The 53,735-nt window shown below is 50.0% G+C and carries 46 protein-coding genes and 1 tRNA gene; 31 read left to right on the top strand and 16 right to left on the bottom strand.

What is annotated here, in order from left to right; translation table 11 throughout:
- Window positions 1-265 (top strand): efflux RND transporter permease subunit (locus MR847_RS05845; RefSeq protein WP_287723199.1); only part of this gene is annotated, 265 nt, incomplete at its 5' end.
- 56 nt (window positions 266-321) lie between these two features.
- Here the strand turns inward: MR847_RS05845 and MR847_RS05840 are convergent.
- Window positions 322-1,026: a DUF2334 domain-containing protein gene (locus MR847_RS05840; protein ID WP_287723198.1), complete on the bottom strand. Its 705-nt coding sequence runs from the start codon at window positions 1,024-1,026 to the stop codon at window positions 322-324.
- A gap of 51 nt (window positions 1,027-1,077) precedes the next feature.
- Here MR847_RS05840 and MR847_RS05835 point away from each other — a divergent pair, with 51 nt between their 5' ends.
- The 13 genes from MR847_RS05835 (at window position 1,078) to MR847_RS05775 (ending at window position 13,076) form a co-directional block, all read left to right on the top strand.
- Window positions 1,078-1,719 carry an HAD family hydrolase gene (locus MR847_RS05835; RefSeq protein WP_100424684.1) on the top strand — a complete coding sequence of 214 codons (642 nt, stop codon included), beginning with the start codon at window positions 1,078-1,080 and terminating at the stop codon, window positions 1,717-1,719.
- Window positions 1,720-1,722: 3 nt separating this feature from the next.
- Entirely contained in the window at window positions 1,723-3,048 is a 1,326-nt protein-coding gene (gene miaB, locus MR847_RS05830; RefSeq protein ID WP_287723197.1) for a tRNA (N6-isopentenyl adenosine(37)-C2)-methylthiotransferase MiaB, read from the top strand.
- Between the two features lie 9 nt (window positions 3,049-3,057).
- Window positions 3,058-3,969, top strand: a complete 912-nt coding sequence (locus tag MR847_RS05825) for an SPOR domain-containing protein (RefSeq protein WP_106519021.1) — start codon at window positions 3,058-3,060, stop codon at window positions 3,967-3,969.
- Between the two features lie 57 nt (window positions 3,970-4,026).
- Window positions 4,027-4,110, top strand: a tRNA-Leu gene (locus MR847_RS05820).
- A 23-nt stretch (window positions 4,111-4,133) separates the two neighbouring features.
- Complete coding sequence (locus MR847_RS05815; protein ID WP_106519022.1) at window positions 4,134-4,904, top strand: hypothetical protein; 771 nt, start codon at window positions 4,134-4,136, stop codon at window positions 4,902-4,904.
- 5 nt (window positions 4,905-4,909) lie between these two features.
- Window positions 4,910-5,257 carry an aspartate 1-decarboxylase gene (panD, locus tag MR847_RS05810; RefSeq protein WP_100424688.1) on the top strand — a complete coding sequence of 116 codons (348 nt, stop codon included), beginning with the start codon at window positions 4,910-4,912 and terminating at the stop codon, window positions 5,255-5,257.
- Between the two features lie 65 nt (window positions 5,258-5,322).
- The gene (locus tag MR847_RS05805; protein ID WP_100424689.1) at window positions 5,323-5,670 is read left to right on the top strand and encodes a LytR C-terminal domain-containing protein; all 348 of its coding nucleotides are present in this window, start codon (window positions 5,323-5,325) and stop codon (window positions 5,668-5,670) included.
- Window positions 5,667-6,278: a ribosome silencing factor gene (gene rsfS, locus MR847_RS05800; protein ID WP_287723196.1), complete on the top strand. Its 612-nt coding sequence runs from the start codon at window positions 5,667-5,669 to the stop codon at window positions 6,276-6,278. The genes MR847_RS05805 and rsfS overlap by 4 nt, the downstream gene beginning before the upstream one ends.
- Entirely contained in the window at window positions 6,265-7,977 is a 1,713-nt protein-coding gene (gene argS / locus MR847_RS05795) for an arginine--tRNA ligase (protein ID WP_287723195.1), read from the top strand. The genes rsfS and argS overlap by 14 nt, the downstream gene beginning before the upstream one ends.
- A gap of 17 nt (window positions 7,978-7,994) precedes the next feature.
- On the top strand, window positions 7,995-9,038 hold the full coding sequence (locus tag MR847_RS05790) for a CofH family radical SAM protein (protein WP_287723194.1): 1,044 nt from the start codon (window positions 7,995-7,997) through the stop codon (window positions 9,036-9,038).
- A gap of 65 nt (window positions 9,039-9,103) precedes the next feature.
- Window positions 9,104-9,586: a hypothetical protein gene (locus tag MR847_RS05785; protein ID WP_106519026.1), complete on the top strand. Its 483-nt coding sequence runs from the start codon at window positions 9,104-9,106 to the stop codon at window positions 9,584-9,586.
- Between the two features lie 12 nt (window positions 9,587-9,598).
- Window positions 9,599-11,416, top strand: a complete 1,818-nt coding sequence (locus MR847_RS05780) for a UbiD family decarboxylase (protein ID WP_287723193.1) — start codon at window positions 9,599-9,601, stop codon at window positions 11,414-11,416.
- A 16-nt stretch (window positions 11,417-11,432) separates the two neighbouring features.
- Window positions 11,433-13,076, top strand: coding sequence for a hypothetical protein (locus MR847_RS05775; protein WP_287723192.1), 1,644 nt, complete (start codon window positions 11,433-11,435; stop codon window positions 13,074-13,076).
- A gap of 8 nt (window positions 13,077-13,084) precedes the next feature.
- On the opposite strand, the gene ribD is transcribed toward MR847_RS05775, so the two are convergent.
- The 6 genes from ribD to MR847_RS05745 are packed head-to-tail and all read right to left on the bottom strand — an operon-like array spanning window position 13,085 to window position 19,691.
- Window positions 13,085-14,116: a bifunctional diaminohydroxyphosphoribosylaminopyrimidine deaminase/5-amino-6-(5-phosphoribosylamino)uracil reductase RibD gene (gene ribD / locus MR847_RS05770; protein WP_287723191.1), complete on the bottom strand. Its 1,032-nt coding sequence runs from the start codon at window positions 14,114-14,116 to the stop codon at window positions 13,085-13,087.
- On the bottom strand, window positions 14,103-14,969 hold the full coding sequence (locus MR847_RS05765; protein ID WP_287723190.1) for a PAS domain-containing protein: 867 nt from the start codon (window positions 14,967-14,969) through the stop codon (window positions 14,103-14,105). Before MR847_RS05765 ends, ribD begins: the two co-directional genes overlap by 14 nt.
- Before the next feature lie 44 nt (window positions 14,970-15,013).
- Window positions 15,014-15,781 carry a hypothetical protein gene (locus MR847_RS05760; RefSeq protein WP_287723189.1) on the bottom strand — a complete coding sequence of 256 codons (768 nt, stop codon included), beginning with the start codon at window positions 15,779-15,781 and terminating at the stop codon, window positions 15,014-15,016.
- Between the two features lie 3 nt (window positions 15,782-15,784).
- On the bottom strand, window positions 15,785-17,242 hold the full coding sequence (locus tag MR847_RS05755) for a lamin tail domain-containing protein (protein ID WP_277002672.1): 1,458 nt from the start codon (window positions 17,240-17,242) through the stop codon (window positions 15,785-15,787).
- 24 nt (window positions 17,243-17,266) lie between these two features.
- Entirely contained in the window at window positions 17,267-18,184 is a 918-nt protein-coding gene (locus tag MR847_RS05750; RefSeq protein WP_277002674.1) for a M23 family metallopeptidase, read from the bottom strand.
- Between the two features lie 13 nt (window positions 18,185-18,197).
- Complete coding sequence (locus MR847_RS05745) at window positions 18,198-19,691, bottom strand: choice-of-anchor I family protein (RefSeq protein ID WP_287723188.1); 1,494 nt, start codon at window positions 19,689-19,691, stop codon at window positions 18,198-18,200.
- Between the two features lie 37 nt (window positions 19,692-19,728).
- On the opposite strand from MR847_RS05745, the gene MR847_RS05740 reads away from it, so the two are divergent.
- The 7 genes from MR847_RS05740 to MR847_RS05710 are packed head-to-tail and all read left to right on the top strand — an operon-like array spanning window position 19,729 to window position 25,529.
- Window positions 19,729-20,628: a cation diffusion facilitator family transporter gene (locus MR847_RS05740; protein ID WP_198514842.1), complete on the top strand. Its 900-nt coding sequence runs from the start codon at window positions 19,729-19,731 to the stop codon at window positions 20,626-20,628.
- Entirely contained in the window at window positions 20,621-21,520 is a 900-nt protein-coding gene (locus MR847_RS05735) for an FISUMP domain-containing protein (RefSeq protein WP_287723187.1), read from the top strand. Before MR847_RS05740 ends, MR847_RS05735 begins: the two co-directional genes overlap by 8 nt.
- 34 nt (window positions 21,521-21,554) lie before the next feature.
- Complete coding sequence (gene purU, locus MR847_RS05730) at window positions 21,555-22,400, top strand: formyltetrahydrofolate deformylase (RefSeq protein WP_100424704.1); 846 nt, start codon at window positions 21,555-21,557, stop codon at window positions 22,398-22,400.
- Window positions 22,401-22,412: 12 nt separating this feature from the next.
- Window positions 22,413-22,913: an MFS transporter gene (locus MR847_RS05725; protein WP_287723186.1), complete on the top strand. Its 501-nt coding sequence runs from the start codon at window positions 22,413-22,415 to the stop codon at window positions 22,911-22,913.
- A gap of 1 nt (window position 22,914) precedes the next feature.
- Window positions 22,915-23,583, top strand: a complete 669-nt coding sequence (pyrE, locus tag MR847_RS05720) for an orotate phosphoribosyltransferase (RefSeq protein ID WP_287723185.1) — start codon at window positions 22,915-22,917, stop codon at window positions 23,581-23,583.
- On the top strand, window positions 23,584-24,270 hold the full coding sequence (locus tag MR847_RS05715) for a hypothetical protein (RefSeq protein ID WP_100424707.1): 687 nt from the start codon (window positions 23,584-23,586) through the stop codon (window positions 24,268-24,270).
- The gene (locus MR847_RS05710) at window positions 24,267-25,529 is read left to right on the top strand and encodes a hypothetical protein (RefSeq protein ID WP_287723184.1); all 1,263 of its coding nucleotides are present in this window, start codon (window positions 24,267-24,269) and stop codon (window positions 25,527-25,529) included. The genes MR847_RS05715 and MR847_RS05710 overlap by 4 nt, the downstream gene beginning before the upstream one ends.
- Window positions 25,530-25,534: 5 nt before the next feature.
- Here the strand turns inward: MR847_RS05710 and MR847_RS05705 are convergent, their stop codons facing one another.
- Window positions 25,535-27,223, bottom strand: coding sequence for a Na/Pi cotransporter family protein (locus tag MR847_RS05705; RefSeq protein WP_100424709.1), 1,689 nt, complete (start codon window positions 27,221-27,223; stop codon window positions 25,535-25,537).
- Window positions 27,224-27,397: 174 nt separating this feature from the next.
- Window positions 27,398-27,985 carry a dephospho-CoA kinase gene (coaE, locus tag MR847_RS05700; protein WP_100424710.1) on the bottom strand — a complete coding sequence of 196 codons (588 nt, stop codon included), beginning with the start codon at window positions 27,983-27,985 and terminating at the stop codon, window positions 27,398-27,400.
- A 29-nt stretch (window positions 27,986-28,014) separates the two neighbouring features.
- Here coaE and MR847_RS05695 point away from each other — a divergent pair, with 29 nt between their 5' ends.
- Window positions 28,015-28,899 carry a phosphoribosylaminoimidazolesuccinocarboxamide synthase gene (locus MR847_RS05695; protein WP_100424711.1) on the top strand — a complete coding sequence of 295 codons (885 nt, stop codon included), beginning with the start codon at window positions 28,015-28,017 and terminating at the stop codon, window positions 28,897-28,899.
- Window positions 28,900-28,990: 91 nt separating this feature from the next.
- On the opposite strand, the gene putP is transcribed toward MR847_RS05695, so the two are convergent.
- A complete protein-coding gene (gene putP / locus MR847_RS05690) occupies window positions 28,991-30,541 on the bottom strand; it encodes a sodium/proline symporter PutP (RefSeq protein WP_100424712.1) in 1,551 nt (516 codons plus the stop codon).
- Between the two features lie 152 nt (window positions 30,542-30,693).
- Here putP and MR847_RS05685 point away from each other — a divergent pair, with 152 nt between their 5' ends.
- Entirely contained in the window at window positions 30,694-30,951 is a 258-nt protein-coding gene (locus tag MR847_RS05685) for a hypothetical protein (protein ID WP_198514843.1), read from the top strand.
- A gap of 14 nt (window positions 30,952-30,965) precedes the next feature.
- On the opposite strand, the gene MR847_RS05680 is transcribed toward MR847_RS05685, so the two are convergent.
- The 4 genes from MR847_RS05680 to MR847_RS05665 form a co-directional block, all read right to left on the bottom strand.
- The gene (locus MR847_RS05680; protein WP_100424713.1) at window positions 30,966-32,048 is read right to left on the bottom strand and encodes a Fic family protein; all 1,083 of its coding nucleotides are present in this window, start codon (window positions 32,046-32,048) and stop codon (window positions 30,966-30,968) included.
- Window positions 32,049-32,106: 58 nt separating this feature from the next.
- Window positions 32,107-32,865: a hypothetical protein gene (locus MR847_RS05675; protein WP_106519039.1), complete on the bottom strand. Its 759-nt coding sequence runs from the start codon at window positions 32,863-32,865 to the stop codon at window positions 32,107-32,109.
- Window positions 32,846-33,841 (bottom strand): hypothetical protein, encoded by a 996-nt coding sequence (locus MR847_RS05670; RefSeq protein WP_287723183.1) that lies wholly within the window; start codon window positions 33,839-33,841, stop codon window positions 32,846-32,848. The genes MR847_RS05675 and MR847_RS05670 overlap by 20 nt, the downstream gene beginning before the upstream one ends.
- 271 nt (window positions 33,842-34,112) lie before the next feature.
- Window positions 34,113-37,556: a DEAD/DEAH box helicase gene (locus tag MR847_RS05665; RefSeq protein WP_287723182.1), complete on the bottom strand. Its 3,444-nt coding sequence runs from the start codon at window positions 37,554-37,556 to the stop codon at window positions 34,113-34,115.
- 203 nt (window positions 37,557-37,759) lie between these two features.
- On the opposite strand from MR847_RS05665, the gene MR847_RS05660 reads away from it, so the two are divergent.
- The 8 genes from MR847_RS05660 (at window position 37,760) to MR847_RS05625 (ending at window position 52,136) form a co-directional block, all read left to right on the top strand.
- Window positions 37,760-38,623, top strand: coding sequence for a DUF4423 domain-containing protein (locus MR847_RS05660; protein WP_100424717.1), 864 nt, complete (start codon window positions 37,760-37,762; stop codon window positions 38,621-38,623).
- Window positions 38,620-39,945, top strand: coding sequence for a hypothetical protein (locus MR847_RS05655; RefSeq protein ID WP_287723181.1), 1,326 nt, complete (start codon window positions 38,620-38,622; stop codon window positions 39,943-39,945). The genes MR847_RS05660 and MR847_RS05655 overlap by 4 nt, the downstream gene beginning before the upstream one ends.
- Before the next feature lie 116 nt (window positions 39,946-40,061).
- Window positions 40,062-42,308, top strand: coding sequence for a carbohydrate-binding protein (locus MR847_RS05650; RefSeq protein ID WP_277002705.1), 2,247 nt, complete (start codon window positions 40,062-40,064; stop codon window positions 42,306-42,308).
- Window positions 42,309-42,516: 208 nt separating this feature from the next.
- On the top strand, window positions 42,517-44,523 hold the full coding sequence (locus tag MR847_RS05645; RefSeq protein WP_106519044.1) for a carbohydrate-binding protein: 2,007 nt from the start codon (window positions 42,517-42,519) through the stop codon (window positions 44,521-44,523).
- 96 nt (window positions 44,524-44,619) lie between these two features.
- A complete protein-coding gene (locus MR847_RS05640; protein ID WP_287723180.1) occupies window positions 44,620-46,299 on the top strand; it encodes a sialate O-acetylesterase in 1,680 nt (559 codons plus the stop codon).
- Between the two features lie 176 nt (window positions 46,300-46,475).
- Window positions 46,476-48,776 carry a beta-xylosidase family glycoside hydrolase gene (locus MR847_RS05635; RefSeq protein ID WP_287723179.1) on the top strand — a complete coding sequence of 767 codons (2,301 nt, stop codon included), beginning with the start codon at window positions 46,476-46,478 and terminating at the stop codon, window positions 48,774-48,776.
- A gap of 24 nt (window positions 48,777-48,800) precedes the next feature.
- Window positions 48,801-50,306 (top strand): extracellular catalytic domain type 1 short-chain-length polyhydroxyalkanoate depolymerase, encoded by a 1,506-nt coding sequence (locus MR847_RS05630; protein WP_287723178.1) that lies wholly within the window; start codon window positions 48,801-48,803, stop codon window positions 50,304-50,306.
- A gap of 18 nt (window positions 50,307-50,324) precedes the next feature.
- Window positions 50,325-52,136, top strand: coding sequence for a carbohydrate-binding protein (locus MR847_RS05625; RefSeq protein WP_287723177.1), 1,812 nt, complete (start codon window positions 50,325-50,327; stop codon window positions 52,134-52,136).
- Window positions 52,137-52,288: 152 nt separating this feature from the next.
- Here MR847_RS05625 and MR847_RS05620 read toward each other — a convergent pair whose 3' ends face one another.
- Together MR847_RS05620 and MR847_RS05615 are read right to left on the bottom strand one after the other, a co-directional pair.
- Entirely contained in the window at window positions 52,289-52,534 is a 246-nt protein-coding gene (locus tag MR847_RS05620) for an LEPR-XLL domain-containing protein (protein WP_287723176.1), read from the bottom strand.
- A 60-nt stretch (window positions 52,535-52,594) separates the two neighbouring features.
- Window positions 52,595-53,735: FISUMP domain-containing protein (locus tag MR847_RS05615; protein ID WP_287723175.1), on the bottom strand; the 1,141-nt coding region annotated here is incomplete at its 5' end.

The following is a 53,735-nucleotide window of genomic DNA, read 5'->3' as shown; positions in this document are numbered from 1 at the left end:
GACCGCAGCCAAGACCAAGTTCCAGCCCATTGTGCTTGCAACGTTTGCCTCCGTGGTGGCTCAGCTTCCGCTGGCTTTCGCCCTGGGTGGTGACGTGGCCGCCATGACCCAGCCTATGGGTATTGCCTCGGTGGGTGGCTTGATTGTGTCCGCACTTCTCACCATGTACCTGGTGCCCACCTTCTTCTGGCTCCCGAACGCAATCTTCTCCAAAGTGAAGACGAAAAAAGATAAATTCATTCAAAAGCGTAAGATGCTCGCATAAACTCTGAATTCAAACGCAAAAACGGCTGATCAAAGATCAGCCGTTTTTTTTACAAATTAAAGATCTCGGTAAAAGATCTGCGTTCGTTTTAAAACCGCATATCGCGTTAAATTCAAGATTCGCGCTTCGCCGATAGTTTCAAAATCCACCGGATGGAATACGAGGCGAGGCGTTCCAAGCGGAGAGCGGAGCGCTAAGCACGCCGATGTCTGAGCCACGTTCAGCGAAAGCTGCGGAAGGCCTGCAAAGCTCAATGCCGGGGAAAGAATCTTTTGCGACTTCTTGTAAACGGCAAAACGGTCTTCATAAAAATCAAATTTGCTTAGCACCTGTTCCTTCAAATGGGCATTCCCATACCAAGCGGGCGGTACAAATCCCCGCGGAAGGTCCAAGCCCAAAGCGCCCCAAAGAACCATCCCCTGTTCTAATAACCTGAAAGAATCGAAGTCGTCAAGCCCCGCAAATTCCGCTTCGTTTTCCGTCAGCGCAAGAGCCTTTTTGCCCCAAAAGTTACGACCTACGGAAGTTAGCGCCATGTGACGCGTTCCGTGCAGCAAAAGTTCAAAGCCGTCCCGCAAAAGGCTTTTAAGTTCATTCTTCAAAAAATCCAGATCCGCTGCCGAAGCCCGCACAGCATCGGGAATCACGGCGACCGTAATCGGCGAATTAGCCGACTGTGCGATACGCCGAATTTGCCCCACCGCTTTTTTTGCATTTTTAACCGAAAGGTCGTGATAGCAGAGAAAGAATTTAGAAGCCATATATGGCGAAGATAATAAAAAGCCTTTGTGCGAAATACTAAATTTGGGACGATGAAAACAAAATCCCTGTACATTTTCGACATGGACGGTACGCTTTTCAACACGCTCGGCGATTTGAGCGTGGCTGTGAACCATGCGCTCGCCGCTTTCGGGTTGAAAACTTTACCGACGGAAAAAGTGAAAAGCTACATCGGAAACGGTTCGCTGAAGCTGATCGAACGCTCTTTGGAAGGTGCCGACGCACCCCTTCTTGAAGTGCACAAATGCTACTCCGAATTTTACGCACAACACTGCTTGGAAAAAACGGTACCGTATCCGGGTGTCGTAGAATTTTTAAGGAACTTCCCGGCCAAAAAGGCGCTTGCAACAAACAAGCCGCACACACCAGGCCTTGCTCTTTTAAAACACTTTGGTTTGGAATCCTATTTTGAAGCCTTTGCCTTTGGCGATGAAGATACGCCCCGGAAGCCGGACGCGGCCCCCTTCTTGAAGGTCCTGAATGCCACCGGAGTTTCTAAAGAAGATGCCGTGATGATCGGTGATGACGCCCCGGATATTCTCGGAGCGAAAAATGCAGGCATCGACAGCGTCTTTATCGAAAACGGTTTTGGCAAGCGCGCGAGTTTTGCACCTGTGGAACCGACTTATTCTATTGCCCATTTTTCGGACCTCGTCCATTTACAGTTCCGCTAATCTATGTCTTTGCATTATTTAATCGACACTTACGGCTGTCAGATGAATGAGTACGATTCCGCACTCATCGCTTCCATGCTCGAAAAAAACGGTTGCGAACCAACCGAAGATCCAAACGAAGCCGATCTTTTCTTTTTCAACACATGCTCCGTACGCGAAAAAGCGGAAGAAAGCGCCAAGGCACGAATTTCCAAGATGAAATTCTACAAGAAGCGCCGACCATGGATCAAATTCATTGTCACAGGCTGCATGGCGGAACATTTGGGCCCCCGTCTCATCGATCAAGTAGATTGCATCGATTACGTCATCGGTCCCGACAAGTACAACCAGATTCCGGAAATTTTGTTCAAGCATCCGGTTATCGTCAAAAAGCACAATGTTCAAGAACGCGTCCTCACGGGATTTGATATTGAAGAAAATTACATCGGCGAATATGCAAAGATTGCCCATCCGTTTTCTTCTTATGTGACGATTCAGCGCGGTTGCAACTTCCGTTGCAGCTATTGCATTGTGCCGTTTGTCCGCGGACGTGAAAAGTACCGTGCCGCAGACGATGTGATTTACGAAGTAGAAAAGGCGAGCGAACGAGGCATCTCCGAGATTTGCCTGCTAGGTCAGACTGTCAACGCCTACCGCAATCACGGCACGGACTTCGCCGACCTGCTGGTGAAAATTTCAGAAATTCCGGGCATTCGCCGCATCCGCTTTATGAGTCCGCATCCCCGTTTTTACACGGAAAAGCTCATCGATGTGCTGCAGAGCGTTCCAGAAATTTGCCCGCACGCCCACATTCCACTGCAAAGCGGAAGCGATGCTATTCTCGATAAAATGAAGCGTCGATACAAGGTTGATGACTTTATGCGGATCCTCGAAAAGTTCCGCGGCAAGAATCCGGATTACGGTCTCACGACCGATATCATCGCAGGCTTTGTCGGTGAAAGCGACGAAGACTTTGAACAGACTCTTGCCGCAGTCAAGGAGGCCCAATTCGACGCAGCCTTCATGTTCGCCTACAGCCCGCGCGAAGGCACCGTCAGCGCACAAGAAACCGAAACCCTTTCGGAAGAGCAGAAGCAGGAACGCTTAGCCCGCCTCGTGGAATTGCAGAATTCGATTACGCTCAATCGCAACAAGCTGATGATCGGCAAGACCGAAGAAATCCTTGTCGAACGACCGTCGTCTAAAGATCCGAACGAATGGGTCGGCAAGACGGGTAGTTTTAAAAAGGTCGTTTTCGCTTCAAAAACCGCGAAGCCTGGCGACTATGTCAAATGTCATATCAACGAAGTCCGCGGATGGACCCTCCGCGGCACGCCTGTTACAGAATAAGAGGATACAATGCGTTTGTTCGCAAAAATTATTTTCTCTACCGCGACGACCCTTGCCACAGTCGTTTCCGCGGCATCACTTGAAGATGCGCAGAAGGCTTATGTTTCTGGAAATTGGAAAGGAGCAGCGGAAGCCTTTGAAGCGGTCTGTCCGACGCTGGATATGGCAAAACGTTCCGAATGCGCACTGTGGGGCGTTCTCGCCCGTTCGCAGACCGGAAATTCCAAAGATTTTTCCGCCGCCAAAAAAAGACTGGATAGTTTGATTTTCGCCACTGCGGATTCCTTGCCGGTGGTTTCCGATCTTTACATGACTCGTGCGCAATTTGAACTTTATTTGAAACGCCCGGATCTCTCGTACAAAAGCCTCAAGGCTTCTTACGCCAAAGCTCGTCCAAGTCAGCTCGCTGTCATCTATCAGGTCTGCCAAAGTTTATACAAAGTAAACACCGTCGATTCCGTCCATAGCCTTTGCGCTGAAATCGAACGAGCAAAGACATCCCCACGAATCACTTCTAGCGAATCTCAAACCAGCACAGCCAGTTCGAGCTCCGCTCCCAAAGACAGCACCACCTGCTCTAGTTCTTCCGCTCTTTCCAGCGCATCGGAAGCGACTTCCAGTGCAGCCGAAGCCCTTTCTAGCGTAGCCGAAGTCGTACCGGCATCGGTGGACGAAGCCGCACCTACAGGCGACTGGTCCTTGCAGCTAGGCGCATTCAGCATCCAGGCAAATGCCGAAATGCTCGCAAACTCTCTCAAGGCAAAAAAAATCGACGCCCGCATCATTGAAGCAAAACACGACGACAGGACGCTCTACCTGGTGCAGACAGGAGTCTTTGCTAGCCGTGATGAAGCCATGAAATACGGCGAAGAAGTGCTTTCCAAGCATCATTTGGAATACACGCCTGTAAAAAAGCTTTAATTTTTTCTTTTTTCTCTCAAATTTTCGTAAACAGTTCTATATTTGTGTTTACCCCAAGCCGGGGTGGTGAAATTGGTAGACGCGCCGGACTCAAAATCCGGTACTCGCGAGAGTGTGAGGGTTCGATTCCCTCCCCCGGCATTATAGAGAACTGCTGAGGTTCAATGAAGACTGCTTTCAAAATTCTTTGCGCCAGCATTTTTGCTGCCTCCGTCTCGTTCGCACAAGACGATTTTGAAACTTATGATGCAGAGGGTGAGGGCTCGACTTATTATGCTCCTGCAGCAGAAGAAGATGGGGCAAATTATTACAGCGCAGATGACGCAAACGCTCCCGAAGAAACCGTAGCGGGTTCCGCTAGTTCTTCGAGCGACGAATGGGCTGGTTTCGATTACGAAAACGCTGGCCTTACCCAATGGGAATTCCAACAGGCAAAAGAAAGCGGCATGAGCCGCGATAAGCTCACTCAGCTTACCGAACTCGGCGTCCGCCCGTCTGAATACAACCAAGAACCTTGGAAGCGTCTCGGTGTTTCCGAAGAAGACTGGCTTTCTTCTCGCGCTAGCGGCTTGGATGATTCCGATATTGACCGTACTTATAGAAATCACGCTGGAGAACAGGACCTGGCTTACCTCTCCGCTGTGATCCCGTCCCTCTATCAGTGGAAGCACGACCAAACGGTGAAAGCTATCTGGATGGATGCCCTTTGGGTTGTCGGCGTTGGCGGTCTTACTTATTTCGCAATCAATAACGATAAATACGATAACACTTGGATTTACTGGTTGATTCCGATTCTCGGTGCTCACGGGTGGTCCTTTGCTGACGCGTTCTTCGATACCCAGTGGGCGAATAACCCCGATGCAAACCGCTTTAGCCTCGGCATTGGTCCTAGCTTCGAAGGTGGTCTCGCTGGTATTCTGCAAGTGCGCTTCTAAGCAAAATGCAGATCGAACTTCTTAAATGCAAAATTCATCGCGCTACCGTGACGGACGCGAACTTGAACTATGAAGGTTCCATTACGCTCGACAGAGCTTTGATGGATGCGGCAGGCATTCTACCTTTCGAAAAAGTCGGCATTCTCGACATCCATAACGGAGCGCGCTTTGACACATACGTCATCGAAGGCGAACCGAATTCCGGTACAATCTGCTTGAACGGTGCAGCAGCCCGCATGGTCCAGAAAGGCGACCTCATCATTATCGTTTCCTACATTTCCATGACTCCAGAAGAAGCGAAGACCTGGAAACCGACGGTTGTGAAGGTCGACTCCCAGAACAAACTGCGCTAAATCGCTATATTTAAAGCGTGAATCATTCCAAACCAACGATAATTCCTTTGCTTTTCCTTGCAGGGATGTTCATCTCTTGTCAGGACGAGCCTGTGGTCGTTCAAGAAATCCGCGAAACACCGGGTGATATTCAGGTGTTGAATTCCAGCGGAATTCCGGGCGCCGCTTCCAAGATGCGCGACTACTTGCGCACTCAAGGTTTTGACGTGGTAGAAATGAGCAACGACAATCTTTGGAATTACGAAGAAACCATTATCGCCTTGCGCAATCCTCATTGGGCAGGGGCAGAAGCTCTTGCCAAAACGCTTCACACAGAGAATGTAATCCCACTTGAAAACAAGCACAAACTCGTGGATGCGACCGTATATGTGGGCAAGGACTTTGAAAAATTGATACAGGCAGGAACACCATGACAACAGCCAAAAAGACAACGACTAAAAAGACGACCGCAGTGAAAAAGACCGCGGTTAAAGCCACCGCCAAAAAGACGACTGCAACCAAGACAACTACAGCCAAAAAAACGGCGGGAAAAAAGACCGCAGTGAAAAAGGCAGTCGTCAATAAAACTGCCGCTACCGTCCAAAAGGCTCCGGCGAAAAAAGCCGCTCCGAAAAAGGAAGCCTTCTCGAACTCCGTAAAGACCGCAGCGGAAATCCTTTTCCAGCTCCGCGCCCAGAACCTACAGTTGATCGATCTCCGCGGTGTTTCGGACACCTCTGACTTCATGATCATCGCCACTTGCGAAAGCGAAGCCCAGATGCAGGCGATTCTCGACGAACTTTCCAAGGAATTCAAGCACCAGGGTCTGCAGCACCGCACCGAATACAAGCCGGGCATCAACATGCGCTGGGCGGTTTTCGACGCAGGCTTTGACCTGATGATCCAGCTGTTTGAAGAGACCAAACGCGAAGAGCTCGCCTTTGACAAACTCTACAGCGATGCTAAGATTGTCGACCTCGAAGAAAAGAACTTTGTGAAGACCAAGGCCAAGAAAGCAAAGGTTGAAGATGAACTCATTTAATGATGCGATAGCCCAGGCTGTTGCCGCTACCGGCGCTTTTGAACTTGAACAGGCCAAAAAGCTGATCACCGTTCCGACGGATACGGAACATGGCAACTTCACCCTTCCCTGCTTTGTCCTTGCTCGTTCCCTGCACAAGGCTCCGAAAGTCATTGCAGAAGAACTCGCTCCGAAAATTGAACTTCCGAACGGCATTTGCAAAGTGGAAGCGGTCGCCGGTTACTTGAACTTTTTCATCGACCGTAAGTTCCTCGCCAAGTCGATTCTCGAAGCCGTGTTTTCTCAGGGTCTTGAATACGGTCATGCAGAATCCAACGGTAAAGTGGTCTGCATGGACTACAGTTCCCCGAATATCGGTAAGGAACTCGCATTCCATCATTTGCGTTCGACGATGATCGGAAACTCTCTCTCTCGCATTTACAAGGCTGCGGGTTACAAGGTGGTTCGCATCAATCACTTGGGCGACTGGGGCACGGCCTTCGGTAAGCTCATTGTGATGTACCTGCGCGAAAAGCGTCCGACGGACCAGGCGACTCTCGATTCGCTGACCGTGAAGGAATTGAACATTCTTTACGCGAGCTTCTCTAAGGCTGCAGAAGCAGAACCGGGTCTCGAAGATGAAGCCCGTGCCACATTCTCGAAACTTGAAAAGGGCGATGATTTCTACCATCAGCTCTGGCTCGCCTTCCGTGCGGCAACTCTCAAGGAACTGATGCGCATCTACAAGATGATGGGCGTCGACTTTGATTATTACACAGGCGAATCCTTCTATGAAGACAAGATGCCGGCAGTGATCCAGGACTTGGAAGCCAAGGGCCTTTTGGAGCGCAGCGAAGAACGCGACGTGGTGAAGCTAGACGAATACAAGCTGAACCCATGTCTGATTCGCAAGAGCGACGGAAGTACTTTGTACGCAACGCGTGACCTCGCCGCCGCGATCTACCGCAAAAAGGAATACAACTTCGACAAGAGTCTCTACGTGGTGGACTTGGGACAGGCTTTGCACTTTAAACAGGTGAAGCTTGTGCTCAAGAAAATGGGCTACAACTGGCACGACACGCTCGTCCATATTCCGTTCGGCGTGATCCTGAACCTGATCGACGGCAAGTGGGAAAAGGGCAAGACCCGTACCGGCAAGGCAAAGCTCCTGCGTGACGTGATTGAAGCCGCTCAGCAAAAGATTTTGGACTTCATCAACCAGAAGAATCCGGAACTCGAAAACAAGGAACTGATCGCGCAGCAGATAGGCATTAGCGCCCTCACCTTCAACGACTTGAAGAACCACCGTTTGATGGACGTAAAGTTCGACTGGGACAGCGCTTTGAGCTTCGAAGGCGCAACCGGTCCTTATGTGCAGAACGCGCACGTGCGTCTTTGCAGCATTATGCGCAAGGCCGGCTACGATGTGACTCTGCAGGATGTAAACTTTGACCAGCTTTTGGACGATGCTGCCTATGAACTGATCAAGCTCCTTGCCAAGAAGTCTGAAAAGATTCTCAAGGCTTGCGAAACCGATGAACCGTGTGAACTCGCCCAGTATGCTTTGGATATTGCAGGCGCCGCACACAAATTCATCCACGACGACCGTGTTCTCGGCAGTGCAGAAGAAAAGTCCCGTCTCTTCCTCGTGAAATGCACACAGATCATTCTCGAAGACGTTCTCGTGTTGCTCGGACTCTTCCCTGTTCGCAACATGTAATCGGAATATTTCAATCCATGCATCCTTTACTTCAAAAGTCGCTTTCCTTCGAAAGGCTCACGCCCGAGGAAGCGCTTTTGCTTTTAAAGGAAGCGGAATGGACGGAAATCGCCCAAGCGGCGAATGCGGTTCGCCATGCAAAGCTCCCCGGCAAACGGGTCGGCTATACGGTCTACCGCATCATCAATTACACGAACGTCTGCTCTGTAAACTGTAGTTTCTGTTCCTTTGCCCGCAAAGCGGGGGAACGCGGCACGTATGTGCTTTCCTTGGAACAGATCCGCAGCAAGGCTGAAGATGCCAAAAAGCTCGGCGCCGACCAGATCTTTTTGCAAGGCGGCGTGAACGAGGAACTGCCAATCGAGTATTACACGGACATTCTTCGCATGCTCACCCAAGAACTCGGCATGAGCGTTCGCGGTTTTTCGCCCGTAGAACTCGTCCGCATCGCAGATGCACACAAATTAACTCTCGTCGAACTTTTGAACATTTTGAAAGCCGCGGGCCTTTCTTCGGTACCCGGAGCAGGCGCTGAGATTCTTTCGGACCGAATCCGAAAGATTCTCAGTCCACGAAAACTTTCCTCCCTCGAATGGCGCAATACACTCGCCGTTTGCCAGAAGAACGGTCTTCCGGGAAGTGCAAACATCGTCATCGGGACCAAAGAAACTCCTGAAGATATCATTGCCCACTTAGACCTCGTCCGCGGTCTTCAGGATGAAACAGGCGGAGTCAAAAGTTTTGTCGCCTGGACATTCCAGCCGCAAACCCACGATTTCCCCATTCGCCACGTGACTCCGATGGAGTACTTAAAGCTCCTCGGGCTTTCACGCCTTTACCTGGACAACATTCGCCATATCGAGGTTTCTGTTCTTGGAATGGGAAAGGCTGTCGGAGAACTGGGACTCGTTTCGGGTGCGGACGACATCAACAGCATTGTCCTCGAAGAAAATGTTCTGGAATCTCAAGGTATCCGCGGCATTGCGGAAGCGGAAAACTTTATCCGCGGAGCGGGCTTCACCCCTTACCGCCGCGACCTGAACTTTACATGCGATCTCTAAATTCCTCGCGATTTTTTTCTAACCTCTGCATCTGAGGTGAGGATTTTATTATCTTGTAGAGTACAATGGGAAACATCATTCAAACATCCGGTTTCGAAATTCAGGAAGGCAAAGTTTTTCAGTATCTTCACGCTTTCCCGCTGATTTTCGATATGAGCGATACGCCGTCGTTGCTGTATCGCTTGGACGAAGATTTGAAAATCGGTTCCACCGTTTCTTACCGTCTTGTTTCCGGCTTCCAGATTGTCAACTGGAAAGGCTTTGTTTCCTCGATCAACGGCAATTCCTGGACAGTCGAACTGAAACAGGGACCGTTCTCCATGTTCCATGCAGAACATTCCATTCAAATGACCGACGGTCTTTTGGAATGCTCGGACGCATTCTCCTACAACGGCGAACCGGTGGACATGACTAGCGTTTTGGAAAAGGCTCGTGTCGTCTACGCATTCGACGCCCGCCAGAAGTTTTTACAGGCGAAGAACGCTTTTGAATCTCGTCGCCAGACCGAAACCTTTAGAGCTTTCTCTTCTGGATTCTCTGCGGGCTAACGGAAACGCACAATGCCTTACAATTCCTTGGAAAGTGCGCTTTTAGATTTAGAAAAGCACGGGATGTTGTTGCGTATTCGGGAAGAGGTTTCCCCGGATCTCGTAATGCCGAAAATGGCAGAAATCGCGACGCGAGAATCCTTGCCAGCTCTCCTTTTTGAACACGTAGAGAATTCCCCGTTCCGCGCTGCAGCCAATATTTTTGGAACGCAAGAACGCGCCCGCTTTCTTTTTCGAAAGACTCTGAAAAAAGCGGAAACCGCGATCGCTTTCCACGGCGATCCGATGAAAATTCTCAAGAGCCCGAGCCTTTGGCCGTCGCTTCCGAGTATCGGAATTTCGGCTCTCCCGCTTCCGAGTCTGCGAGCGCCTGTCCTTGCCGAAGAAACCACACTTTCCAAGCTTCCGCAGATCCGGTTGCACCGGGACGACGGCGGCACTTTTTTAACGCTCCCGCAAGTCTTTTCACAGATGCCTGGCGAGCAAAACATGCTGAAGTCGAACCTCGGCATGTACCGCATCCAGACTTCGGGAAACGATTACGTCCAGGATGCGGAATGCGGTCTGCATTACCAGATTGAACGCAACATTGCACGGCACCACGAAGCGGCAATCGAACAGGGCGTTCCTTTAAAAGTGAGCATCTGGCTCGGCGGTCCTCCGTCGCACACGATTGCGGCGGTAATGCCCATGCCTCAGGACCTTTCGGAACTCCTCTTTGCCGGGCTTCTCGGCGGGCGCAGTTTCCGTTATACCGATTACGAAGGATGGAAAATTTCAAGCGATGCGGACTTCTGCATTTTGGGAGAACTCGCTTTGAACCTCAAACCGGAAGGTCCCTTCGGCGATCATATCGGATACTATTCCGCAAAGCATGACTTTCCCTATCTGAACGTCAAAAAAGTCTTTTGCAAAAAGAATGCAATCTATCCGTTCACGACTGTGGGCAGACCACCGCAGGAAGATTCGATTTTCGGAGATCTGATTGGTGAACTGGTCAAACCGATCGTGCCGCAGTCAGTGACGGGCATTTGCGAAATGAATTCCGTCGATGCGGCCGGCGTGCATTCCTTGCTCCTCGCCATCGGCATGGAACGTTACCAACCGTACAAGAAAGAACGCGAACCGATGGAACTTTTGAAAGAAGCGAACGCGCTTCTCGGTTTTAATCAGGTTTCGCTTTCCAAGTATGTCTTTATCGCCGCCCGTGAAGACTCTCCGCGTTTAAGCACCCGACACATCGTCGATTACTTTATTCACATTTTCGAACGTTTGCATTTGAATCAAGACGTACATTTTCAAACCGAGACGACAATCGATACTCTTGATTATTCCGGCAGTACCTTGAATCACGGTTCCAAGGTAATCTTTGCGGTAGCAGGCTCTCCAATCCGTTCTCTCGGACGTTCTGCAGAAGATTTGGCGAACCTAAATTTACCGGACGGATTTTTGAATCCGCAGATTGCATTCCCGGGGGCGCTCGTCATCGAAGCTTCTCCATCTGCACAGATAGAAGTTCTTGCTTGCGCCCTTTCAAATTGGGACGCCCGTGAAAAGTTCCCGTTCGTGACCGTGACCGAAGACGCTTCGTTTGCGGCCAAGAATATGGACAACTGGCTTTGGGTCACCTTTACCCGCAGCGATCCTGCGCGCGACATCTACGGTGCGAATTCCCATTTTGAAAACAAGCATTGGACGTGTGAAGCGCCTCTTTGCATTGACGCGCGTATGAAGCCGCAAATGCAAGCCGTCGTAGAAGAAGATCCCCAAATCGAAGCCTTGGCGCGCGACATTTTGCACCGCGCCCAAAAGCAGCAATGCAGGCAATAGTCAAGCAAGGCGTCCCGTGAAAGCGTTTCCGCTGTTTAGCCACATCCTCTTTTGCGCCACGTTCTGCTTGTTAGCGAATTTCGCTTCGCCTGCTTACGCTGGCCGTTGCGGAACCCCTCTGATTTGGCAGCAACAGCGCCCCGTTGCAGAAAACGCTTCTGCACGCAGCTCGTACAAGCCAATCACCAACTGTGACGCAAGCTCCTATTACGACACCACAGCGGTCCAAGAAAAAACGACTACACACTTTCGCATTTACTACGTGCTCGAAGGTCCCCATGCGACGAAAGAAGCCTTTATCGATACGCTCGCCGTAGACCTTGAAAAAGCCTGGGAATTTTACGTTTCAAAACTCCGCTACTTAAAGCCGATTGCCGCCGACACAACTTGGCATTACCAAAAGGCTTCACACGTAGAGCTTTTCCCAGTGGAAGTTTTGGATCTTTCCCTGGTGCGCAATAATGAATCTTTGTTCCAAGGTTATTGCGAAGGCTGCATGGGATTTGTTTTTGCGCCGGGCGAAAACGCTCAAGCAACCCAGATTTTTATCGACAACGATTTTTACTACCAGACTTCTTCAAGTGCGATTCTTCAAAGCGAATTCGACGCGAGCTGCACTTACCCCGAAGCCGACGTTCCACAGAGCAATTCCTTCAACGAAAAACTGTACCCTATGGAATTCGGCGACGGAATCCGCGTGACCGTTTTTCACGAATTCTATCACACGCTCCAGTTTGCCTATACGGAAGTCTTTGACTCATACTGGTTCGAAGCTTCGGCGACAGCCTTTGAAGAAATCACCGTTCCGGACATCAACGATTATTGGAATTACCTGCCCACGCTTTTTTCGGCGAACAAAAAAAGTTTTTCCGATATCGAAGCGTACTCGATTGCCCTTTGGGGACTTTACAACGACAAGGAATTCGGCAGAGACTTCGACAAAAAAATCTGGGAACGTTTTAGCAAAAATTCCGACCGCTCCTTAGAGGACATCTTTGCCGAAGAATTGAACAGCCGCAAGCTCGATCCGGATTCCGCCTTTCAAGATTTTATTTCTCGCCTGTTCTTTTCAGGAGATCGTGCCTCATTCATCGATACCGCAGACTTCATTACAGGCGACGCCGCAGAATGGAATACTTCCCCGCAAATGCTTGCGGCGACGACAAAATCCGTGGAACTCGAATTCCCCGCCTTTGCCTATTACCGTCTCAAACTCGATTCGCTGCCCGACCTTTCGAATTTCCAAGGCAAGGCGAGCGTCGCCTTTTACGGCAAAAAGCAAAAGGCGCTTTTCGTTTCCCTGGATACCGTTTCCTTTACAAGCCTTGCCGCCGACATCAGTTCTGCAGAAAATGCCGTGCTGATCCTTTCCCACCTAAGGAATTCCTCTTCGACTGTACCCGCGCAAGATTCCTTGCCGATGCGCAGTTTCCCGAATCCGTGGAGAGGAGAATCCCCGCTCTGCTTTGCAGGACTTCCCGATTCGAAAAAATTTATCGAGATTCGCACTCGCTTGGGAAAATTGGTAAAGCGTTATCAGTACACGGCATCGACTTTCTGTTTGGACGCAGATGAAGTCAAAAACCGTTTAGCCCCGGGCCTCTATTACTTTAGAGCGGGAGCGCGCAGCAAGCTTCAGCCGTTTATTGTAATGTACTGAGTCAAACTTTACGGAATCGGATTCAAAGCAGTCCAAAGTGTATCTTCGCCAAGGTTTTCGTTCTTTTGAAATTTCGGTTCTTTTCCCGTTTTCCAGGGAAGACCTGTGCCGAGCGTTTTTGCGGAGCGCAAAATATAAAAACGATTCCAAAGTCCAGAGCTTAAAATGCCCTGGGCAAGCGTCGCCCCGGTTTCGACTGCCAAGCGGTGAACGCCAAGACTTGCGAAGGTGTCGAGGACGCACTTCCAGTTTTCGGTAAAATCTTGGGACGGTAACAGATGCACTTCGGCAATTCCTTCCAAATTCGGCTGCGGATTCCGGCTAAAGACGAGCGTCTTTTTTTGCGGATCGTCAAAGAGGGAAAGCGTCGACGGTAAAACCTGAGACCCGCAGAAGACGGCGCGGCACGGGCTGTTTCCGGAGACACCACGCACCGTCAAATGCGGATTGTCCGCTAAAGCTGTTCCACCGCCGACGAGAATGAATTCAGCCATTCTGCGCCATTTGGCGGTCCAGGCGTTCGCCATATCTGCGGTAATGCGGACCGGGCTACGGTCTTCCCGTGCAATGAAACCGTCTGCGGATTCCGCCATTTTGCATTCTACAAAGGGACTCTTGGTTTTCACAAAATAATCGTACGCTTCAAAGTAGCGGGAAAATTCCGGAGATGGTTCCACATATGTCGAAACGATTCCTGCTTCAGCAAGAATTTTTTCACTTTTCCCAAAGACCAAGGGATTCGGGTCTCGATGGGCGAAATAGACCCTTTCGATTCCTGCAGCGATAATTGCACTGGTGCACGGAGGCGTTCTACCGTAGTGGCAGCACGGTTCTAGAGTCACGTAAAGAGTTGCACCTTTAGCGGCTTCACCCGCATCACGGAGAGCCATCACTTCGGCATGGGGACCGTGGACGACCTGGGTATGACCTTTCCCGACAATTCGGCCATCTTTGACGACAATCGCTCCGACTGCAGGATTGGGGTAAGAAACTCCGATTGCGAGCAGAGCCTCTTCAAAAGCTTGATTAATGAAATTCATTATTTTGAATCCGTTGGCTGACACCGTATAAAGTATACTGTCCAACATCATCTTTTTTAAGTGTACTACGCGTCAGCATTTCCACAATGGAGCCGTCGCGATTCTTCACATGGACCTTGTGAACCTGAGGTTCATCATTCATCCGATCGCTATCCGCCAAAGCGGCAATGCGATGATTCAGCATTTCTCGGAAATAGCGGATATCTTCTTCAGGGAAAACTTCTTCATTCGAAAGGATCAGACCTGCGTCTCGATCATCCACTCCAAAACGTTCACGCGTAATGGGAGAAATCAAAACCAGCTGACGGGTCAAGCAATTCATTTCCCAAACAATGTTGAACGAGTTGTTCAAAAGGATTTCCATTTTATGGCGGGTTTCCACCAGATCCGCCGACAAGCGCATCTGTTCATTCACCGGAAAATAAGAGCAGCACAGCAAACGGTGAGAATTGTATTTGGTAAAGAAGCCGTAAACTTCATACCACTGCCAACCATAATTCACGTCGCGCAAACGAACGCGCAAGCTGTCAAAAGCGTTTTCAATCGGGTAGCCTTTTTTTTCCTTTTCACGGACTGCCGACAACGAAGTATGCAAAAGCTTCATATCGTCCGGATGGATCGTTTCGCGAATATCATGCTTGGCCACTTCGTCACGCGGAATGCCCAGCACATTCAGCAAGGCATTCGAAGCGGAAAGCACTTTCAAAGACTTCATATCAATAATGGCAAGAAGGCTTTTTGTATTCAGATCTATGAGCTTAATCAATGCCACTCGATCTTTCAATCGGGCATTTTGCACAAATAACACGATCGTTGCGATCGTCATCGCAATCGTAAATACAACAACCTCCATCAGCATGTCCTCAATTTACATTATTTGACGTTAATTCAGAGAAATTACTGACTGTTTTCTCTAAATTTACTTTCTTTTTTGTGGCTTTGAAAATCGATTTCCACCATTTTGGAATTCATATAGTCCGAATCACGGTGAATGCCGACGCCCGCGCCCCAATTTTTCAACTGGAAATGAAGCCCTATGCCCACTTTGGGCCCTGGGAAAGCCAGACTTCCTTCCAAAGCGAGCAGCCCCAATCCAAAGCGTTCTTGAAAGATCCAGAGCGGTTCTCTCTTTTGCCGCATCAAAAATAATATTCCACTTTGGAAACTTTCCCCAGGCATCCAAAAGGCATGAGCGGTCAAAGATTTTTCAAATCCGTACCCTGGATACGTCCCCCAAACGCCCCCGCCAAACTTTTGCACGCGAAAAGCGCATCCCACCCGAACATTCCACTCCCACCAGGAAGCTTCTCCGGGAACGATCTGCACCGCGGCAGAGCCCCCCGCTCCCCAAATCCAGTGCAAAGTGGAAAAAGAAAGGTCGAGCCCGAAGTTTTCACTGCGGTAAAGCGAATCCAAAAAGACGCTTTCAAAAGAGATTCCCGAATAGTAACGCGCATTTCCCCATTCCGCAGCAAAGCCCAGAACCTGATAATCCACGCCTTCCATCGGTTCTGTCCAAAGAAGTCCCAGGCGAAAGACATCCGCGCGTTCCGCAGGATTTTTTCCGCCGTCAAAGAATCCCGGATTCCAAGGCTTGGGAACGCGGACTTCTGCATAAAGCATTCCCAACCCGAGCAAAAAGCATAAAAAGATTTTTTGCATCATTCCTCACGGTCGAAGCACAAGCCCGATGCGCTTTTCAAAGGCGCCTTGGGATATGCGCAAAAAGTTCACCCCCAAAAATCCTTTTTGATGCAGCGGAATTTCTGACCAAGAGTTTCCCGAAGGATCTACAGAAAGCTTTGTGCTCCACAGCAAATCGCCCTTGCCCGAAATGAGTTCCACAAGGACTTCCGATACTGCGGATTCCGAGCGCACGCGAAGCATGAGCGGTTTAGACGGATTCCGTTTGGAGAACAGGCGCGCATTCCATTCTACAGAAAAAGGCGGCGCTTTTGATTTTTCGGCGGACGCGGCAAGGCTTCCTGGAGTTTGAAATCCCGGGCTGTTTTCGGGGCGGCCGGTCGCGGCCGAAAATCCCTGTGGGCAGTGCGGCGAAATGCGCGCGTTCCTTCCCCAGATGACGGAATCTACAGGCGAAGATCCTTGGCAAAGAAAAAGCGTGTCCGCTGCATTTTTTAAATATCCGAAATTCACCGGTAAAATTTTGACGTCGTCGTTTCCGACAAAGGTGCGCATGAGAGCGGTGTCTTTCACAAGGACCGCGCTTTCGTGCTTTTGCAAAACGGCACCCGTCAAAAAAGTTTTTTCGCTGCACAGGTTCATTAAAGAAAGGGAAAGTTCACGGGCGCCGGCGTTGTAAATTTCTATCCACTCCGGAGAACCTTCTTCTGGGCAAGGGTGCACTTCTGTGATGCGGATCGGGAATGCTCCGGGTTTTGCAATCAACGTGTCCAAGGAGTCATTTGCAGGGATGTCATCAGGCGGAAGAAAAACCTGTATTTGCAAAGCGTCCGAAGAGATGTGCGTGGAGAATTCTTTGCGACTGCCCCGTGTGAAATCACCCTGCCAAGCGTTTTCCGTGAGAGATGCCGTGCTACGAAACAGAGCCTTGACCCACGCCGAATCACAACCGGTGAGCGTCCAAAAGCCTTTCCAGCCCGATGCAGAAAAAAAGACCGTGTCGATTTCAATGCGACAGTCCTGAACATCTTCTTCGAGGTAAGCGTTCGGAAGTCCGGGGCTCGCTTCGGCAAAGGTCCAAGAGTCGAAAGAGCTGTCCGTTCGCACAAAAGATTTTCCGGGTTTGGGTTTAGGAAGCGCCGCAGAATCGTTACAGGCGCCACTCCACAGAGAATATTCCGAGGAGCGGGAATTGGGAAAGCCTTTCCCCAAAAGCGCTTCACAGGCAAGTTTTTTTGATGTCGGACAAAGGCTCGTGTCGCGAATCAGGAGCAAGCGTTTCGCAGGCTCTAAAACGGTTCCCTTCCAAATCAGTTTCTGTTCAAAATAAACGGAGAGCGTATCGTGCCACGGCGTTTGCGGCAGTCGAATTTCGACGAATTCACCACGGGAATCATCCACGTCCTCAGGATCGGGAAGGATTTCCGCTAAATACGGACACGCTCCCAAGGCGGCTGCGCCAAGCCAGGTGAGCAAGTTCATGAATAAGGTTAAACGCGGTTACGTCTATTGAATCGCGTATTCTCCAGGGAGGATATAGCGAAGCGGGTTGACGGCCTTCGAATTATACCAGACTTCATAATGCAAATGAGGTCCGGCAGAAAGACCGGTGTTACCCATATAACCGAGCAGCTGATAGCGCTTCACGAACTGTCCCTGCTTCACGGAGTTCAACTGCATGTGAGCGTACTTCGTCACATAGCCGTTTCCATGATCGAGAGCGACATAGTTGCCAAAGGATTCGCTGTAACGCGAAACGGTGACCACGCCATCTGCAGATGCGTAAATCGGAGTCCAACGGCTGTTCGCAATGTCTATGCCGTTGTGCATGCGCGAAACACCGGTAATCGGGTGAACGCGAGCGCCAAATGTCGAAGCATAACGGCCAGTCGTCGGGGAAATCGAAGGAATATGCTGCCAATGCGCATATTGCTGTCCGACAAATCCAGCGACTTCCGTAAAGCTTCTTTCGTTTTCGTAAGCCTTGGAACGGAACTGTTCCGCCTTGGCACGCAAGGTCAAAGCCTGGTCGAGAATCGGATACGCAGACCTGCTCAGGCGGACTTCCGGGGCTTCCGGTCCGCCGATCGACATTTCTCGCGTAGAACGATCCGTCGGGTTCAGACCGAACTTGTAATGGAGGAGATCCTCATTTTCAAAACGGGATTCCATTTCGATATTCAACGAATCCAAACGCGCCTGCTCCTTGTCGAGCTTCTTGGACAAAGAGATTCGGCTACCGATGGCACGATCCTTGAGAAAATCATAAGTGAAGAGAACACCGCCCTGCAACACCAAGAGGGCGATTCCTGCGAACACTAGACCCTTTCCCACTCTAAGCACACGTTTAGAGAACTCCGGAAGGCGCAAAGCATGCGACTTGGAAGAGCCTTCGATGTGAAAGGAAAGTTTGAAAAATCTCATGATAAACGCAAATTTAATAATTTACGCGGTAGATGGATAGCGTTGTACTATATTCGTAACCCACAACGAGGAATGGAACGCCTTTTTCGGGGCTATTTTCGGCAGGAATAAAGAGTACTCCTTCCGGTCCACGATCGGTAGAACTTGCGAAATAATCCAAAATTTGCGGCTTTTTAGGGTTTTTGAGGTCAAAAACAGCGATTCCGCTCGAGCGTTCCACGGCGACAAAGGCGTACAAGCCCGATTTTGTCTTTCCAACGGTCACATTTTCCGGTTCCGGGCCCAAATCGTCACTGCGCGAATCCGGTTTGATTTTGCCTTTTTTGGAATTCCAGTTGAAGAGTCCCGGATGATGTTCTGCGAGAAACTTTTCCAGGGCGTTTCCGCTGTTCCAGATGCGCGTGCCCGTTTGAGCGTCAAAAATGCTCACGCTTCTGCCCCCAAAGGTATTCAGGTAGCGGCAAGGTTCGTTTCCGTCACAGGGGTTCAGCGCGTCGATCGGGAGCTTTCCCATCTTTTGAACCTGTTCGGCGGTAAAGACGCTTTCATTTAAGCGACCTTGCGCCTTTAAGGATTGGGCGGTTGTGACGTCGCTTGTCGCTGGATCGTCGTCGCGCTTTGCGCCTTCGTCCGCGGTTATAAAGTAAAGCTTTCCAGCGGCTTCAAAGGCTTTGATACCGTCCGGTTGCAGGTAGCCGCGGATCGGAGCGTTTTCAAGTTCGATCGTTTTGTTTTTGCGGTAGTCGAATTCGTTCCCCTTCTGGGCGTGATCGACTGTGCCGAGTCCCCAGACGTCCGTGATTTTCGCTTTTTTCACATCGATTTTTGCGACAGCATTGTTTTCTTGGAGCGTTGCAAAGGCGAACTTACTGTCGGGAGAATACGAAATGTATTCCGGTTCTATGTTTTGCAGATAGCGTCCAGGACCCACCAAACGAACGCCGGCATTCGCGAGAGAAAGGCTATCGAAAGCGGCAAAATCCAATTCGCTGACACGCGCCGTTTCGAATCCGTTCGAAATATCGATGAGGCTGATCGAGCCTTCGGGATCGACCTCCGCTTCGTCATCGGGCTCGCCTTCATTTGCGACGAGAAGTGTTTTGCCATCGGGCGCAAAAGCGACCATATCGGGATGAGCGCCCACGGTAAAACTCTTTAATTTATTCAATTTACGGTTCTGAACCTTGTACAGGTGAAGCGTTCCCGGCGAAGTTTTCGGATTGTTCATTTCTGCAATAGCGAGGAAATCCCGATGCGTCGAAACACAAGGAACTTCGCCTTTAAAATTCAGCGATTCCAAGATTTGGGGCTTTTCCGGATTTTCGAGGGAAATCAGAAATACCTCATGATCGCCCGATGTCGTAACGAGCATTTTTTGCGACGCTATATAAGTGGAAATTTCCGAGCCCGAAAGCCCATTCGCTCGAGTCAGACGCCCGACTTCTTCAAGGCCAGCGGCAAAAAGCGATACCGACAAAACGAGAGCAGCAAGGATTGTATTTTTCATATGATTTTAAATTATTAAATTACTCAATACGATGGAAATGGAACGAGTTAAAATTGCGCAACGGATCACTTGGCACGGCTTCTTTGTGAACCTTCTTTTGACAATCGGGAAGATTCTCGCCGGAATTTTTGGAAATTCCGCAGCCATGCTTGCGGACGGCATTCATTCTCTTTCGGATTTTGTGACGGATTTTATCGTCATCATCTTTGTGCGAATTTCCGGCGAAGACCGCGACAAGAACCATCCCTATGGCCACGGTAAATTTGAAACGATGGCTTCGTTGCTGATTAGCATTGCCCTGTTCGCTGTCGCGGTGGGCATTTGTGTGAATGCGGCAAAACAGATTTTCTCTTTTATGCAAGGAAACGCGCTGGAATCGCCTTCGGGGATCGCCATGATTGCGGCAGTCGTCTGCATCGTGACAAAGGAAGCGCTTTACCAGTACACGGCAAAAATGGGAAAGAAGATCGACAGTCCCGTTTTGATTGCGAACGCTTGGCATCACCGTTCCGACGCCCTTTCGAGTATCGGAACCTTGATCGGCATTGGTGGAGCCTTTTTGCTCGGCGGCAAGTACACGGTTCTCGACCCGATTGCGGCGATTCTTGTGAGCCTTTTCATTGGACGCGTGGCATACCAGATCGGATTTCCGACCGTACAGGAACTGCTCGAAGCCTCGCTTCCCGAAGACATCGAAAATGAAATTTCCACACTGATCCGCAACACAGACAAGGTGCGTTTTTACCATCATCTGCAAACCCGTAAAATCGGGAACGCCTACGCGATCGACGTTCACATTAAACTCGACCGAGACATTTCCCTTGTAGAAGCGCACGACGTCGCCACCGACATCGAAAAGCAGCTACGCGAAAAATACGGCAAACAGACTCAGATTAACGTTCATATGGAACCTCTTGGGGAGGACGGACATGCCTAAAATTGCAACGCTTTTGGCTATGGCTTTTACCGTATTTTCTTTGACCGCCTGCGATGACATTCGCGAAGAAAAATACCCGAACGGGAAGGTGCGTTCTCGCGTCCAGTACGTCGAAAACGCAAAACAAGGCGTTGAAACGGAATTCTACGAGAACGGCAAAGTGAAGCGCACCCGAAATTTTGAAAAGGGAAAAGAACAGGGCGAATCAAAGGAATATTACGAATCCGGAAAGCTCAAGGCGGAACTCAGCTACACGAACGGCGCTGTAAACGGGACCGTGAAACGCTATTACGAAAACGGCAACGTCCAGTCGATTACTTTGTACGAAATGGGAACGATTGCAGCCTTCCCCGAGACATTCGACATGGAAGGCGACCCGGAAGTTCAAGGGTCTTACACGGACCCGCGCGACGGCAAGAAGTACGAATGGGTTCGTATCGGAGACGCGATCTGGACAGCAGAAAACATCCAGTTCGCCCCGGTCAAAGGTTCTCTTTGCATGCAGTGCAATGTTTGGGGAAGGCTTTACGACTGGGAAAGCGCCAAGAACGCCTGCCCGACTAGTTTCCGTATGCCGAAAATCGCCGATTTTGAAGTTCTTGCCAAGACTGTCGGACAAAATCCGGCAAAAAAGCTCAAGGCGACCTTCGGCTGGAACAACGGTGGCGACGGAACCGATGAATTCAGCTTTGGAGTGCGCGCTAGCGGCGCCCATTTTGCAAAATCCGACGTTCCCGAAAAAGCCCGCAAATTTAAGGATGCTGGAGACAAGGCTTATTTTTGGACCGCGGACGGAAAAGTCGCCGTTTTTAAAAAGAATTCCTCGGACATTTCCTACGAAAGATTCCAGCCGGAATTCGGCGCTAGCCTGCGCTGTATCCTTGCCAAATAAAGTTTAAGCGACTGCAAAATGCTATATTGAGGGCATGGCTACTACCCGTTACATTTTGCAAATTCATTGCCCAGACCAAAAGGGTCTCATTGCCGGCACAACGCAGGTTCTTGCGAATGCCGGTGCAAACATCATCGATTTGACGCAGCATACCGCGAAGGATATCGAAACGTTCTTTCTCCGCGCTGTTTTTGAATGCGAACCGTCCGCTGCTGAAGAAATTCAGAACCATTTTGAATCCATCGGTCCGCACCTTTCGCTGACCTGGCAACTGCACGATACTTCCAAGGTGAAACGCCTTGCGATTTTCGTTTCCAAAACAGACCACTGCCTTTATGATCTTTTGCTGAAGCACCGCGACGGAGATCTTCCTTGCGAATTCAGCTGCATCGTGAGCAATCACACGGAACTAGGCCCGGTCGGCGGCACATTCGGCGTTCCGTTCTACTATGTACCGAGCAATCAGGAAAAATCGATTTCTGAAAATCGTTTCCGTGAAATCATCAAAGAAACGAATTCCGATGGAATCGTTCTCGCCCGCTACATGCAGATTCTTTCGGCGGAATTCACCGAAGAATTCAAGTACAAGGTCGTGAACATTCACCACGGCTTCCTCCCCGCCTTTAAGGGCGCAAAGCCTTATCACCAAGCATGGCGCAAGGGTGTGAAGATTATCGGTGCAACGGCGCACTTCGCAACGGAAGATCTGGACCAGGGTCCGATCATTTGCCAGGACGTGCAACGCGTTCCGGAAACCGCTTCGATCGATGAACTTGTGGAACTCGGCAAGGATATCGAAAAGCGTACCCTTTCAACCGCTGTGAAGCTCTGGCTCGAACACCGCGTCTTCGTGTACGAAGGCCGTACTTTCATTTTGTAAGGAAGAATTCCCATGGCAGAAGAACACAAAATCCAGGAAGCCGAAATCATTTCGACAACCCCCGCTCCGGACGCTTCCAAAGAAGTCCAGCCGGAAGTTTTGACCGCAGAAGCTCCGAAGCCAGAACCTTCAGCAGAACAGCCGAAGGAAGAAACGAAGCCGCAGGAACCGCAGGTCATCATCCAAAAGGAACGCGATCTTTCTCACTATGTAGGATTCGCCCTTTTGACCGTGCTTTCGATTGTGTTCTTCTTTATTCCGGGCGTCGCACTCGTTTACCTCGTGAGCTGCCTCGCGGCGATTACCGCTCCGGTCGCCTGGATTTTTGCAGCGATTCTTTCCGTAATCGTCTGGCTCATCTTTAAGCTCAAGATCAAGGGTTTCAAGAAGTCTTTCTTCTGGTACATCGGTCTTTGCGCTCTTATCTCTATCATTCTGGTATCGCTTTCTGTGTTTACCAGCTACCAGGTCCTGAGCGGCATTTTCGCTTTGCTCATCGGAGGCTCGAACTAATATGATCAAGAAGGATGAATTCGTCCACTTTCTCGTAGAAACCGGCGCCCTCAAGTTTGGCGCGTTTGTGACCAAGAGCGGCCGTCATACGCCGTACTTCATCAACACGGGTGAGTTCCGCACGGGCAAAGCTCTCGCCCGCCTTTCGGAATTTTACGCTCAGGCTTTTGTTGAACATTTTAGCGGCAAGGCGACAAACCTTTTTGGTCCGGCTTACAAGGGCATTCCTCTTTGCGCAGCGACCGCGATCGCACTCGCCGAAAAGCACAACCTGGACTTGAGCTTCACCTACAACCGTAAGGAAGCAAAGGACCACGGCGAAGGCGGAAACCTCGTCGGCGACACTTACAAGGGAGCCAAGGACGTCGTGATCATCGAAGACGTGATTACCGCCGGTACTTCCGTGAACGAAACGATGCAGACCATGAAGAACTTCCCGAATGCGAAGATCAAAGGTCTCCTCATTTCCGTCGACCGTCGCGAACGCCTTGAAAATGGAAAGTCCGCTCTTGAAACCGTTCAGGAAACCTACGGCATCGAAGCCCATTCCATCATCAACATCGACGACATCATCTCGTTCCTCGAAAGCGAAGACAATCGCAAAAAAATCGGTGCACCGGAAGATATTCTCGAACGCGTTCGCGCTTATCGCAAAGAATGGGGTGTGTAAATGAAGGGGGCGCTCCTTCTGTTATCGCTTATTTTAGCGTCGTGCGCGAGCAAGCAGTGGAGCGCGTCTCATCCCTATTACAGGGAATCTCCGAGTGCGCAAGAAGAAATCGCCGTACTCGGACTCCATCACGCTGTCGTCATTACTCGGGACAAATGGTTTGCAAAGCACTTGCAAATTCCGCGCGATTCCGTATACCTGTTGCTCGGAAAGCAACTTGAAGAAGCCTTTATAAAAGAGCTGCAAAGCACCCGCTACCCGAGCCTTTATATTTGGCCCGATTCCGCTTATGCAAAGCTCCCCGAAGAGACCCAAAAGCTCGACGAAAAAATTTACATCAAAGGCCGCTTTCCGGCCCAAGGCGTTTCGCTCCAAAGTCCAGAAGGCAAAACGCCCAAGCATTTGATTTTGATTCACGAATGTACGCTCGGGCTCGATCTGAAAAAAGACTACTTCTTTGATTATACGCTTATCAACAACGAAGAAGAAACAAAGCGCACTTCCGAGGCGTTGACGATCATTCTTTCTTATACGCTCTGGGACAACGTGAAACAGCGTGCGCTGTATTCCGCCGTCGCCGAAGTTCCGCTTGCGATTCCGCACGGCATTCAACCGGGTGACGTTTCCAAGGTTTCGATTTTTGCGGCAGATAGCCTTGTGGCAGGCATCGACGGAGGTATCCGATGAAGCGCTTGTTCCAGTTTTTTGCAGCGGCATGCTGTTTTGCAGGCGCCGTTTTTGCCGAAGACGTTTACTTCCGCGAACCGTTTACCCTGTGGCAGGATCCCGAAATTTTAGTGTGGACGCCGGATTCCGCAGCGCCGATCGACCCACGTGAATTTTCCCTTTCGTTAAAGCGCAACAACAGTGGAATCGGAAGCCCGTCCGTACGCATCGCTGGAGAACTGGAACGCGATTCAAGCGCCATCCTTTACGCTGTCTGGCTTAAGAACAATCTGCTTCCGGGAATCCCGACAGAACTTTTAAAAGCCCGTGAAGCGAAAATGCAGTCCCGCCTTTCCGCCATCGAAGACAAGTACATTCTGTACATGACAAAGAACGGAAACACGCTCACGGTCGCCCTCTTTGACGAAACAAGCTATTCCCCGAAGGCTGCCGGTTCCTTACCGTTCAACAGCGACAAGGTTGCATTAGGCGATGCGATTGCCGAAATGTTCTTTGGCGGCAGCACGAATCGCCGTTTAACAAAAGAAGAACGGGCAAAGAAAGCGGTAGAACCCAACGAATACTATTCCAAGATTCCGACTTTTAGAGGCTTTTTTGGCGTCGCAGGCGGTTACACGCAGGCACAGGTGCCGTTCACGCCCGACAGCTGGTACAGACGCAAGCTGAACAGCAAAATCAAGAATTACCGCAATACGCGGGATTCCCTTTCGCTGTGGAATTTTATCGAAGACTCTTCCCCGCTTTTGAACGTTTATGCGGGCGGCACGTGGTTCGATTTTATCGGTTCGGAAATCTTTTTGCGTTTTTCGGAACACGATGCGAAGATCGATGAGAAGGATACGGTTTACAACGAACTCGATGACTGGAAGTTCTACCGTTTTGAAGTCGGTCTAAGCCTGATGCTTTCTTACCGTTTCCCGATACATAAGAACGTGACGCTTGTACCGCACGGTTCCCTAGGATTTATTTACAGCTTCCTTTCGGAATCGATCGACACCAAGAGCGGTTACAAAGCATCGGGAGCGTACAAAGCGCGTATCGAATTCAAGGACTTTTACAAAGGTGCTGTCCTAGCTGTCGGCATGCGGACGATTCTCTTAGACCATTACGGCATCGATTTGCGGGCGGGTCTCGCTGGCCGCGGTCGCATTCTCGACAGGGAGCCTTCCGTAGACGCGGTTGCCGAGCCTACGGTCATCGGTGGCTCCACTATAGACTGCTTTATTCAGCTCGGTCTCGAATACCACTGGTCTTTATAGACTTTTTAGCGGGAACCGTCGTCGATGATTTCGGAGCCGAGAGCATGCGTTGCCGTGACCAAGTGTTCCTTGATCTTGCGGTATGTGCCGAGCAAGTCGGTGAAGGTGGTCGTGAGCAGAGGATCTTCGCTGACTTCGGCGACATGACCCCAGTGCTTTGCACGGCTGTCACGAACCTGTTCCGTAATTTCATGTCCCTGGCGACGGATCGCGGCGAGCGTATGAACGTCATGGGAATCATTCAAGACGACAGCGACGTCGTCGGCGAGTTCCGACACGGCATCGTGCAACGAAATCAGGCTTTCCTGGTGCAACTTGTCGAAGGCAACGTTATGGTCGCGCAGGCGCAGGCAAAGCTTTAACGCCTGGGTCACGTAGTCGGATGCGGTTTCGAGATCGTCGCTCATGCGGAGCTGGCGTTCCGCATCGTTTGCAATGCTCTTGGAAACGCTCGTCGAAAGGAGGCCCGTGAGGAAGCTGATGACTTCGGTCTGAGCCATGTCGAGTTTCTCTTCAGCTTCAAAGATGCGTTCCACAATTTTCTTGTCTGCCTTGCCTTCCAAAACAAGGCGCAGATCCTTGAGCATGTCGCGAACCGTGTCGTTCATCATGTTCATTTCACGGGCAGACTGCGTAATCGCTGCAAACGGAGACTTGATGAGAGCCGGGTCGAGCTTTGTCACCACAGCGTGCTTCGGCACCACCTTGTTCGGGAAGAACTTGTCCAGGAGCGCCGGGATCTTGCCCGTAAACGGCAGCACGACGAGGGTGTTCACAATATTGAAAGTCGTGTGGTAAAGCGCAATCGCAAGAGTCACGTTCTTTGGGTCGTCCGGGTTCGCCATGCCAAAAGCCGTGTGCAAGAACCAGCGCATCCCGGCAATCGTCGGTTCAAAGAGGAGCGTCACCCAAACCACACCGAAGATGTTGAAGAACAAATGGAAGAAAGCCGCACGGCGAGCGTGGCGGGAAGTATTCGCCGCAATCATCAAAGCGGAAATCGTACAACCGATGTTCTGGCCGAGCACGAGAGCCGCAGCCGTATTGAAGCCGATCAAGCCCTGGGAAGCAAGCACAATCGTCACACCGAGAGAAGCGGAACTCGACTGCATGATCGTCGCCATGAGGAAGCCCACCAAGATGCACGCGCAAATGCTCAGAATATTATTCGCATTGAAGACCGCAAGAGCGTTCAAAAAGTCCTGGTTATTCGAAACCGGGGCAAGCGAAACCTTCATCGCCGCAAGACCGACAAAAACAAGACCCACACCCAAAAGGGCGAGGGCCGAATACTTGATACGTTCTTTTTTAGCAAAGCAGTAAACCAGGGCACAGGCACCGGCGAGAGGCATCCCGTACTGGTCCATATGAAGAACCAAGACCCAGCCCGTAATCGTCGTACCGATATTTGCACCCATGATCACGCCGAGAGTCTGGGACAGCTGCATGATCCCGGCGTTCACAAACCCGATGACCATCGCCATTGTAACGGCGCTCGACTGTACAAGACAGGTCACGCCCATGCCGACAAGAATACCTAGAACGCAGTGGTTCGTTACCTTACTAATGAGTTTTTGGAGAGTCGGCCCAGCGATCGTTTGTAGGCCCATCGAAAGGAATCGTAAACCGAGGAGGAAAATACCCGCGCCACCGATGAGGAAGATGACGCACTGAGCAATTTGCGAGAACAACATTGTTGGTTCATCCTTATTGGAGATGCCAAACGCATCTGATGTGTTATTTGGTCGTCCATTGTGGTTGCCCCAAATTTAGAATTTCAAATAACTCCTTCAGAGGGATTCTTTACAGATTTTTTACTTGCTCCACATGTTTTTTACAAAAAAAATTCCGCCACGAGGCGGAATGTTTCAAATTTGAGCTTTTTGGAGAACAAGAGCCTGCAATTCCGCGAGACTTCCCCAGTTATCTATATATTCATAGTGGTCATTCGGCGGAAGCGGGTCCAGAGCCTGAATTTGCATGCGGCGGAGGGCATCATCCTTCAAAAGCCCGCGCTTTTGGAGCCTTTCGAGGCGAATGTCGTCCGGAGCCTGGACCACCCAAATTTCTGCCAAATTTTTGGAAAATTCAGGCCATTTGAAGAGTAAAGCCCCTTCCACGGCGGCGATTTTCGGCGGATTTTCAGAATTTTCAATCCGTTTGAGCTTGTTTTCTGCATGCTTTTGGAGCATTGGATAGACGATTTTTTCCAAATCCTTGAGGGATCTCGGGTCTTTGAAGACCTGGGAAGCGAGAGCGGCCCGGTCCACGGTGCCGTTTTGGACGCAAACCGCCCCGAAACGTTCGGAAATTTTCGTGCGCAGTTCCTCGGATTCCGTGTAAAGCCTGTGCATTTCCACGTCTAAATCCAGTACAAAGGCACCCTTTTCGGCGAGCAGAACTCCGACAGCACTTTTACCAGAACCGATTTTACCGCAAATTCCAATCTTTTTCATGCCCGGAATTTAACTAAATTTTTAGCACTATGAGCTTAAAATTCGATACTCCGATTACTGATGTCCCACTGTTCCACCAAGGTAAAGTACGTGACATGTACGACCTGGGCGACAGCTTCCTGATGGTCGCAAGCGACCGCCTTTCCGCATTCGACGTGGTGCTCCCCACTCCGATTACGGGCAAGGGTAAAATTCTTAACCAGCTTTCGCTCTTCTGGTTCGAACATCTCGGCATGCCGAACCACCTGATTACGGCGAACGTGGACGAATATCCGGCAGTGCTCCAGAAGTACAAGGATTACCTCCGCGGCCGTTCGATGATCGTGAAGAAAGCCAAGCGTCACAGTGTAGAATGCATCGTGCGAGGCTACATCGTGGGTTCCGGCTGGAAGGACTACCAGAAGACCGGTAAAATTTGTGGGCACGTTCTCCCCGAAGGCCTGCAGCTCTGCCAGAAGCTCGAAAAGCCGCTCTACACGCCGAGCACCAAGCCGGACGTGGGCCACGACGAAAACATTTCCTTTGAACAGACCTTCGACATCGTCGGCGAAAAGGTGGCTACCGATCTTCGCGATCTGTCCCTCGACGTCTACACGAAGGCTCGCGATTACGCGGCTTCCAAGGGCATCATTCTCGCCGATACCAAGTTCGAATTTGGCGAAATCGACGGCAAGACCGTTTTGATCGATGAAGTCTTGACTCCGGACTCCAGCCGTTATTGGCCGGCAGACAAGTACCAGGTCGGCAAGAACCAGGAAAGCTTCGACAAGCAGTACGTGCGTGACTGGCTCGAAACTCTCGACTGGGGCAAGACCTACCCGGGTCCGGAAATTCCGGCTGAAGTCGTGAAGAACACGCTCGCCAAGTACGTGGAAATCTTCGTGCGCCTCACCGGACGCGAACCGGAACTTTAATTCCGAAACAAAACATCGAAAAGCTTCAATAGGAAAAGGACTCCAACAGGAGTCCTTTTTCGTTTACAGAATCTGTTCCAAACAAGGTTCTCTAGCGAACTTCCTTTTCGAGATCCAGATCGCTCAAACGGGAAGCGTCCACCCGTTCAAATTCCTGAACAATTTCATCGGAAGGCTTCTTCGTGCAAAGGCTCACCACGACCGCAGTCACAAAGTTCAGCACAAAGCCCGGAACCAGTTCGTACAATCCAAAAATCGAGCAGTCGCTCGAAAAGCCCGAAAAGTAGAACTTCCACGCAAAAGCAACGACACCGCCAACGATCATTCCGCTAATCGCTCCCGAAAGATTGATGCGCTTCCAGAAAAGGGCGAGCAGAACGATCGGGCCAAAGGTTGAACCAAAACCCGCCCAGGCAAAGCTCACAAGGCTCATGACCACATCGAGAAATCCACTCGAAGCACCCGGACGGCCCTGGAATGCGAGATAACCCGCAACAAGAGCGATCGCCACCACGACGCCACGGCTCACCAGCATCAGTTCCTGATTGCTTGCATTCTTGTGAATCAAACGCTTGTAAAGATCATTGCTAAAAGCACTCGCCGAAACCAAGAGCTGGGAGTCCGCTGTACTCATGATCGCCGCAAGCACAGCGGACATCATGATCGCCGCAATGACGGTCGGGAACAGGTTCTGCGTCACCACCAAGAACACACGTTCCGGATCATCCAAGGCTATGCCCTGCTGCATCAAATAATAACGTCCAAACACAGCAATCAAGATCGAAGCACCGAGCGAAAGTACAACCCAAGTCATGGCGATGCGACGGGAATGCGTGATCTCATCCGGATTCTTGATCGACATAAAGCGCACAAGGATATGCGGCATGCCAAAGTAGCCAAGGCCCCAAGCCAGGGAAGAAACGATCGAAATCATCGTTACCGCCTTACCCGTCGAAGCATTCGTGAAAATGTTCATCAAGTAAGGATTCACCTGGTTCATCGCATCGACTGTCGGAGCAAAGCCGTCGTTCATTTCGCAGATGATCGTCGGCACGAGCAAAAGCGCAATCAGCATCAAAACGCCCTGCACAAAGTCCGTCCAGCTCACCGCTAAAAAGCCACCGAGGAACGTGTAGCCCACGACCACAATCACGCCCACCCAAAGAGAAGTCGTATATTCCCAACCGAAAATCGTTGAGAACAATTTACCGCAACTGACAAATCCCGAAGTCGTATAGAACAGAAAGAAGATCAAAATAAAGAGAGCGGAAACCACGCGGATGATTCCGCGCTTGTCCCGGAAGCGGTTCGCAAAAAAGTCCGGCAGCGTAATGGAATCGTTGCAGTAATACGTGTACTTGCGAAGCCTGCGACCGACAATTTTCCAGTTCACATAGGTTCCGACGACAAGACCAAGACCGATCCACGCTTCCGAAAGGCCCGAAAGGTAAATCGCGCCCGGGAGGCCCATCAAAAGCCAGCCACTCATATCGGAAGCTTGAGCGGACATCGCCACGACCCATTTATTCATGCCGCGATTGCCCAAATAATAGGAATTCAGACTGTTCGCCCTGCGAGAGAAATAAAATCCGATACCGAGCATCATCAACAGGTAAAGGATGAAAATAGCCATTATAGTCATAGGGACTCCTCGTAAAAAAACTTGTTTGCAATAATAGCTTTTAATTCTTACCTAGCGTGAAAACTTCGCGAAGTTCGTCATCCGACATTTTTGTAATCCAATTTTCGCCGGTCGCGACGGTCATCTCGGAAATTTTCTTTTTGCTTTCGAGGATGTCGTTGATTTTTTCTTCCAGATCGAATCAGGAAAATTTTGGCAAACAGTACGTGCGAGACCGGCTCGAACCTCTCGACAAGGACAAAACCTACCCGAGTCCAGAAATTCCGTCAGAAGTCGTGAAGAACATGCTCACCAAGTATGCGAAAATCTTCATGCGCCTCACCAGCTGCGAACCGGAACTTTCCGAAAGAAAACATCAAAAAAACTTAAAAAAGATTCCTGTAAAAGGAACCGTTTTTTGCTTCAAGTAAATAAAATTTTAGCGTTATAACAATTCAATTAAGTCATAAAAGTAATATAAATTACCGCGTTTTCTTTCGTCGGAGAATACGATATTATTGGCGGTCAGTTTATCCAACATGCGATTGACAGTCGTGTTGGAAAGCCCTGTTTCCTTTTCAATTGCGCGACTGTTCTGAACCGGATTTTTAAAGAAACAGGAAAACACTTGTTTAAGCAATCTTGATGAAGAAATCTTTGCAATTTTCTTTAAGCTCAACTCGTAGAGTTCTTCTATTTTCAAGACATTACCTTCGTATTTGGCACACTGCCGATCCACAATTCCAAGGAAAAACTTAATCCATTCATTCCAGGCGCCATTTACCCGGACATCGTTCAGCATTTTATAATAGCGGAATTTTTCTTTTTCAATAGCTTCACTTAAAAAAAGCCAGGGCATTTCTATTTCGTGAACCTTAAAAAGAAACAGCGGGATCAGCATTCGACCAAGGCGTCCATTTCCATCTGCAAACGGGTGGATTGTTTCGAACTGCTCATGAATAACTGCCGCATTTACCAAATTCCGCTCTCCAGATGTAGGCGAATTCATAAACGCAATCAAGTTATCCATCAACGGTTTTACAAACTTTGCTTCTGGCGGTACAAAAGTGATTTCTTTTGAATTCTCATTTTGAATAAAGTTTTGTTCAGTGCGGTAAAGTCCAATATTATCCGTTAAGCAATGCACGTTTCCACTCAAAAGGATCCTATGCATTTCAAGGAACATCTCCTCCGTAAAAATTCCCGTGCGCATTAGATAATCACGTCCATATCGCGTCGCTGCCGAATAATTTTTCACTTCATTGACATTTTTGTCGGAATCATCTTCAAGCGCTGTTTTTTCCAAAGAGCTTTGCAACGAGGTCCTTGTACCTTCCATCCGACTAGAATGCAAGCTTTCTTTGATATACATCGAAGCCATGCAGGATTCCCGCGCGATGGATCTTTCTAGTAGCGCCGAATATACTTTTAACCGCGAAACAGAATCCACTAATTCGTCAACGAATGCGGTTTTGTCAATTCTTTCAAATGCGGATTCAATGCGCGATGCAGCAAAAGGTTCTTGCATATTGCAAACAAATCTATCAAAAATTGTTTACTGTTTACAAGTGTACATTTGTTTAATTTTATTTAGGCTTTACGTATTCCTGTTTCAAAGAATCAAGGCAGTCCGTGTTCAAATTAAAGGACTTGAATGCCTCGTAAAGGCCTGAAATAAAGGTGAAATTGGTCATCATTTGTTTTTTGTAGGCGTTGAAGTCTTCCCCGAATTTTTTTGCCTCCTTTTTTTTACGAGGCCAATAAGAATAATTTGTCGATATTTTGCAGTTTGAATGAATTTGCTTATCTATTCGTGGTAGATTGCAATTAGCATAATAACTTTCCGTGATATCTCCATAAATGTCATAACCCACCTCTATACGTAATGGGAAACGTTTTTCTTTGGGGTCTACTACATAGACGGCTGTTGTCGGTGGAGGATTTTTTTTGGTAGAGTCGATAAGGACCGCGACATTGGGCGTTGCCGCTATATAGGAAAATCCATTTCGTTCAAAGGTTTCCATGCATGAAACTTCGTCTGGACTAGGGCTGACATAGCGATTGTAGTAGTAAGAATCATGCAAAATTCTGTAATCCGATTCATCAAGGAATCTGTACCATATTCGAATCTCGTAATTGTCGTCATATTGAAGGAATCTTTGACCAGGTTTGTCAATGAATTCAGCAAATTCCACGTTGCCAACAACGACTGTTTTTACGTGGTCTGAAAAAAGAAATTTTGTGAATATATTTCCCTTTACAAGATGCCCAATGGCGAAAAAAAGGATGGTTGCCACAGCAACGGCGACAACCACGAATAACATTTTAATCCAAACCGATTTCATTCAAAAGTCCTTTAAGCACCTTGTTCATGAACGCTCTTTTGGAAATTTCCAAAAGATAAGGATTCAATTTTACTGTCAACGGGAAAAAATAATGTTTGTTTACTTTTTCGGCAAATTTTTTCCAACCTCCATAGGAATTTACAAATGTGATGAACCTGCTAAATTCTTTTTGCTTGTAATAGCGGTCAATTGCATCGTAAAGGGATAAGTTTCGGTTGTTTATTAACGAAGCTATATTACGGGCGTCAATGTCTGCATAAAAATCGCCTGTACCAAAGAATTTGCTGTATCGGGGGTGAGCACCACCAATGTTGTTCAATGCAGTGTCGCGTATTGCAGCATAGCTTAGACTATCGTTCGTTCTCACGGAATCAAGATGCGCCGCGTAAGTGAACATGTCACCAGCCCAACTGGCCCATTCTGTAGGCAAGGCACAATCGTCACTATAGCAATCCAAATACCGACTAAGTGAAGCGCTGAAATGGGGAAGGTCGACAACTACGCTGGAATCCGGAAATTCAAGAGACTTGAACCGACCGTTTGGGGAGAAACTGTTTTGATAGCTCGGATACTTCCATCGGGTCATAAATTTCATATATGGGTCAGCAATACCCGATGTTACATTCCACTTCAATCCTTTGTATCCTCCAAAATCCCTCAAAATTCGGGAAATTTCCAAAGCACGCGCTTTTTTTTGCCCTTTGGGGATACTGTTCAAATCATCCAAATTTTGAATAACCTGTAAAAAAGAGTCTATTTTGTCTTCTTGTGAAGCAGGCTCAGCGAACAGCTCATAAAAAGAATATGGAGCAATTTGCGTTGTACCTGCGGGCGTCCCCCACAGCAACGAGAAAGACGCAAACGGAGATTCCTTTTCCGGACAAAGTGTATTGGAACGCTCGCCAGAAGCAAGCAAATTTTGAAGTCCTGCTAACCGATTTCTAGAGTCGGCATCCGATATAAAATCATTTGGCATGATCTTTCCTTTGCCCCAAAATTTTGAGGCAGTTAAAATAAACCGGAAGCGAAGAAATTTGGTATCTTTGTCAAGCCGTTAGAGTTACCATGCTCTTCGCCGAAGGACTTCCGACTGCAATCGGGAGTCCTTCTTTTTTCCAGTGGCGAACATCACTGCGTCAAATATACACAATTTTAATGTTAAAATATTGTTTTTTGTAAAATAATAAACATTTTTTAGTTTTTTGTATACAATATCACTATCAAAGTCATTGTTTCACAATTATATTTTAATTCTTACCTAGCGTGAAAACTTCGCGAAGTTCGTCATCCGACATTTTTGTAATCCAATTTTCGCCGGTCGCGACGGTCATCTCGGAAATTTTCTTTTTGCTTTCGAGGATGTCGTTGATTTTTTCTTCAAAAGTGTCTTTGGTAATTAAGCGGTGAACGACCACGCGGCGGTTTTGGCCGATACGGTAAGCACGGTCCGTCGCCTGGGCCTCTACGGCGGGATTCCACCACAAGTCGTAATGGATAACCTGCGAAGCAGCGGTCAAATTGAGACCTGTGCCGCCCGCCTTGAGCGAAAGAATCAACACGCGGCGATCCGGATCCTTTTCAAATTCGTCTATCGCCTTTCCGCGGGCGCCAATCGACATGCCGCCGTGATAAAAGAGCGCTTCCGTTTTGAGTTTCGAATGGAGAACCTTTTGCAAAATTTCGCCCATTTCCGTAAACTGCGTAAACACAAGGACCTTTTCGTCGGTATCGAGAATGGAACCTACGATGTCGAGAAACAATTCCATTTTGCCGGAAAGCGCGGGATCCGTTTTGCCATCCTTTAAATATTGCGACGGGTGGTTGCAAATCTGTTTTAAGGCGGTAATCAGGCGAAGTACGGCGGCACTGCGTTCGAATTTATCTTCCGCATTTTCCAGGTCGAATTCGCCGAGCTTTTGCATGATGCTGTTGAAAGTATCGTTGTACAGCTTTTCCTGTTCGGGCGAAAGACTTGCCCACTCGTTCTGTTCGAGTTTTTCGGGAAGGTCCGCGATGATCGACTTGTCCGTTTTGAGGCGTCGCAGTAAAAAGGGCGCCGTGACCTTGCGGAAGAGTTCCGCGCAATGCTTGTTCGCGCGTTCCTGAATCGGCCTTTCGAATTCTTCGTGGAAAGACTTTGCACTGCCAAAGAACCCGCGATTGCAAAAGTCCATGATGCTCCAGAATTCCATCAAGCGGTTTTCCACCGGAGTTCCGCTCATCGCGATTTTCACATGGGCATTCAAGGCTCTCACAGCGCGGCTTTGCGAAGTTCCCGCATTCTTGATATTCTGCGCTTCATCGATCACCACAAGTTGCCAGTTCATATCGGTCAGCTGTTCTTGATCGGAGCGGAGAACGCCGTAAGTCGTCACAAAGATATCCGCATTCACGCCTTCGACGTTGCGATTGGAACCGTGATAAATGCAAACCTTCAACCCCGGTGCAAACTTTGCGAGTTCCCGTTTCCAGTTTTGCAAAAGGCCCGTGGGAACAACGACGATCGCTTTGCGTTCGTCAAAGGCTCCGTCGTTTTTCATCTGTTGCAAAAGGGTAATCACCTGGAGCGTTTTACCAAGGCCCATGTCGTCGGCAATGATGCTTCCAAATCCGAGCTTGGAATTGCCGAGCATCCACGCAAAGCCTCGGCGCTGATACGGGCGAAGGTTCGCCTGGATTTCTGCAGGCACCGGAATCGAAGATTCGTTTTCTTCTTTGAGCTTGTGAATTTCTTCGAGCGCTTCCGGCGCAATTTCCACCGAGAGCCCTTCGAATTCGCCGGCGAGCGCGATCTGTAAAACTTGGATCGCAGGCACCTTGAAACGGTCCCGCAAACCGTCCTTCAACTGCTTGACATCGGACGGGGTAACGTAAAAATACTGGCCTTCAAAATAGAGCAGGTCTTTCGACTTTTCGTACAACTCCATGAACTGTTTGCCGTCCATCACCTTTTCGCCGATAACCACGGACCAGTTCAATCGCAAAAGGTTTTCCAGTCGGCAGAATCCCGCCTGCGCCTTTTCTTCGGAACGGACAATCTGCGGATGCGGCACGCCGCGAACGACCCGTTCAATTCCCGCCGGCAGGTTCATGCCGATGCACAAAGCGCGAAACAGCGGAACGGATTCATTCAAAAAGCGAATCAGGTTTTCTCCGGAAAGATGAATATTGTCGATCGCCTTCCGCGAAACGTATTCATCATAACCCGGCAAAAAATTTTGCATCGGCTGCACGGCCCGCAAAATCAGCGCCCGTTTTTCCGCCGGGAATTCCCGCGTCCAAAGCTTGGAATAAGGCTGCGCCTTGTTCAAATCGCGGTCCAAAAAATCCAGATCGACATCGACTTTTCCAAAGCCCGCATCGGCGCCGTTCACCACCGGCAAATATTTTGCATTCGAAAGTTCATAGCCGGCGAGCCATTTTTCGATTTCCAAAATATCGTCTGCGGCATCGCCCGAATAATCGAGAGTCGCGTTGCCGAAAAAGGCGTACAGGCGACTGTCTTTAAACTTCTTTTCGGGATCGATGCGGCGCATGTAAATGGAAAGGATCGCGGTCACAAGCATTTCTGCCGAATTCTGCGTCATCTGCTTCGGGGATTCCATTTCGCTGCGCACAAACTTCACCGGCATCCAAGCCTGCAAACGCGCGATTGCCCCATGGACTTCGGGAATGGACTTGAGCGGAAGCCAAAAGAAACGCGCCACTTTTTTATCAAGCGCAAAAAGCTTGGGGTAAACCGATCCGCGATTCAGTATTTCTAAAGCGGTCTGACGGGCGTAATTCAAAAGCTTGAACGAGATATCCGCCTTGCTCATTCCCGTCGGACCTTCCACAGAAACCGCGTCTACGGCCCATTCGAGCGGAATCTTGCCGAACATCCAAAGGTCCGTTCCCGCGTAACGGACAACTCCCCCTTCCGAAAGATCCACCGATTTTTCCGGGTAACATTCAAAGCTTGTCGCAAACTGTTCTAGGCACGTTTCACGGTAAAGATTCACAAATTCTTCGGGGAAAGCCGCATTCGGCGAAACGGCATTCACTAGCGCCTTGCGCGCATCCACGATGTTTGCCGATTCATATTCCGGAACTTCGGAAAGTTCTTCCGAGCCTTCAAGGGGAACGTGGGTAAATTTTTCTGCAAAAACGGGAAGATTCGTTTTGCCGTTTTCCACGGGAAGCTCTTCTTCCCAAGCGGCCTGCGTGCACTGTTCCGCGAGCTGGCAAACATCCATGCCGCGGACGGTGAAAATCGTAAACGGATCCTTGTCGATTTTTTTACCGATACCGTGCAAAGCCGCGTAAGCGTGATTGCACATGCCGCGCATTCCGCAACTGCATTTGACCGAAAATTTGACGCCCGCGCCGGGCACCATTTTAAGGCCCTGCTCCTTGGCAAAGTCAAGAGTTTCTTTCGGTTCCAGATGATGCGCAAGGGAGCCTGCGAGTTCCGGATTCTTTTTTAAGCCTTCCATCAGCAGGGATTCTTCTTCCTCGGAAAAGCGCGACATCATGAGTTCTACATTCTGCGTGCTCCAGGAGCCGTCTACAATGCGAGCCTTGACGGTGCGCCCCGAAATCTTGACGTCGGCTGCACGAGCCTCCGAACGCGAATATACGGCAAAAGAGCGCTCCACAGCGCTGCGCCATTCATCGCCCCAAGGGGTTCGTTTTACGGAATCCGTTGCCATCGCGCCAAAGATAGCAAATTACTGCACGGATGTACATTGAAATTATATTTGCCTTTATCGGCTACCCTATCTGGCTTTGAGTCTTCTAAAGAGACTCCGTTACGGGGTCTTGGATAAAACGTCCACAGGAAATACGCCCAAGGTATACTTTTTTTTACCTGTCCAGTCTACTTTAATATTGTAAAGTTATAGGTAAAAAAACTATGGTTACGTTTTCTGACATATCGGATTACCGCGACTTCCTGAAGGAGTATTACGACCGTAAAAAGGCGGAAATGCCCTTCTATTCGTACCGTATGATGGGTGACAAGCTGGGCCTTGACTCCAGCTATTTGTACCGTGTGCTTAAAAAAAAGCAGCATTTGCCCGCTCATGCCCTTCCGGCCGCCAAGGAAATTCTGGAACTGGCCGGTCGCGAGGCCGAGTACTTTGACCTGCTCTTTTCTGCCGCCGTGGTCAAGGACAAGACGAAAAAAGAAGAATTGATGGCTAAGGCTGTCTCTCTTAGGGACGTGGACCGGCATAGACTCCAGGCCGCGGAGCTCAAATTATTGGAAAACTGGTGGATTCCGGCGGTTCGCGCCTACCTAGAACTAAACGGTGGCGTGGTGAACCATAAGCAAATTTCCAAGGATATTTGCCCCCCGATTACCGAAGAACAGGCTAAAGAGGCCGTAGATACCCTGCTGGAAGTGGGTCTGGTGAAAAAGATGGCTTCTGGCAAGCTGGCCCTGACCGATGCTCACCTCACGATGGGCGGCCCCGAAAAAAAGGAAGCGGTCCGCAAGTTCCAAAAACAGGTCCTCGCTTTGGCGAGTGATGCCCTTGATAACATTCCCGTAGACGAAAGAAACATTTCTACTCTTACATTGTCTGTGGACCAGGCCTGCTTTGACGATCTCGGGGATATGCTCCGGGAATTCAGGCGCCTCGTCCAGAAACGGGTTGATAGTGCCAAAAATTCAGACCGTGTAATGCAGCTTTCTATGGCTTTTTACCCGGTGGCGCGCAAAGGCGAGGTTGGATCCGTCAACGCAACGGAGGATGCCCAAAGGGAGTCAAAATGAGATACTGGGTGTGGAAAATGGCTTTTGCAGCATTGGGTGGAATCTTCGTTACTTGCAGTACCGATGGAGACTGCATGGCCGGATCTACCCTTGAAACGGAGAACTCCATTGCGGTGACCCTGACGGTACAACGGGAAGGCGGCATCCCTGCCGCCCGTTCCAAGGTGTTTGTCCGTCCGGCATACTTTCTGGCAGGTGCCAACAATTATGCTTTTGCCGAAAATCAGGACTTGTCCGAATCGGATTCCCCAGTAGTGGCATCGGATAGCGCCTTGGGTATCTTGAACTTGGTAACGGACTCTCTGGGCCTTGTGGACTTGCCCCGGCTCAAGCCCGGCTACTATGTCATCGAAGCCCGTCAAAATATGGAAAGGGCCGCGTCCCGGGTGGTAGTGACGGACAGTTCCGTAGACTCCCTGTCCATGACCGTGCTTTCTACGGGGGCCATGAAGGGCCAGGTATACCTGCCTGCCGGCATGAAGTCGGTAACGGTGGGCATCCAGGGACTGGACTATTTTGTGCAGACCGACTCCCTCGGCCATTTTGAATTTGACAACCTGCCTGCGGGTACTTTCAGTGTGGTGGGCTTTGTGTACCGCACCTACGAAAGTACTGGCTCCGACGGCGAACCGGTGGTCATGAGCAGCTATCTGCAGGTGGGCTCGAGTTCCACAAAGGTCGAGTCCGAGGCGACGGTCGAAGACGTAACGATCGGCCAGCGTCCTATCGAAATCATTCCGGATTCTGTCGTATCGGATACCGAAGACGTTTACCCCATCGTCTACTTCGAGGATTTCGAGGACAGTACTCAAGGTTGGTATAAAGGTGTTTCGGAATATGGGATTGTCCATGCGCTCGACGCCCAGTATGACACGGAACGGGACGGTCTTGTAGGCCATTTCGTATACCAAAACGACTCTAATTATAACTGGGTACTTATGGGCCGTTCCCTAAACGGAATAGTGAACCTGTCGGAGCTGGACTCCGTTGAAATTTGGGCCCGGGGTAGCAAGGGGGATTCTACCCAGTGGCTAAGCTTCTCCTTCGACGTGCTCATGGATTCCCTGACCCTGGACAGCCTGGGCTACGAAAACGGAAAGTCCTGGGTGCATCTGGAACTGGATACAACCTGGCAACGGTATGTCATTACTCCGAAGGACCTTTTAGAAACCGATTCCCTAAAAATCGGAGCTAATCTTGGCTGGGACAACGTGAAGGATCACGTGACTAACCTAAACCTCTTTGGCGGTGGTGTCGGCGGTTCCTTCGAGTTCTGGATCGACGACATTACCATTTACGGTGTCAAGCCCTGGGAACCTTAGCCCTTTTCATGGATAAATCGTCCATGTAATATGCCTAAAGCCGATGAAAATCGGCTTTTTTTGTGGGTAGTTTTAGCAACATAAGTTAAGTGTGGTTTTGCCTCATAGGAGTTCTTATGTTGAACGGGAATGTATGGTGCAAGTCTTGCCTTAAAAAGGTGGCTTGTCTGGTTGCAGGTCTTACGGTTTTTGGCCTGGCGGATAATCCGATTTCGAGCTACCATTATCTGGCGGACCCCGCCGCCGCATCCGATGGAGAGTATTTCTACGTCATTACCGACTCTGACGACCCGGCGGCAGCCAATGCCAACGGCTACAACATCAAGGCCCTTTATGCTTTCCGCACGAAGGACATGAAGAACTGGACCGACTTCGGCATTATCTACGATGCCCGCAAGGTTGACGGTATCGGCGATATCTGGGCATCCGGTATTGCGGTAAACCCCAATGACGGACGCCTGTACATCGTTTTCCCCGATGGCGGTGGTGGCGGCATTGGCCTCATCGGCGCCGACAGCATTGCTGGCCCCTGGACGAACCCTGTTTCGGGCAACAAGAAGCTGATCAACAACTGGGGAGGTGGTCTTGCGGACTGCGACGGTATCGGTTGGTGCTTTGATCCGGCTATTTTCTTCGACGACGACGGCCAAGGCTATTTCACTTTCGGTGGCGGCAGCAGCGATACCCGCAAGGCGGAGGACAACAACAACGACATTTTCAACATTTACAAGCTGAACAAGGACATGAAGGGTTTTGACGTGAATACCAAGACCCACCTGAAGATTGGTGGCCCGAGGGCCATGGAAGCTTCCTACATTCACAAGTACAAGGGAAACTACTACCTTTCCTACAGTACAGCGGATTTGCGCATTGCCTACGGCATGTCCAAGAACCCCATGGGTCCCTACGAATACAAGGGCATCTTCATGGGAAACCCGAGTATCAACGGCCAGAACATCAACGCGAACAACAACAACCATCACGGTATCGCGGAATTCAAGGGACGCTGGTATGTGACCTATCATGACCGCCGCATTGCCAACGGCTACGACGGCCTAGAAAAAATCCCCGCCGAAGACGGCAAGGCGGATCCAGTTGCAGCTTTCCACCGCAGCGTGAGCGTCGACGAGTTCTTCTACAATGACGATGGCACCATGATGCCGCTGACCTTTACCAAGGAAGGGCCGGAGCAGATCGAGAACTTTGACCCCTACGATTGGTACCCGGCCCTTACCAGTTCCAAGCAGAAGGGCATCCGCAGCCGTTCCAACTTTACCCTGGGCAAGGTGACCGAGCACCTGCTGCTCCCGCTTTCTACCAAGGAATCCTGGATCCGCGTGAGTGGCGTGGATTTTGGAACGGCGGCGACAGGGTTCGTGGTTCAGGCCGCGAGCGCCGAAGACGGCAACAAGATCGAAATCCACACGGATTCTGCCACAGGTACACTGGCAGGGGTCTGTTCCCTCAAGAATACGGGCAACAAAACTACCTATGTCGAAAACACCTGCGAGGTGGAAGGTCTCAAGGGTATCGTAGACCAGTTGTTCCTGGTGTTCAAGGGCTCCAAGGATTCTACCATGGCTATCAAGGCCTGGGGCTTCGAAGGCAGCGGAACTACGCCCCCTACACCACAGCAGCCCTATGGTGACAAGCCTTGGGAAGTTCCGGGAAAAATCGAAGCTGAAAATTACGATGTTCCAGGTTCTGGCCGTGGCGACGTGTCGTCCTACAGCGACAAAAATGCAGAAAACCAGGGAGACGCTGAATTCCGCGATACCGAAGGGGTAGACGTGGTAAAAGGCGGTTCCGGTTACGCCATCGGCTACACCGAGGCCGGCGAATGGCTGGAATACACCGTCGATGTGAAGACGACCGGGGACTACAAGCTGACCGTAAATGCAGCATCCGGTTCCAAGACTTCCAGCATCCTTTTCACAGTGGACGGCAACGCCCTTTCCGATACGGTCAAGATTCCCCAGACAGACACCACCTGGAATGTGTACAAGTTAATTGACGGCGGTTCCGTGAAGCTTACAGAAGGCTCCCATATTATCCGTCTTTCCATTACCGGTAGCTACGTAAATGTAGACTGGTTCAAGCTGGAATCCATCGTAAACGGCGAAGTGGTGGAAATTTCCGAAGAAACCACCGGGATTCTTGTCCGGCATGTAAAACTTGACGCGATACAAACATCTGCCTACGACGTGTTTGACCTACGGGGCCATAAGGTGGCAAGTTTCATGGCCACTAGCTTATCTGAAGCGTCCAAAATGTGGCGTTCCCGGGCCCAGAAATTCCAGGGAATATGCTTGATCCGTAGCCGTAAAACAGGAATGGTGGCTAAAATCCCCGTTTCCCGCTAGTTTTCCACAAAACACATCCAAGAGAGGCACCTCCAAATGGAGGCGCCTTTCTTGAAATAAATAAGGGCTAAAAAGTCAACCCTTGACAAAAAGCAAAAAGGATGAGGCATTTTTTGTCGAGCGGTGGAAAGGAGTAAACATGACAATTTCAAATAGGGTGAAGAAAGTATCCTGTATTCTCGGGGTATTAGGGATTGGGTGCACGGCGATGGCCGCGACTGTCAACGTGGATTTAGACGAAGAACATCAGGTCATACGCGGTTTTGGGGGTATGGTCCATAACCAGTGGCAGGGCGGTGGCGGCCTTTCCGAAGCTGACGCAAAGATTGCGTTCGGTACAGGTGAAGGCACAATCGGCCTCAATACGCTGCGTATTCCCGTATATGCGAGCTCAAGCGATTTCAACAAGGAAGTGAACGCCGCGAAGTACGCCAAAAAATACGCCGGTGATGACTTTCTCTTGTATGCAACACCCTGGACTTCGCCTTATGCCGGAGCCAATCAGCACATGGCAGACTCAAATTACCAGAACTATGTAGACCATCTGAACAGCTTTACGGCCTACATGAAGGATCAGGGTGTGCCCCTCTATGCCATTTCCATCAGTAACGAACCGGACTGGTGTGGGGAATGGGCCTGCTGGAGTGCCGATGAAATCTATAACTTCACCAAGGACTATGCCGATCAAATGCGCAAGAACGGTACCAAGGTAATTTCTACGGAATCCTTCGCATACCAAAAAAAATTGTACAACAAGGTGCTAGACGACGCAAATGCCCTCAAGAACTGGGACATTCTCGGAGCCCATTTCTATGCCAGCAGCGCTACTACCGGCGACGATTTTTTCCAATACGCACTAGCGGATCAGAAAAACGTGGAACGTTGGATGACGGAACACTACACCGAAAGTCAGGGCAGCGGCAACTACTGGCGCAAAGTCATGTATACGGGTGACCAAGCAAATCAGAACAAGCTGGATACGGTACGTGCCATGGACGTGGGCTATGAAATCCACCGCGCCATGGTGGTGGGTAACTTCAATCAGTACACCTGGTGGTATATCCGCCGCTGTTACGGCCTGATCATGGAAAAGGATTTTGGCAACAAGCTCAGCATTCCCACCGATGAAATCGGAAAGATTTCCAAGCGCGGTTACATAATGAGCCAGTTTGCCCGTTTCGTGCGCCCTGGGGCCATCCGTGTGGGGGCAACCGACAAGCCCGAAGACAATCTCTTTGCTAGCGCCTACAAGAGTGCCGATGGAGATAGCGTCATTGTCGTGCTGGTGAACCGGGATTACGGCAAGAGCAAGACGGTGACGGTGAACGTGCCGGGTGCCGATATATCGACTTTCCACATGTACACTACCAGCGAGGCGAAAAATGCCAAGGACGAAGGCGAAGTGGAAGTGGAAAACGGATCTGTCACCATTACCATGGAATCCGGCGCCACCAACAAGGACTGTATCGTGACCCTGGTGGGCGTTGGAGAACAGATTGTCATTCCCCGAGAACCCTACGATGGTAAAGTCGCAACTTTGCCGGGTAAGGTCGAAGCCGAAAACTACGACGTACCGGGCAAGGGTAAGGGAAATTCCACCTACCAGGATTCCGATTCCGAGAACAAGGGCGACGCCGAATTCCGCGATACCGAAGGGGTAGACGTGGTAAAAGGCGGTTCCAATTACGCCATCGGTTACACCACGACGGGCGAATGGTTGGAATACACTGTCGACGTGAAGAAATCGGGCGAATACGAGTTGCTGGTTCATGCCGCCTCCGGAAGCGAAACTTCCAGTTTCCAGTTCTCCATTGACGGGCAAACCATAACCGAGGTTATCGAGATGCCCAAGACCGGCGAGGACTGGAGCGTTTACAAGGATGTTTCTGCCGGCAAGGTGAACCTGACGGAAGGTCAGCACATTGTGCGGCTCTCCATTACGGGTGGCTACGTGAATATCGACTGGTTCCGCTTCGGCACCGAGGCGGAAGAATACAAGGAAGGTACGACCTTTACGGTGTCCGCGCCCCTGCTCCTGCCCACCGAAACTGAAAATTTCCGTATTTTCGACATGAATGGCAGCTATCTGGGTTCCGTCCAGGCGATGGGAATGCAGGAACTCCGTTCCAGGGCAGCAAATCTGGTGAAACGGGGCGGAGCCTATCTGGCCAAGTCCCTCGGTGGCCGTACTGTACGCATCCAGGTGACCAAATAGATTTATCCATCGTTGACTATTTGTCCATAGAACATGGGGCTTTCCCCGTGTTCTTTGTGCTTTTTGGGGGGTAGTTTTAAGGAAAAGGAGTGTGATATGGACATGAAAAAAAAGTCCGATTTTTTGACAACGGTTTCTTGGACCGTTTGGGGATTGCTTTTGATTCCCCTGATGCTTCAAGCCGCTCCTAATCCCAATTTTCACATTTACATAGCCTACGGACAAAGCAATATGGCAGGGAACGGCGATATAGACCCAGCTGTAGACCAGGCTACAGCCCCGAAAAACTTCATTATGCTTGCTTCCCATACGGCAAATGCGAGTCAGCGCAGCGGAAACACGACCCAGTCCATTAAGACAGGAGAATGGGCCGCGGCAATTCCTCCCATGTTCCATGCCTTCGAGAATCTTTCCCCGGCGGACTACTTTGGTCGCGCCATGGTGGATTCCTTGCCGGGGGTTACGGTGGGTATTATCCCCGTAGCTATCGGAGCTGTAAGTATCAAGGCCTTTGACAAGGACCAGTACCAGGCCTACTTCAGTTCTGCCGCAAGCTATATCCAGAGTTGGGCAAAGGACTACGATTCAAATCCTTACCAGAGGATTGTGGATTTGGGCAAGAAGGCCAAGGAAGTGGGCGTCATCAAGGGTTTTATCTTTCACCAGGGCGAAACCGACGGGGCGGGCACGGAATGGCAAAACAACGTGTATAAGACCTACAAAGACATTGTAGATGCCCTGGAACTAGACGAAAACGAAGTTCCTTTTGTGGCGGGCGAAATGATGAACGATCCTACGGGAAATTCGGGCCAAGGAAGTTGCTGTTCTAGCAAGAACACCGGCATCGCCCAACTAAAGAGCAAGTTCAAGAAATTCGGACTTGCCTCTTCCCAGGGGCTCAAGGGCAACGGCAAAGACCCCTATCATTTTGGCCGTGAGGGCGTGATTGAACTAGGCAAACGTTATGCATCCGAAATGCTCAAGCTCATCGACAAGACCATTGATCCAAATGCCCCGGAAGTGAACCTGGTGGATCCGACCCAGTCAACGGTAGCCGATGAACCGCCCGAAGAATATGGACCCTATGGCGATGAACCTGCAACGATTCCCGGTACTATCGAAGCGGAGGAATATAACAAGGGTGGCGCAGGCAAGGCCTACTACGACCTAAACAAGGGTAACGAAGGGGGCAAATTCCGCAAGGACGATGTGGATATTTACCAACCGAATATGGGATTGTCTATAGGCTATTGCCAAAAGGGGGAATGGCTCAAGTACACGGTAAATGTAACGGCCGACGGTGAATACGAAATTTCAGCCAATGTGGCAGGCGACAACGGTACCGGTAGCTTTGTCCTATACATGGATGATGAACGCATCGGCGAAGAAATTCTGAATAACGGAAAGGGCTTTGACACGTACTCCGTGGTAAGCGGCGGTAAGGTCTCCCTGAAGGCGGGGAGACACGATCTGAAGCTGGAAATCACCAACGACTGGATCGATATCGATTACGTGGAGTTTAAGACTGTAGCGGTTGCCGATTCGAATACGACAGCGATTGCGAAGGACTTGAAACTTATAACCGAACCCGAAAGCGGCTTTGAACTCTTTGACCTGCGGGGGAAGCGCGTGGCTCGATTCCGGGCAAGCGGTATGGCGGATGCCCTGAACTATGCCAGGTCGGGAACGATCAATCTGCGTCGTGGAGTTTACCTGCTCCGCGGAAACGTTGCCGGAGCTACCGTGACCCGCAAGGTAGGCATTTATGTCGAATAGCGAAATCAGAATCATAAAGCAGATTGCGGTCATGGGACTTTTGGTCGTAATTCTCGGGATGCTTTTCAGCTAGAACTTTTGGGAACCTTTTTTGTGCTTGTAGAAAAAACTTGTATACCAGGGTACTGTTTTGCAGGTAAGCAACTCAGGCGGTGCACTTGGGTTTAGGAGTTAACATGGGATGCTTTAGATCTACGGCCTACGCCTGCGGCGTGGCTTTATTCAATGCAATATTTACATTTGGGGCGACGGTTTCTAATCCCATAACCTGGGTGGACAATCCGGATCCTTCTATTGTGCGTGTGGAAGACACCTATTATATGGTGACCACCACCATGCATTTTGCGCCCGGTGTACCGGTAATGGCTTCCAAGGATCTAGCCCAGTGGCGTACCGTGGGCTATGCCTATCAGACTCTCGTAGACAATGACCAGCAGAACCTGGATAATGGCAAGGACGCCTACGGAAAGGGCTCCTGGGCGTCCAGCATTCGTTTCCACAAGGGTTTCTTTTATGTGCTGACACCTTCCTATACGACGGGCAAGACTCATTTGTATAAAACCGCCGATGTAGAAAATGGTCCCTGGACCGAAACCACGTTGCCCTTCTATCACGATCCCTCCCTCTTTTTCGAGGATGACGGCACCGTGTGGGTGTTTTACGGTAGCGGCGACCATATTAGCTATGTGCAGCTGAACGACGACGCGAGTGGCGTCAAGGTCGGAGGGCGTAGCGGCACGCTGGACGGTGTAAGTATCAATGCCGTGACAAATACCACCCAGTATTATGTGCAGCAGGAAGGGGCTCACATGGAAAAGGTCAACGGGGAATACTACCTGTATACCATATCCTGGCCTGCCGGCAAGTGCCGTAGCTCCATTGTTTACCGTTCCAAAAGTCTCCTTTCCGGTTTTAGCGGACGCATTTTCCTGCAAGACAACGGTGTGGCCCAGGGCGGCATCTTTGACACTCCCGATGGAAAATGGTACGCCCTTTTGTTCCGGGATTCGGGCCCCGTAGGCCGTATTCCGTACCTGGTACCCACCAGTTGGAAAGACGGTTGGCCTGTTGCAGATGGCGGTAAGGCCCCTGCGACCTTGGATCTTCCCGAAAACGCCCTGCCCGGTTATGGTATGGTCACCAGCGACGATTTCGATTCCGAGGTTTTGCCGCTGGAATGGCAGTGGAACCACAATCCCGATAACAGGAACTGGAGCCTTTCTGCAAATCCGGGACACCTCCGCATTACCACGGGCCGTACCGATTCCCGTATCGTGAATGCCAAGAACACGCTTACCATGCGAACCTTTGGCCCAAAGTGTTCCGGCAGAACTTTGGTGAATGGCGCGGGCATGAAGGACGGCGACATGGCGGGGCTCGTGGCGTTACAAGACGACAAGGGCTTTGTGGCTCTTGCCAAGGAAAGCGGCAGCTACAAGGTAGTCATGTACCAGGGAACCAAGGATGGGGAAAGTGAGAAGGCCTCCGCTCCTATTTCGGGTTCCGAAGTTTACTTGCGGGTGGATTTCGACCTACCCCTGGACCATGGAACGGCTACCTTCTACTACAGCACCGATGGAAGTACCTGGAAAAAGATTGGCGACGATGTCAGCCTCAGTTATTCACTCCATATGTTTACGGGTTACCGCTTTGGCCTCTTCAATTTTGCCACCAAGACGGCAGGGGGCTACGCAGACTTTGACTGGTTCAAGATCGGCTCCGATTACAAGGATGAAATTTACCTGGACATGGTTCAGGATACCATTCCGCCCACGCCCTACAAGGACATTGCGGCAAAGGTCCCCGGCAAGATCGAGGCGGAAAATTACGACGTGGGTAAACCGAACCGGGCCTACTACGACAAAAGTAGCGAAAACCAGGGCAAGGTTTACCGCGACGAAGCCGTAGATATCGTAGGTCTAGAATGCTCGGATTCTGCCAACACCAAGGACTGCAAGGGTTATGCCGTAGGCTACACGCAAGAAGGCGAATGGCTGCGCTACACCGTAAACGTGGAAGAAATCGGTGAATACGAAATCCGAGTAAACATGGCAACGGCTTCAGAAAACGCGGGTGTGAAACTTTATATCGACGACAAGGCTATTTCGGAAATCATCTATGCTGAACAAGGTGAAGATTGGAGTACCTATACAACGGTTACGGCAAAGACTTCCGAAATTTCCGCCGGTGAACATGCCCTGAAAATGGAAATCGTCGGGAACTACGTGAACGTAGACTGGCTGGAATTCTGCAAGGAAAGCTGCAAAACAACGGGGCTTGTACACCGCGTAGAGCTCGGAGTGCAAGGTCTGCACCATTACCGGGTATATTCACTGAACGGTGCCTTTGTGGGTTCCGTCGCTGCTCGGAATGCAAACGAGGCCCGTGCCAAGATCCGCACCATGGTTTTCGAAAAAGGCGTTTACCTTATGCGTAGCCAGAACGGCTCTATCAGTCGTTTCATGGTGACTCGGTAAGTTTTGGTCAAAAAGGAGATGCAGATGATTGGCTTAAAAAAAAGTTTGGCTTTGGCCCTTTCTGGCATTGCGCTTATGGCTACTTCAGCCGTGGCCGACAATATAACGGTAAACGGAGCAAACCGTAGCATGCTCGTGTATGCTCCGTCAGGTATCGAGAGGAACCGCCCGCTTATCATTCAAATGCACGGCATGAACCAGGATGCGCCCTACCAGAAAAATGCGGCTAAGTGGGAATCCATTGCCGACACCGCGCGCTTTGTGGTGGTTTTCCCAAATGGCGAGAATAAGGCGTGGGATATTTCCGGTGACAAGGACGTGAACTTCCTCAAGGCCATCATCAACGAGATGGAAAGCAAGTACGGTATCGACAAGAACCGCGTGTATGTTTCGGGCTTCTCGATGGGCGGCATGATGAGCTACCATGCTGCAAACAAAATGGGGGACATGATTGCTGCCATCGCCCCTGTTTCCGGTTACCCCATCGGAAACCCTGCGCCGGCAAGCACTCGCCCTATGCCGATTATCCATACCCATGGGACCTCCGACGACGTGGTCAATTACAGTAGCGGTGTGAATTATTTAAAGCGTTGGGTGTCCTTTAACAAATGCTCCGAAAGTTCCCAGGTGACCAAGCCCTATCCGGCTAACCGCTCAGGTTCCGCTGCCTCCCTGGAAGTGTGGAGTAGCTGCTCTAACGACGTAGAAGTGCGCCTCATGTCCATCGCCGGAAAAGGCCACTGGTATTCCATGGATTTGGCCAGCGTGAATACCAGTGATGAAATCTGGAACTTCGTAAAGAACTATTCGCTCGATGGTTCGAGCATTACTCCACCGACTCCAGCGATTGTGGTGCCCACGAACCGCGATAGCATTTTTAACGGCGGTTTCGATTCAAGCGCCGTGGCTTGGGACTTGCAGTTGCATGGTGATGCGCAGGCGATAGGTGATGCAAAAGATGGTAAGTATCAGTTCAATATTTCCGCTATCGGTACGCAGAATTATCAGGTGCAGCTGATCCAGCACGATTTGCACCTTGAAAAGGGCGAGTGGTACGAAATCAGTTTTGATGCAAGCGCGGGTGCGGCCCGTACGCTCGAGGTCAACGTGGAGCAGCATAATGACCCGTGGGAATCTTACCTCACGAAAAAGCAGAATTTTGAGCTCGGCACAGATATGAAGACCTATTCGTTCAAATTCCAGATGACGGCCGCGACAGATACGAATAGCCGCCTGAGTTTTAACGCGGGCGCTGCCACGGGAACACTTACGCTTGACAACGTGAAAATGGCGAAGCTGGATGCATCGCAGATTCCGGTCGAAGATTCCACGACTGCATTGGGCCACATTCGTCTAGAACAGTCCGGCGTACAGGATTATGCGGTATTCAGTATGAACGGAGCTTTCCTAGGGCGCGTGAAAGCCGATAAGGCGGGGCTTTACGAAGCAGCCAAAAATTTGGTGAAACGATCTGGAATGTTCGTGGTTAAGTCTGATGTTGGAGTGACATTCAGGTTGAATGTCAAGTAGTTTCAACAAGGAGTCGTGATGAAGGTTGCGATTACAAAAGCAACGCTTGCTGCAGCGTTCTCGCTTTTGACGATGAGCTTTGCGCACCCTGATAGTTTGGTGCTTACTCCCCCCATGGGGTGGAACAGTTGGAATGTTTTCCACGAAAACATCAACGAAAACCAGATCAAGGAAATCGCGGATGCGATGGTCGAATCTGGCTTGAAGGATGCTGGCTACGTTTTTCTGAATCTCGATGACAACTGGATGGATACCAAGCGCGATGCGCAAGGTAACCTCCAGAATAATCCGAAAACTTTTCCGAGCGGCATGAAGGCTTTGGCCGATTACATGCATGCAAAGGGACTCAAGTTCGGTCTTTACGGCGACCGTGGTAAACGTACTTGCCACCATTACAATAGCAACTGGCAGAGTGAAAGTGGCTCCAATGGTCACGAAGAACAGGATGCCAAAAAGCTTGCAGAATGGGGTGTAGACTACTGGAAGTACGACAACTGTGATTCCGACCCGAATACCCAGGAAAAAGATTACACCGCCATGTCCAAGGCCCTCCGCAATTCCGGACGCGATATCGTGTTCAGCCTTTGCATGTGGGAATACAAGGACTGGATGCCTAAAATCGCTAACCTCTGGCGTACCACTTTCGATATCGGCCCCGCATGGATTTCGCAGTCCTGGTACCGCGGCGTCTATGAAATTATCGATGCGAACAATAAGTACTGGCAAATCGCTAAACCTGGCCACTGGAACGACCCGGACATGCTCGAAGTGGGCAATGACGGTCTCTCTTACGAAGAACAGCGCTCTCAGATGACGATGTGGTCCATCATGGCGGCCCCCATCATGATCAGTTCCGACATCCGCAAGATGAGCAACGAAACCAAGGAACTCTACCTGAACAAAGACATGATCGCCATCAACCAAGATTCCCTGGGCGTTCAGGGCCACCGCATTTCTGACGTGGACGGAAAGCAGGTTTGGACCAAGCCTTTGAAGAACGGCGACATTGCTGTGGCACTTCTAAACAACAATTCTTCTATCCAGACCGTCGAATGCAACTTTGCAGACATTGGCGTAGAAGGCGAAGTAGAAGTTCGCGATGCCTGGAAAAAGAAGGACTTGGGCCCGGCATCCCATGTTTCTATCGAACTTCCGGCTCACGGTTCGGCACTGCTCCGCTTAATTCTTAAGCCGGTTCCACGCGCCCCGTTTAAGGGCGAAGCTCTCGCCATTCCGGGTAAGATCGAAGTGGAAGATTTCGACGTGAACGGCGTAGGTCAGGGCAACACCACTTACAACGAAAAGGATACCGAAAACCACGGCGATAGCGATTACCGCCCGGATACCGGCGTAGACCTTTACAAGAAGGCGACCGGCGTGATTGTCGGTTACAACCAGGCGGGAGAATGGCTCGAATATACAGTGAAGGTGGCCAAGACCGGAACTTATACCATGAACGCTTCTGTGGCTTCTGCCAACAACACGTCAAGCTTCAAGCTTTCCATGGATGGCAAGGACATTACCGAAGAAATATCCGTTCCGCAGGCTACCACCGGCGAAAATAACTACGATGAATACAATACGGTCGAAGCCAAGGTGAACCTGACCGAAGGCGAACACATTCTCCGCTTCACGGTTACCGGCGACTGGATGGACATTGACTACATCAAGTTCTGCGAAAACGAAAGCTGCGAAGAAACGGAAGAAATTCGTATGACAATCCCCGCGACAGTGCGCGATGTTTCACCGCGACTTCTCAAGAAGGGCAATGCGATGTTCATCGAAAAGAACGGCAAGCGCTTCGATTTGACGGGGCACCGGATCAAGTAAGCCGGGGTAGCTGACACTACAATTTTCATTGTAGCCGGCCTTCTCCAGCATCAAGTGGGTTAAACCGAGCGTAACTCATTGCTTCAAGGGCTTCGCCGTTATAGGGAACAACCTGAGACTTATTTGTCTTGAGATCACCTTCTGACCATTTACTACATCTGCCAAAGAAAGGCGTTCTGGTTCATTATCGGATTTTGTGGAATTACGACAAGAAGTCCGTCAATCTTCGAAGAATTGCTATCAATTGTGTAGGCACCGACATTCAATGCATTGAGCTCATCATTCCAGTCGTTTACCGAAGCATCCATCAAGAGTCTCGGTTCAAGAGACTCAATTTTGTAGCTGTTGCGAGAAACTTTCTTGGCAATTTTCTTGTTGTTCTTTTTGGACTTGGACATATAGACCCCATAGGCTTTTCAAAGAAAAGCCTAGTTAATTTGTTTAAAATCTTGTTATAATTAGTAGTTTTTTACACAACGGATGGAAAAAGCTCGTTTTGATTTGAGCTCTTCGCTAAGACGGCTCATGTTTTGAGAAGCGATCGAGACAAGAAAAGCTTTTTCAAAAGAAAGACTTGACTGCTGTGGCAACCAAAAAAAAGTCTGTACTTTTATAAGTTTATAAAGAGTCGTGTTGTTTTCATAACGCAACCAATACCCCGTAGGTAAAATCGACAAGCCGTAATCATTGCTGCCGAATCCGGCGACCTTTGAGCCCATATAATGGGCTACACTATTGCCGCTTTTTTCCTGAAGATACGCCCATTCACCATCATTCGCTATATGCCAACCCTCAGGGCAAATGCCCTGATGAATAATTTCGCCATCGATTAATTTCCCATCCTTATCTCGAGCAAATGTGTAATTGCATTTTTCCGACCCAAACTCTACAGAGTCACAGACCGAAGGAAGATTCATCGCATTACTCCATGTATAGAGACCACCCCAACCATTCTCGCAATACCACAAATCGTCATCATAGCAATACTTGGTCGAATCACCCTGTACGGCCCCTCCAGAGATTATCTTGCCAAAATTGAGATTTTCTGCAAAAAACACAAGCGAGTCAGTATAATAGACGCCATCTTTTAAGCTCACTGTACGATATTTTTGTCCGTCACGAGGGTCTGTGAACTCGCCGTATGACACCTTCTCGTTAAACTGGTTCGTCATGTCGAAATAGCTGCTAGTGGGCACAGCCGAGCTAGAGGACACGGGGACCCAATAGCCATCTTTGCATAATTGTTTTTCACCCGTTTCCATCACAGTTCTTGTATTCCCTTCTTTTTCTGGAGGGCACGTTTTCAAAGAAGAACTGCTCCCCCCAGCTGACGATCCCGCCGACGTCCCCGAGCTGCTCGATGATACAGAAGAGCTACTCTTGGAGTCGGTGGAAGAGCTTGATTTTGCGGAGGAAGAGCTGTTTTCTTTTCCTGACGAAACCGAACCACCACCGGAAGACGCCTTTTCACTGCTAGAGATTGCTTCGTCGCAACCTTCGGTTTGCTCCTCGCAATGACGTATAGTACCACTACTGCTTGAAACTTCCGCTACGGGTTCCGGTCCGGCACCGCTGGAACTGTCATCACAGGCCGTAATA

Source organism: Hallerella sp., assembly GCF_022776125.1.
Classification (GTDB): Bacteria; Fibrobacterota; Fibrobacteria; order Fibrobacterales; family Fibrobacteraceae; genus Hallerella; species Hallerella succinigenes.
The sequence above is the reverse complement of the archived record's forward strand: the minus strand, read 5'-3'. Positions and strand labels throughout refer to the sequence as shown.

Coding starts and splice junctions, on each gene's coding strand:
- MR847_RS05840 (WP_287723198.1), bottom strand. CDS start 1,026: ATGGCTTCTAAATTCTTTCTCTGCTATCACGACCTTTCGGTTAAAAAT.
- MR847_RS05835 (WP_100424684.1), top strand. CDS start 1,078: ATGAAAACAAAATCCCTGTACATTTTCGACATGGACGGTACGCTTTTC.
- miaB (WP_287723197.1), top strand. CDS start 1,723: ATGTCTTTGCATTATTTAATCGACACTTACGGCTGTCAGATGAATGAG.
- MR847_RS05825 (WP_106519021.1), top strand. CDS start 3,058: ATGCGTTTGTTCGCAAAAATTATTTTCTCTACCGCGACGACCCTTGCC.
- MR847_RS05815 (WP_106519022.1), top strand. CDS start 4,134: ATGAAGACTGCTTTCAAAATTCTTTGCGCCAGCATTTTTGCTGCCTCC.
- panD (WP_100424688.1), top strand. CDS start 4,910: ATGCAGATCGAACTTCTTAAATGCAAAATTCATCGCGCTACCGTGACG.
- MR847_RS05805 (WP_100424689.1), top strand. CDS start 5,323: ATGTTCATCTCTTGTCAGGACGAGCCTGTGGTCGTTCAAGAAATCCGC.
- rsfS (WP_287723196.1), top strand. CDS start 5,667: ATGACAACAGCCAAAAAGACAACGACTAAAAAGACGACCGCAGTGAAA.
- argS (WP_287723195.1), top strand. CDS start 6,265: ATGAACTCATTTAATGATGCGATAGCCCAGGCTGTTGCCGCTACCGGC.
- MR847_RS05790 (WP_287723194.1), top strand. CDS start 7,995: ATGCATCCTTTACTTCAAAAGTCGCTTTCCTTCGAAAGGCTCACGCCC.
- MR847_RS05785 (WP_106519026.1), top strand. CDS start 9,104: ATGGGAAACATCATTCAAACATCCGGTTTCGAAATTCAGGAAGGCAAA.
- MR847_RS05780 (WP_287723193.1), top strand. CDS start 9,599: ATGCCTTACAATTCCTTGGAAAGTGCGCTTTTAGATTTAGAAAAGCAC.
- ribD (WP_287723191.1), bottom strand. CDS start 14,116: ATGAATTTCATTAATCAAGCTTTTGAAGAGGCTCTGCTCGCAATCGGA.
- MR847_RS05765 (WP_287723190.1), bottom strand. CDS start 14,969: ATGGAGGTTGTTGTATTTACGATTGCGATGACGATCGCAACGATCGTG.
- MR847_RS05760 (WP_287723189.1), bottom strand. CDS start 15,781: ATGATGCAAAAAATCTTTTTATGCTTTTTGCTCGGGTTGGGAATGCTT.
- MR847_RS05755 (WP_277002672.1), bottom strand. CDS start 17,242: ATGAACTTGCTCACCTGGCTTGGCGCAGCCGCCTTGGGAGCGTGTCCG.
- MR847_RS05750 (WP_277002674.1), bottom strand. CDS start 18,184: ATGAGATTTTTCAAACTTTCCTTTCACATCGAAGGCTCTTCCAAGTCG.
- MR847_RS05745 (WP_287723188.1), bottom strand. CDS start 19,691: ATGAAAAATACAATCCTTGCTGCTCTCGTTTTGTCGGTATCGCTTTTT.
- MR847_RS05740 (WP_198514842.1), top strand. CDS start 19,729: ATGGAACGAGTTAAAATTGCGCAACGGATCACTTGGCACGGCTTCTTT.
- MR847_RS05735 (WP_287723187.1), top strand. CDS start 20,621: ATGCCTAAAATTGCAACGCTTTTGGCTATGGCTTTTACCGTATTTTCT.
- purU (WP_100424704.1), top strand. CDS start 21,555: ATGGCTACTACCCGTTACATTTTGCAAATTCATTGCCCAGACCAAAAG.
- MR847_RS05725 (WP_287723186.1), top strand. CDS start 22,413: ATGGCAGAAGAACACAAAATCCAGGAAGCCGAAATCATTTCGACAACC.
- pyrE (WP_287723185.1), top strand. CDS start 22,915: ATGATCAAGAAGGATGAATTCGTCCACTTTCTCGTAGAAACCGGCGCC.
- MR847_RS05715 (WP_100424707.1), top strand. CDS start 23,584: ATGAAGGGGGCGCTCCTTCTGTTATCGCTTATTTTAGCGTCGTGCGCG.
- MR847_RS05710 (WP_287723184.1), top strand. CDS start 24,267: ATGAAGCGCTTGTTCCAGTTTTTTGCAGCGGCATGCTGTTTTGCAGGC.
- MR847_RS05705 (WP_100424709.1), bottom strand. CDS start 27,223: ATGTTGTTCTCGCAAATTGCTCAGTGCGTCATCTTCCTCATCGGTGGC.
- coaE (WP_100424710.1), bottom strand. CDS start 27,985: ATGAAAAAGATTGGAATTTGCGGTAAAATCGGTTCTGGTAAAAGTGCT.
- MR847_RS05695 (WP_100424711.1), top strand. CDS start 28,015: ATGAGCTTAAAATTCGATACTCCGATTACTGATGTCCCACTGTTCCAC.
- putP (WP_100424712.1), bottom strand. CDS start 30,541: ATGACTATAATGGCTATTTTCATCCTTTACCTGTTGATGATGCTCGGT.
- MR847_RS05685 (WP_198514843.1), top strand. CDS start 30,694: ATGTCGTTGATTTTTTCTTCCAGATCGAATCAGGAAAATTTTGGCAAA.
- MR847_RS05680 (WP_100424713.1), bottom strand. CDS start 32,048: ATGCAAGAACCTTTTGCTGCATCGCGCATTGAATCCGCATTTGAAAGA.
- MR847_RS05675 (WP_106519039.1), bottom strand. CDS start 32,865: ATGAAATCGGTTTGGATTAAAATGTTATTCGTGGTTGTCGCCGTTGCT.
- MR847_RS05670 (WP_287723183.1), bottom strand. CDS start 33,841: ATGCCAAATGATTTTATATCGGATGCCGACTCTAGAAATCGGTTAGCA.
- MR847_RS05665 (WP_287723182.1), bottom strand. CDS start 37,556: ATGGCAACGGATTCCGTAAAACGAACCCCTTGGGGCGATGAATGGCGC.
- MR847_RS05660 (WP_100424717.1), top strand. CDS start 37,760: ATGGTTACGTTTTCTGACATATCGGATTACCGCGACTTCCTGAAGGAG.
- MR847_RS05655 (WP_287723181.1), top strand. CDS start 38,620: ATGAGATACTGGGTGTGGAAAATGGCTTTTGCAGCATTGGGTGGAATC.
- MR847_RS05650 (WP_277002705.1), top strand. CDS start 40,062: ATGTTGAACGGGAATGTATGGTGCAAGTCTTGCCTTAAAAAGGTGGCT.
- MR847_RS05645 (WP_106519044.1), top strand. CDS start 42,517: ATGGCCGCGACTGTCAACGTGGATTTAGACGAAGAACATCAGGTCATA.
- MR847_RS05640 (WP_287723180.1), top strand. CDS start 44,620: ATGGACATGAAAAAAAAGTCCGATTTTTTGACAACGGTTTCTTGGACC.
- MR847_RS05635 (WP_287723179.1), top strand. CDS start 46,476: ATGGGATGCTTTAGATCTACGGCCTACGCCTGCGGCGTGGCTTTATTC.
- MR847_RS05630 (WP_287723178.1), top strand. CDS start 48,801: ATGATTGGCTTAAAAAAAAGTTTGGCTTTGGCCCTTTCTGGCATTGCG.
- MR847_RS05625 (WP_287723177.1), top strand. CDS start 50,325: ATGAAGGTTGCGATTACAAAAGCAACGCTTGCTGCAGCGTTCTCGCTT.
- MR847_RS05620 (WP_287723176.1), bottom strand. CDS start 52,534: ATGTCCAAGTCCAAAAAGAACAACAAGAAAATTGCCAAGAAAGTTTCT.